The organism is Streptomyces sp. ME19-01-6 (assembly GCF_033793745.1).
GTDB lineage: Bacteria > Actinomycetota > Actinomycetes > Streptomycetales > Streptomycetaceae > Streptomyces.
Map to the genome: position 1 here is coordinate 353,766 of NZ_JARAXF010000006.1, position 57,448 is coordinate 411,213.

At 72.5% G+C, this 57,448-nt stretch carries 48 protein-coding genes, 3 pseudogenes and 1 riboswitch (3 of these 52 cut by a window edge); of the genes and pseudogenes, 34 read left to right on the forward strand and 17 right to left on the reverse strand.

Going from position 1 to position 57,448, the window contains the following annotated elements; genetic code table 11:
* Positions 1-767: the end of a DNA helicase PcrA gene (pcrA, locus tag PV419_RS17490; RefSeq protein ID WP_319689618.1), read on the forward strand. It extends 1,735 nt beyond the left edge of the window; the window shows 767 of its 2,502 coding nt (coding positions 1,736-2,502); its start codon lies beyond the left edge, outside the window; the stop codon is at positions 765-767.
* A 50-nt stretch (positions 768-817) separates the two neighbouring features.
* Here the strand turns inward: pcrA and PV419_RS17495 are convergent, their stop codons facing one another.
* Both PV419_RS17495 and PV419_RS17500 read right to left on the reverse strand, forming a co-directional pair.
* Entirely contained in the window at positions 818-2,515 is a 1,698-nt protein-coding gene (locus tag PV419_RS17495) for a M23 family metallopeptidase (RefSeq protein ID WP_319689619.1), read from the reverse strand.
* Between the two features lie 184 nt (positions 2,516-2,699).
* A pseudogene (locus tag PV419_RS17500) lies at positions 2,700-3,092 on the reverse strand (lipase); the annotation flags it as partial.
* Between the two features lie 713 nt (positions 3,093-3,805).
* Here PV419_RS17500 and PV419_RS17505 point away from each other — a divergent pair.
* Positions 3,806-4,216, forward strand: coding sequence for a cobalamin B12-binding domain-containing protein (locus PV419_RS17505; protein WP_319689620.1), 411 nt, complete (start codon positions 3,806-3,808; stop codon positions 4,214-4,216).
* A 151-nt stretch (positions 4,217-4,367) separates the two neighbouring features.
* On the opposite strand, the gene PV419_RS17510 is transcribed toward PV419_RS17505, so the two are convergent.
* Positions 4,368-6,185: a DUF5691 domain-containing protein gene (locus tag PV419_RS17510; protein WP_319689622.1), complete on the reverse strand. Its 1,818-nt coding sequence runs from the start codon at positions 6,183-6,185 to the stop codon at positions 4,368-4,370.
* Positions 6,182-7,636 carry an SWIM zinc finger family protein gene (locus PV419_RS17515; RefSeq protein WP_319689624.1) on the reverse strand — a complete coding sequence of 485 codons (1,455 nt, stop codon included), beginning with the start codon at positions 7,634-7,636 and terminating at the stop codon, positions 6,182-6,184. Before PV419_RS17515 ends, PV419_RS17510 begins: the two co-directional genes overlap by 4 nt.
* Before the next feature lie 278 nt (positions 7,637-7,914).
* On the opposite strand from PV419_RS17515, the gene PV419_RS17520 reads away from it, so the two are divergent.
* From PV419_RS17520 to PV419_RS17555, 8 genes are all read left to right on the forward strand, one after another.
* Positions 7,915-8,985 (forward strand): AAA family ATPase, encoded by a 1,071-nt coding sequence (locus tag PV419_RS17520; RefSeq protein WP_319690006.1) that lies wholly within the window; start codon positions 7,915-7,917, stop codon positions 8,983-8,985.
* Positions 8,982-11,606 (forward strand): DUF5682 family protein, encoded by a 2,625-nt coding sequence (locus PV419_RS17525; RefSeq protein ID WP_415925318.1) that lies wholly within the window; start codon positions 8,982-8,984, stop codon positions 11,604-11,606. Before PV419_RS17520 ends, PV419_RS17525 begins: the two co-directional genes overlap by 4 nt.
* The gene (locus tag PV419_RS17530; protein ID WP_319689625.1) at positions 11,603-12,841 is read left to right on the forward strand and encodes a VWA domain-containing protein; all 1,239 of its coding nucleotides are present in this window, start codon (positions 11,603-11,605) and stop codon (positions 12,839-12,841) included. Before PV419_RS17525 ends, PV419_RS17530 begins: the two co-directional genes overlap by 4 nt.
* Before the next feature lie 171 nt (positions 12,842-13,012).
* A complete protein-coding gene (locus tag PV419_RS17535) occupies positions 13,013-13,843 on the forward strand; it encodes a hypothetical protein (RefSeq protein WP_319689626.1) in 831 nt (276 codons plus the stop codon).
* Positions 13,844-13,940: 97 nt separating this feature from the next.
* Positions 13,941-15,245: a hypothetical protein gene (locus tag PV419_RS17540; protein WP_319689627.1), complete on the forward strand. Its 1,305-nt coding sequence runs from the start codon at positions 13,941-13,943 to the stop codon at positions 15,243-15,245.
* Positions 15,246-15,576: 331 nt separating this feature from the next.
* On the forward strand, positions 15,577-16,752 hold the full coding sequence (gene sucC / locus PV419_RS17545; RefSeq protein WP_319689628.1) for an ADP-forming succinate--CoA ligase subunit beta: 1,176 nt from the start codon (positions 15,577-15,579) through the stop codon (positions 16,750-16,752).
* A 20-nt stretch (positions 16,753-16,772) separates the two neighbouring features.
* Entirely contained in the window at positions 16,773-17,657 is an 885-nt protein-coding gene (gene sucD / locus PV419_RS17550) for a succinate--CoA ligase subunit alpha (protein ID WP_319689629.1), read from the forward strand.
* A 181-nt stretch (positions 17,658-17,838) separates the two neighbouring features.
* Positions 17,839-19,752 carry a DUF6350 family protein gene (locus tag PV419_RS17555; RefSeq protein ID WP_319689630.1) on the forward strand — a complete coding sequence of 638 codons (1,914 nt, stop codon included), beginning with the start codon at positions 17,839-17,841 and terminating at the stop codon, positions 19,750-19,752.
* Between the two features lie 107 nt (positions 19,753-19,859).
* Here the strand turns inward: PV419_RS17555 and PV419_RS17560 are convergent, their stop codons facing one another.
* The gene (locus tag PV419_RS17560) at positions 19,860-20,738 is read right to left on the reverse strand and encodes a hypothetical protein (protein WP_319689631.1); all 879 of its coding nucleotides are present in this window, start codon (positions 20,736-20,738) and stop codon (positions 19,860-19,862) included.
* A 418-nt stretch (positions 20,739-21,156) separates the two neighbouring features.
* Here PV419_RS17560 and purN point away from each other — a divergent pair, with 418 nt between their 5' ends.
* From purN to PV419_RS17630, 14 genes are all read left to right on the forward strand, one after another.
* Positions 21,157-21,816, forward strand: a complete 660-nt coding sequence (purN, locus tag PV419_RS17565; protein WP_319689633.1) for a phosphoribosylglycinamide formyltransferase — start codon at positions 21,157-21,159, stop codon at positions 21,814-21,816.
* Positions 21,813-23,375: a bifunctional phosphoribosylaminoimidazolecarboxamide formyltransferase/IMP cyclohydrolase gene (purH, locus tag PV419_RS17570; RefSeq protein WP_319689635.1), complete on the forward strand. Its 1,563-nt coding sequence runs from the start codon at positions 21,813-21,815 to the stop codon at positions 23,373-23,375. Before purN ends, purH begins: the two co-directional genes overlap by 4 nt.
* Positions 23,376-23,511: 136 nt before the next feature.
* Positions 23,512-24,414, forward strand: a complete 903-nt coding sequence (locus tag PV419_RS17575) for a bifunctional methylenetetrahydrofolate dehydrogenase/methenyltetrahydrofolate cyclohydrolase (protein ID WP_319689636.1) — start codon at positions 23,512-23,514, stop codon at positions 24,412-24,414.
* Positions 24,404-24,973 carry a DUF3017 domain-containing protein gene (locus PV419_RS17580; protein ID WP_319689637.1) on the forward strand — a complete coding sequence of 190 codons (570 nt, stop codon included), beginning with the start codon at positions 24,404-24,406 and terminating at the stop codon, positions 24,971-24,973. The genes PV419_RS17575 and PV419_RS17580 overlap by 11 nt, the downstream gene beginning before the upstream one ends.
* A gap of 342 nt (positions 24,974-25,315) precedes the next feature.
* Entirely contained in the window at positions 25,316-26,470 is a 1,155-nt protein-coding gene (locus PV419_RS17585; protein ID WP_319689638.1) for a DUF2690 domain-containing protein, read from the forward strand.
* Between the two features lie 356 nt (positions 26,471-26,826).
* Positions 26,827-27,816: a malate dehydrogenase gene (locus tag PV419_RS17590; RefSeq protein WP_319689640.1), complete on the forward strand. Its 990-nt coding sequence runs from the start codon at positions 26,827-26,829 to the stop codon at positions 27,814-27,816.
* Positions 27,817-27,964: 148 nt separating this feature from the next.
* The gene (locus tag PV419_RS17595; RefSeq protein ID WP_319689641.1) at positions 27,965-28,378 is read left to right on the forward strand and encodes a hypothetical protein; all 414 of its coding nucleotides are present in this window, start codon (positions 27,965-27,967) and stop codon (positions 28,376-28,378) included.
* 58 nt (positions 28,379-28,436) lie between these two features.
* A complete protein-coding gene (locus PV419_RS17600) occupies positions 28,437-29,258 on the forward strand; it encodes a serine/arginine repetitive matrix protein 2 (RefSeq protein WP_319689642.1) in 822 nt (273 codons plus the stop codon).
* 81 nt (positions 29,259-29,339) lie between these two features.
* Positions 29,340-29,822 carry a carboxymuconolactone decarboxylase family protein gene (locus PV419_RS17605; protein ID WP_319689643.1) on the forward strand — a complete coding sequence of 161 codons (483 nt, stop codon included), beginning with the start codon at positions 29,340-29,342 and terminating at the stop codon, positions 29,820-29,822.
* A gap of 220 nt (positions 29,823-30,042) precedes the next feature.
* Positions 30,043-31,545, forward strand: a complete 1,503-nt coding sequence (locus PV419_RS17610) for an aldehyde dehydrogenase family protein (protein WP_319689645.1) — start codon at positions 30,043-30,045, stop codon at positions 31,543-31,545.
* A gap of 178 nt (positions 31,546-31,723) precedes the next feature.
* The gene (locus tag PV419_RS17615; RefSeq protein WP_319689647.1) at positions 31,724-33,298 is read left to right on the forward strand and encodes a GMC family oxidoreductase; all 1,575 of its coding nucleotides are present in this window, start codon (positions 31,724-31,726) and stop codon (positions 33,296-33,298) included.
* Positions 33,298-34,398, forward strand: coding sequence for a glycine betaine/L-proline ABC transporter ATP-binding protein (locus PV419_RS17620; protein ID WP_319689649.1), 1,101 nt, complete (start codon positions 33,298-33,300; stop codon positions 34,396-34,398). Before PV419_RS17615 ends, PV419_RS17620 begins: the two co-directional genes overlap by 1 nt.
* A gap of 46 nt (positions 34,399-34,444) precedes the next feature.
* A complete protein-coding gene (locus PV419_RS17625; RefSeq protein ID WP_319689651.1) occupies positions 34,445-36,439 on the forward strand; it encodes an ABC transporter permease in 1,995 nt (664 codons plus the stop codon).
* A gap of 1 nt (position 36,440) precedes the next feature.
* Entirely contained in the window at positions 36,441-37,454 is a 1,014-nt protein-coding gene (locus tag PV419_RS17630) for an ABC transporter substrate-binding protein (protein WP_319689653.1), read from the forward strand.
* 69 nt (positions 37,455-37,523) lie between these two features.
* On the opposite strand, the gene PV419_RS17635 is transcribed toward PV419_RS17630, so the two are convergent.
* The 3 genes from PV419_RS17635 to PV419_RS17645 form a co-directional block, all read right to left on the reverse strand.
* Positions 37,524-38,438, reverse strand: a complete 915-nt coding sequence (locus PV419_RS17635; protein ID WP_319689654.1) for a serine protease — start codon at positions 38,436-38,438, stop codon at positions 37,524-37,526.
* Positions 38,439-38,638: 200 nt separating this feature from the next.
* Complete coding sequence (locus tag PV419_RS17640) at positions 38,639-39,382, reverse strand: isocitrate lyase/phosphoenolpyruvate mutase family protein (RefSeq protein WP_319689656.1); 744 nt, start codon at positions 39,380-39,382, stop codon at positions 38,639-38,641.
* Entirely contained in the window at positions 39,379-39,861 is a 483-nt protein-coding gene (locus PV419_RS17645; protein WP_319689658.1) for a carboxymuconolactone decarboxylase family protein, read from the reverse strand. The genes PV419_RS17640 and PV419_RS17645 overlap by 4 nt, the downstream gene beginning before the upstream one ends.
* 47 nt (positions 39,862-39,908) lie before the next feature.
* On the opposite strand from PV419_RS17645, the gene PV419_RS17650 reads away from it, so the two are divergent.
* Positions 39,909-41,405: a PLP-dependent aminotransferase family protein gene (locus PV419_RS17650; RefSeq protein ID WP_319689659.1), complete on the forward strand. Its 1,497-nt coding sequence runs from the start codon at positions 39,909-39,911 to the stop codon at positions 41,403-41,405.
* A 132-nt stretch (positions 41,406-41,537) separates the two neighbouring features.
* Here the strand turns inward: PV419_RS17650 and rocD are convergent, their stop codons facing one another.
* On the reverse strand, positions 41,538-42,764 hold the full coding sequence (gene rocD / locus PV419_RS17655; protein WP_319690017.1) for an ornithine--oxo-acid transaminase: 1,227 nt from the start codon (positions 42,762-42,764) through the stop codon (positions 41,538-41,540).
* 201 nt (positions 42,765-42,965) lie between these two features.
* Here rocD and add point away from each other — a divergent pair, with 201 nt between their 5' ends.
* From add to PV419_RS17670, 3 genes are all read left to right on the forward strand, one after another.
* Complete coding sequence (gene add, locus PV419_RS17660) at positions 42,966-43,913, forward strand: adenosine deaminase (RefSeq protein WP_319689660.1); 948 nt, start codon at positions 42,966-42,968, stop codon at positions 43,911-43,913.
* Between the two features lie 192 nt (positions 43,914-44,105).
* The gene (locus tag PV419_RS17665) at positions 44,106-45,029 is read left to right on the forward strand and encodes an NADP-dependent oxidoreductase (protein ID WP_319689661.1); all 924 of its coding nucleotides are present in this window, start codon (positions 44,106-44,108) and stop codon (positions 45,027-45,029) included.
* Positions 45,030-45,098: 69 nt separating this feature from the next.
* On the forward strand, positions 45,099-46,025 hold the full coding sequence (locus tag PV419_RS17670; RefSeq protein WP_319689662.1) for an AraC family transcriptional regulator: 927 nt from the start codon (positions 45,099-45,101) through the stop codon (positions 46,023-46,025).
* 15 nt (positions 46,026-46,040) lie between these two features.
* Here the strand turns inward: PV419_RS17670 and PV419_RS17675 are convergent, their stop codons facing one another.
* The 5 genes and pseudogenes from PV419_RS17675 to PV419_RS17695 all read right to left on the reverse strand — a co-directional run bounded on the left by PV419_RS17675 (position 46,041) and on the right by PV419_RS17695 (position 48,880).
* On the reverse strand, positions 46,041-46,268 hold the full coding sequence (locus tag PV419_RS17675; RefSeq protein WP_319689663.1) for a hypothetical protein: 228 nt from the start codon (positions 46,266-46,268) through the stop codon (positions 46,041-46,043).
* Positions 46,265-46,450 carry a hypothetical protein gene (locus PV419_RS17680; RefSeq protein WP_319689664.1) on the reverse strand — a complete coding sequence of 62 codons (186 nt, stop codon included), beginning with the start codon at positions 46,448-46,450 and terminating at the stop codon, positions 46,265-46,267. Before PV419_RS17680 ends, PV419_RS17675 begins: the two co-directional genes overlap by 4 nt.
* Positions 46,447-46,893, reverse strand: coding sequence for a hypothetical protein (locus PV419_RS17685; RefSeq protein WP_319689665.1), 447 nt, complete (start codon positions 46,891-46,893; stop codon positions 46,447-46,449). The genes PV419_RS17680 and PV419_RS17685 overlap by 4 nt, the downstream gene beginning before the upstream one ends.
* A gap of 93 nt (positions 46,894-46,986) precedes the next feature.
* A pseudogene (locus tag PV419_RS17690) lies at positions 46,987-48,171 on the reverse strand (helix-turn-helix domain-containing protein).
* A 70-nt stretch (positions 48,172-48,241) separates the two neighbouring features.
* A complete protein-coding gene (locus tag PV419_RS17695; RefSeq protein WP_319689667.1) occupies positions 48,242-48,880 on the reverse strand; it encodes an HAD family hydrolase in 639 nt (212 codons plus the stop codon).
* A gap of 103 nt (positions 48,881-48,983) precedes the next feature.
* Positions 48,984-49,077: riboswitch (ZMP/ZTP riboswitch) on the forward strand.
* Between the two features lie 41 nt (positions 49,078-49,118).
* Between PV419_RS17695 and glyA the strand changes: the two genes are divergently transcribed.
* Positions 49,119-50,408: a serine hydroxymethyltransferase gene (glyA, locus tag PV419_RS17700; protein ID WP_319689669.1), complete on the forward strand. Its 1,290-nt coding sequence runs from the start codon at positions 49,119-49,121 to the stop codon at positions 50,406-50,408.
* Positions 50,409-50,899: 491 nt separating this feature from the next.
* Here glyA and PV419_RS17705 read toward each other — a convergent pair.
* Positions 50,900-51,433, reverse strand: a pseudogene (locus tag PV419_RS17705) (RNA polymerase sigma factor); the annotation flags it as partial.
* 178 nt (positions 51,434-51,611) lie between these two features.
* On the opposite strand from PV419_RS17705, the gene trpS reads away from it, so the two are divergent.
* The 3 genes from trpS to PV419_RS17720 all read left to right on the forward strand — a co-directional run bounded on the left by trpS (position 51,612) and on the right by PV419_RS17720 (position 54,456).
* Positions 51,612-52,625 (forward strand): tryptophan--tRNA ligase, encoded by a 1,014-nt coding sequence (gene trpS / locus PV419_RS17710; RefSeq protein WP_319689670.1) that lies wholly within the window; start codon positions 51,612-51,614, stop codon positions 52,623-52,625.
* Between the two features lie 164 nt (positions 52,626-52,789).
* The gene (locus tag PV419_RS17715) at positions 52,790-53,389 is read left to right on the forward strand and encodes a 2'-5' RNA ligase family protein (RefSeq protein ID WP_319689672.1); all 600 of its coding nucleotides are present in this window, start codon (positions 52,790-52,792) and stop codon (positions 53,387-53,389) included.
* A 182-nt stretch (positions 53,390-53,571) separates the two neighbouring features.
* Positions 53,572-54,456, forward strand: coding sequence for a YihY/virulence factor BrkB family protein (locus PV419_RS17720; protein ID WP_319689674.1), 885 nt, complete (start codon positions 53,572-53,574; stop codon positions 54,454-54,456).
* 18 nt (positions 54,457-54,474) lie between these two features.
* On the opposite strand, the gene PV419_RS17725 is transcribed toward PV419_RS17720, so the two are convergent.
* Positions 54,475-55,755, reverse strand: coding sequence for a D-alanyl-D-alanine carboxypeptidase (locus tag PV419_RS17725; RefSeq protein ID WP_319689676.1), 1,281 nt, complete (start codon positions 55,753-55,755; stop codon positions 54,475-54,477).
* Between the two features lie 106 nt (positions 55,756-55,861).
* On the opposite strand from PV419_RS17725, the gene PV419_RS17730 reads away from it, so the two are divergent.
* Complete coding sequence (locus PV419_RS17730) at positions 55,862-56,122, forward strand: SCO4848 family membrane protein (protein ID WP_319689678.1); 261 nt, start codon at positions 55,862-55,864, stop codon at positions 56,120-56,122.
* A 58-nt stretch (positions 56,123-56,180) separates the two neighbouring features.
* Positions 56,181-57,448: the 5' portion of a metallophosphoesterase gene (locus PV419_RS17735; RefSeq protein WP_319689680.1), read on the forward strand. The gene runs 61 nt beyond the window's last position; the window shows 1,268 of its 1,329 coding nt (coding positions 1-1,268); its start codon is at positions 56,181-56,183; its stop codon lies beyond the right edge, outside the window.
* Positions 57,413-57,448, reverse strand: partial view of a HAMP domain-containing sensor histidine kinase gene (locus tag PV419_RS17740; protein ID WP_319689681.1) — the end only. The gene runs 1,560 nt beyond the window's last position; 36 of the gene's 1,596 nt are visible here — the last part of the coding sequence; the start codon falls outside the window, past its right edge; the stop codon is at positions 57,413-57,415. The two genes, PV419_RS17735 and PV419_RS17740, sit on opposite strands and share 97 nt — an antisense overlap.

Below are 57,448 nucleotides of genomic sequence, written 5' to 3' on the forward strand. Positions count from 1 at the left end.
AGGCGTCCACGGACCCCCAGGACGAGACCCGCATCGAGAACCTCCAGGAGCTGGCGGCCGTCGCCCTGGAGTACGAGCAGGAGCGTGGCGAGGAGAACCCGGGCACGCTCGCGGAGTTCCTGGAGCAGGTCGCGCTCGTCGCCGACTCCGATCAGATTCCGGACGACGACACTGATGGCTCCGGGGTCATCACGCTGATGACGCTGCACACCGCCAAGGGCCTCGAGTTCCCGGTGGTCTTCCTCAGCGGCATGGAGGACGGGGTCTTCCCGCATATGCGCGCGCTCGGCCAGACCAAGGAGCTGGAGGAGGAGCGGCGGCTGGCGTACGTCGGCATCACGCGGGCGCGCGAGCGGCTGTATCTGACCCGGTCGACGATGCGCAGCGCCTGGGGCCAGCCCGCGTACAACCCGCCGTCCCGGTTCCTGGAGGAGATCCCGGACCAGTATGTGCGCTGGCGGCGGACCGGGCCCGCCACCCCGTCGGCGTCGATGGGGGCGGTCGGGGCCGCCGCCGGGGTCGCGTCCTCGCTGTCCTCGTCGCGTTCGAGGGCGGGGGCCGGAGCCGGTGGCTTCGCCACGCGCCGGGCCAAGGAGCGGCCGGTGGTCGCGCTGGCCATCGGCGACCGGGTCACCCATGACTCGTTCGGCCTCGGCACCGTCGTCGCGGTGAAGGGAAGCGGGGACAACGCGGAGGCGACGATCGACTTCGGCGACGAGAAGCCGAAGCGGCTGCTGCTGCGGTACGCGCCGGTGGAGAAGCTGTAGGGGGGCGCACCGCGCCGCCGACCGGCGGCGCGGTGGGTCGCCTGGGTCGCTCAGGTCGGGTCGAGTCCGTGGGTGCGCAGCCACGGCAGCGGGTCGATGGCCGAGCCGCCGCCGGGGTGCACCTCGAAGTGCAGATGCGGCCCGGTGGAGTTGCCGGAGTTCCCGGAGTACGCGATGACGTCCCCGGCCTTGACCGAGCCGGCCCGGATCTTGGCGCTGCTCAGGTGGCAGTACCAGGTCTCGGTGCCGTCCGGGCTGGTCAATATGACCATGTTGCCGTAGGCGTCGTTCCACTGGGTGCGCACGGTGCCGTCGGTCGCGGCCATGACCGGCGTGCCGTAGCTGACCGGGAAGTCGATGCCGGTGTGCAGGGACATCCAGTTGATGCCCGCCTGGCCGAACGTGGCGCTCAGCCCGTGCTGCGCGACGGGCAGCGCGAACTTCGGCCGCAGCGCCTCCTTGCGCGCGGCCTCCTGAATCTTGCGCTTGCGCTCGGCGGCCTGGCGCGCCCGGAGGTCGATCCGCTCCTGGGTGCGGCTGGCGCGGTCCCGGAAGTCGTCGGCGTCCTCGAGGCCCGCGGCGAGCTGGGTGTCCAGCTTGCTGTTGGCGACCGAGGCCTTGACCGGCGGGGCGTCCGGGGCGGCCTGGGTGGTCTTGGCGTCCTTCTTGTCGTCGCCGACGTTGGCGACGGAGGCGGCGGCCACGGCGGTGACGCCCAGCGCGCAGACGGACGGAACGGCGACGGTGAGCAGCGCCGAGCGTTTGGGGCGGGTCGCGGGGGCGCGGCGGCGGCTGCGGCCGCCGTCCCGGCGGGGGGAGGGGACCGATGCCACCAGGGGCGCGGCGTCCTCGGAGTCGGCGGACGTGCCGCCTTCGGGGTCGGCGGGGTCGGCCATGCGGGCCGGGTCGACCTCGGCCTCGGCCTCGGGTGAGTCGAGGTCCAGGGCCATGAAGGCGGTCTGGGTCTCGGCCTCGTGCACGGCCCCCGCCCCGGGTTCCGGATCCCCCTCGGAGACGGCGTACGGCTGTTCGGCGTGCTGCTGATATCCGCCGTGCTCGTACCCGTCCTGGTGGTACTCACTGTGGCCGTGGTCGGTGTGGCTGTGACCGGTGTGGCCGTGGTCGTTCTGGTCGTATCCGCCTTGGTCGTATCCGCCTTGGTCGTACCCGCCCTGGCCGTATCCGGCCTGGTCGTACTGCGACTCGTCGACGGTCGCGTAGGCGCTCATGTCCCAGAACTGGGTCTGGCCGGTGTCGACCCCCGACGTGTCGTGCTGCCCCGTGGCGTCCCATTGGGCGGCCGCCAGGTCGTGGTGGCCGGTGGTGTCCCAGGCGGAGGCGTCCCACTGGCCGCCGGTGTCCGAGTCCTGCTGGGCCGGGATGGCGCCGGCCAGCGGAAAGCCGGAACCGGCCGACATCGCGGTGGTGTCATAGGTCCCGGAGTCATAAGTCCCGGCGTCGTAGGTGCCGGTGGCGGCGCCCCACTGCGTGGCGTCGTACTGCCCGCTGGCGGATCCGTCGTGCCCGGTCCCGTAGCCGCCGTCGTGGCTGCCGGGGAGGGAGCCGAAGAGGGGGTCGCCATCGCCGTATGCGGCGGCGAGGCTGTCGAAGTTGCCGGTGGAATATCCGTCGTACCCGGCGTGGCCGTGCGCTGTGCCCTGCTGGTCGTAGGCCTCGTAGTACTGATATGAGGCGTCAGGAGCGGGGACGGTCGAGGTTGTGATCCCCGACGGGTGACGGTCGTTCACCACCAACTTCTCTTTCGCCTCGACAGCAGGAGAATTAGCGGCGACTGTACCCGCCGGTTCGGGACGGCGACAATCTTCATCAGGTTTTGAGTAACGCCGGAACGGGCATTTGGCCGTCTTTCGGTTGACTGGCTGCCGTAATTTGGCCGGGTGTTCGATTACTGTTCGGCAACTTCCGGCCCCCTCAGGCAACCGAAGCGGCCTCTGAAGCGTCTGCCGGTGCCCCGTCGGCGGCGTCCAGCGCCTCGCGGACTCCGGCGGCGACCGCATGGTGCACCGGGAGGGCGAGATGCCCGAGTCCGCTGACGCGGACGCTGCGCACCCGTAGATCCGGATGCTCGATACGGGCCGTCTCCGCGGGGATCATCAGCTGATCCAGATCGCTCCAGAAGCTGATGACCGAGTACGGCAATCGGGGGCGGGGAGCCGTAATTCCTCGATCACATCCGAATCCGGGCACATCTGGCGGACCAGCGGATGCGCGGACAGCAATGGCGCGGTCCGGGTGCCGGAGTGCGGAGTGCGGAGTGCCGAGGGTGGCCAGTGTGTGCACAAAGGCGTCCCCGGGCGGGCGCTCCTGCGGTAGCCCACTGGTCACGATTGGTCACTGCGTGCTCCCTGTGGGTGATGCGTTGATGTGGTCGGTTACAGCGGAGTGCCTGTCATCGGCGAGGTTTGACTTGTGTACGACCGGAGGGACGCGGATCGCCGAGGTGGATCAGCGCGCCCTCTGGCCCCGAAGACCGTTCGCGGGGCAGTCCGGAACACCCGGATGCGAAGTTCGGCCAGCAGCGGCCAGCAACGCGAAGAGCGGTAGAGGAGGAGGTGCCCGGCTTCGCCAGGCCGGGGACGCTAGCGCGGATCCGGGTGAGGCCCATGACGGCCGACCTTCTGAACGGCGCACGGGGGGCGGCACTGCCCCCGTGAGCCCTCGCGGGAAGCCTGCAGTGGGTGGACGGTGGTGGACGTCGTTGGTCGTGCGGTGCGACCGCTCCGTCGCACCGCGGCGCCAGGCGGCTCATGCTGACGGCGCTGCGCGGTGCGACGGTCCCCGCTGCGGCTCCCCTGATGGCCGGCCCGATGCGTAGGACCGCCTCGCGGCGGGCGAGGCGGGGGCGGGTGCGGCCGAGGTGAATGTGTCCCACGTGTGATTTCCCCCTCGCCGCGCGCCGTGAAACTGCCGCGTGCGGGATGCTGTAGATAACGTTCGTTCACGTTTACGTCCCGCGACCGCGGTCGGCGAGATCCTCGCGACGCACCGCGGGGTGGGATGACGACATGGAGGCTGCGATGGGTGTGACCGGGCCGATCCGTGTGGTGGTGGCCAAGCCTGGGCTCGACGGTCACGACCGCGGGGCGAAGGTCATCGCGCGGGCGCTGCGGGACGCGGGCATGGAGGTCATCTACACCGGCCTCCACCAGACGCCCGAGCAGATCGTCGACACCGCGGTCCAGGAGGACGCCGACGCGATCGGGCTGTCCATCCTCTCCGGCGCGCACATGACGCTCTTCGCGAAGGTGCTCGAGCTGCTGCGGGAGCGCGACGCGGAGGACATCAAGGTGTTCGGCGGCGGCATCATCCCCGAGGCGGACATCCCGCTCCTCAAGGAGCGGGGGGTGGCCGAGATCTTCACCCCGGGGGCCACGACCACCTCGATCGTGGAGTGGGTCAAAGAGAACGTACGGCCGGTGGCCGCGTAATCCTTCCGGGCCACGGGGCTCGGCAGGCCGCCGCGACCGACCGCGGCGCGGTCGCCCTGCGGCGGCGGTGCGGGACGCAGGCGCAGATCTCGGGCGGGCGCCACGGTTGCTGACGCGGCATGAGGTGCCGTGGTGCGGTCAGCGTGTCCGACTACGGGGACGGTGCCGGGCCGGTGGCCGTTGTGCGGGGTGGTTCGAGCTCGCGGCGCATCGCGGCGCGCAGCCGCAGCGTGCCCACCAGACGCTGGAACGCCTCCGACCAGTAGCCCCCGGCGCCGGGTGAGCCGTCCGCCGGCTCGTCCGGTATCGCGGTGAGCACTTCCAGCCGGTCGGCCTGGTCCGGGTCCAGACAGCGCTCGGCCAGTCCCATGACGCCGCTGAAGCTCCATGGGTAGCTGCCCGCGTCACGGGCGATGTCGAGCGCATCCACGACGGCCCGGCCCAGCGGCTCGGCCCACGGCACCGCGCACACCCCCAGCAGCCGGAAGGCGTCGGACAGCCCGTGGGCCGCGATGAAGTCCGCGACCCACTCGGCCCGTTCGCCCGGCGGCAGGGCGGACAGCAGCTTCGCCGGGTCGCGCCAGGAGGCGGCGGCGGGCGGGGCGGCCCCGCCGGCGGCGCCGATTCCGCCCGTAGCGCCGAGGCCCGACGCGCCCGGGGCGGGCGCGTCGGTGGGCGGCGCGGACGGCGCGCCGAGCAGGGCGCGGGACCACTCCACGTTTCGCTGCCGGACAGCCGCCCGGCACCACGCCGCCTGAAGGTCCGCCTGCCAGCCGTCGGCGACCGGCAGCGCCACGATCTCGGCCGCACCACGCCCGCCGAACCACTCGCTCCAGCGCTCCAGCGGGGTCGCCTCCACCAACTGGCCGAACCACCACGCGCGCTCGCCGCGCCCCGAAGGGGGCTTGGCCACGACGCCGTCGCGCTGCATGCCGCTGTCGCACTCGGTCGGCGCCTCGACGGCGATGACCCCGGCGGCGAGGGCGACGCAGGCACGGGACCGCTCGGCCATACGGGAGGCCAGCGCCGAGCCGGGGAGGGCGGACAGCAGCTCGGTGGCCGTGGACCGGACGTTCCGGCTGCGGTCGGCCAGGGCCTGCTCCAGGAACGGCTCGTCGGAGGGCGAGAGCTCGTCGCGGAGCGAGTCCAGGAACATCAGCCGGTCCTCGGCGCGCTCCGTGGACCAGGTGCCGCCGAGCAGCGCGAGGCCGAGCTCCGGGTCGCGGTGGCGCACCGCCGCCAGCAGCGAGACCCGCTCGGCGAACAGGCCGTCCTCCCACTGGCGCTGTATCTCGGCGGGCACGGCCGGACTGTCGGGCGCGGTGGGGTCGTCGGCCGCGGATGCGGCCGTGGCCGCGGGGTCCGTGGCAGCGTCGGCAGCCTGGGGCCCGGGTGCTCCGGCCGCTTCCGCCGCCTCTCCCGATGCCGCTCCTGCCGCTGTGGTCTCCGCCGGTGCCGTCGCGCGCCCGGCCCCGCCGCCGCGCAGCGCGAACTTCCACCCCGGGTTCAGCCGGGCCAGCCACAGGACCCGCGGCCCGCCGAGCGTGAGCGCCTCCGGGCGCAGATCGGTGCGGGCGCGGGCCGCGTCCAGCAGGGCAGGGAGGAGGGCCTCAGGCGCGCGGTAACCGTGCTGGTTGGCCATGGTGAGCCACTGCGGAAGCAGCTCGGTGAGGTCGGGCGCGGAGCGCCGGCCGCCGCCGGGGGCCGAGCGGCCGGCGAGCAGCATGGCCAGTCGGCTGCGGGCGGCCGGGGGCAGGGGCGGGCGCGGGTCCTCGGGCGCGGGGGAGGGAATCGGCCGGGCGGCGGCGGGGCGCAGCCCGGCCCGCCGCCGTACGGTGCTGAGCGCGGCGGCGTCCAGCAGGGCGGCGGGCGCCTCCTGGCCGGGGCGCGGGGTGACGGGCGGGGTGCGGCGCTCGGTGCCGAGCAGGGCGGCGGCGACCAGGTCGTCCCAGGGCGCGGTGGTGCTCACGGCATGCCTCCATGCGGTGTCGATCCGGTGCCGGACGGGCTCTGGAGCGGGACGGGGTTCGGATCCCAGGTGGTGATCGGGGCGAAGCCGCGGTGGCCGCATTCGCCGAAGACCGTGACGGGGCCGCCGCCCGAGACCGCGGTCAGCTGCCACAGGTCCGTACGTCCCATGCACCGGGGGTCGATCGGCAGGGCGGAGCCGGTCCGGGTGTCCGCCAGCTGCCAGCCTTCCTCGCCGCCCGGGATCGGGGTCACCCCCGAGAGGACGGCCGGCCAGGCGTCCAGCCAGGGGTCCTCGCGCAGCGCGGCCCCGTAGGCGACCAGGGCCGAGGCGATGTCACTCCCCGGCGGCACCTGAGGCACGGGGGTCACCGACGTCGACGGTGCCGCGGACGGCGGCAGGTTCGGACGGTCGGTGCCGAGCGCGGCGCGCAGCGGGCGCCCGGCCGGGTAGTACGTGAGGTCGGCGTCCAGCACGATCCCGACCGGCAGGGCCAGTTCGGGGGAGTGCCCGGCCGCGCCGAAGGAGAGCAGCAGGGCCATCCGGCCGGTGTCCTGGCCGCGCAGCCAGATCCGGCGCGTCGTCAGCCTGCCGTCGGCGCTGTCCTGCAGGCCGAGGACGAGCCAGCGGTCGCGGACGGCGGCGCCGGAGGCCAGCAGCTCGGCCGTGGTCGTGGTGAGGCCGACGCGCGAGCGGGTCGTGGTGGCCAGCGCCTCCGGGAGCCGGTCCAGGCGCAAGAAGCCCTGGTTCAGCAGGTGGAGCAGGGCGCACTCCTCCAGCAGGCGCGCGGGCCAGCCCGGCCCGGAGGACGGGATGGCGCCCAGCTCCCGCACCCGCGCCTCCAGGCCGGGCGCCTGCGCGTCCACCATGCGCGCGGCCGTCTCGTCCCATGTCGCGTAACCGGCGTGGTCGGCGCCGGCCAGGCCGTCGCGGAGCAGATCCGCCAGGCGCTGCTCGAGTTCGGTGGCGCCCGCGGCGATGCGCTGGGCGCGCCGCTCGGCCCGCCGCCTGGCCGCCTCCGGATCGGCGACGCCGCCCGGCTCCTTCTGCCCCCCGGCGGCCCCGTCGGCGGCCTCCGCGGCGGCTGCGGACGCCTTGCGCCCGGCGCTCTCCCGCCGCCCGCTCAGCCACTGCCCGGCCCACTCCGGCGGAGCCTCGGCCTCGGGGACGCCCCCGCCGCCCGCCCACAGGAGCAGCAGGCCGAGCGCGTGCTTGCACGGGAACTTCCGGCTCGGGCAGCTGCAGCGATAGCCGGGCCCGTCCAGATCGACGACGGTCTGGTACGCCTTGCTGCCGCTGCCCGCGCACAGCCCCCACACGCCCCGGTCGTGCGCCCCCGCCCCCGACCACGGGCCGGGCGTGGCGAGCTTGCCGCCCGCCTTGCGTGAGGCGGCGTCAGGAGCCAGGGCCAGCACCTGCTCCGCCGTCCAGCGTTCCCCCTGCGCATTCATGTCCTCGACGGTACGGGCGCCCACTGACAACGACTGTGACCTGCGGGTTTGTTGACGAGCGGGCTGGTTGTCAGTGGTGTGGTGCAGGGTGGTCGACGGGTCCGGAAACGGACGGAGAGACGAGTCGTGGGGGAGCTGTGACCGTGCCTGTGCCCAGCGGAGACGACACCGCCGAGATCGCCGAGACCGCTGAGATCCGCGGCGGCACCGACGCCGCCAAAGCCGCCAAAGCCGCCGAAGCCGCCGACGGCACGGCGGGGGCCGCCGGGGGCGAGGCCCTGCGCCCGCACGCCGAAGACACCTTCGCCGACGAGCTCAAGGCGCTCGCCGCGGCCGACGACCGCCCGCGGCCCGCCCGCTGGCGGCTGTCGCCGTGGGCGGTCGCGACATACCTGCTCGGCGGCACGCTGCCGGACGGCACCATGATCACGCCCAAGTACGTGGGCCCCCGCCGCATTGTCGAGGTCGCCGTCACGACCCTCGCCACCGACCGCGCGCTGCTCCTGCTGGGTGTGCCCGGCACGGCCAAGACATGGGTCTCCGAGCACCTGGCGGCGGCGGTCAGCGGCGATTCGACCTTGCTCGTCCAGGGCACCGCGGGCACGCCCGAGGAAGCCATCCGCTACGGCTGGAACTACGCCCGGCTCCTCGCCCACGGCCCCAGCCGCCAGGCGCTCGTGCCGAGCCCGGTGATGCGGGCGATGGCCGAGGGCATGACCGCGCGCGTGGAGGAGCTGACCCGTATCCCGGCCGACGTCCAGGACACGCTGATCACCGTCCTTTCGGAGAAGACCCTGCCGATCCCGGAGCTGGGCGAGGAGGTCCAGGCGGTCCGCGGCTTCAACCTGATCGCCACGGCCAACGACCGGGACCGGGGGGTCAACGAGCTCTCCAGCGCCCTGCGCCGCCGGTTCAACACGGTCGTGCTGCCGCTGCCCGCGACCGCGGAGGAGGAGGTCGACATCGTGGCCCGCCGCGTGGCCCAGATCGGCCGCTCGCTGGACCTGCCCCCGGCCCCCGAGGGCGTGGCCGAGATCCGCCGGGTGGTCACGGTCTTCCGCGAGCTGCGGGGAGGGGCGACGGAAGACGGGCGCACCAAGCTCAAGTCGCCGTCGGGCACGCTGTCGACGGCCGAGGCGATCTCCGTGGTCACCGGCGGACTCGCCCTCGCCGCCCACTTCGGCGACGGCGTCCTGCGGGCGGGCGATGTGGCCGCGGGCATGCTGGGCGCGGTGGTCCGCGACCCGGCGGCGGACCGCGTCATCTGGCAGGAGTATCTGGAGACGGTCGTCCGCGAGCGGGACGGCTGGAAGGACTTCTACCGTGCGTGCCGTGAGGTGAGCGCGTGAGTGGCGCCGCCCCGGGCCGCGCGGCGCCCCCGCCCTGGCCGGACGCGGCCGAGCCGCCGTGGCCGCTCCTCCTGGGCGTACGGCACCACGGCCCGGGCTCCGCGCGGGCGGTACGGGCGGCGCTCGACGCGTGCGAGCCCGACGCCGTGCTCATCGAGGGCCCCCCGGAGGCGGACGCGCTCGTCGGCTTCGCCGCGGAGGAGGGCATGCGGCCCCCCGTGGCCCTGCTCGCCCACGCGGTGGGCGACCCGGGACAGGCCGCGTTCTGGCCGCTGGCCGAGTTCTCGCCGGAGTGGGTGGCCATCCAGTGGGCCGTGTCCCGCGGCGTCCCGGTACGGTTCATCGACCTCCCGGCGGCGAACTCCCTGGCCATGGCCGCCCGTGCCGGTATGGAGGGCGCGGCCGGGCCGGACGAGGCGGGCCGATTGGCCGACGCGACCCGCGCGGTCGCCGTGGGCGGCGTGCGTGGTGAGGTCCCGGTGGCCGGTGACGAGGTGCCGGAGGGGGATCCGGCCGGGCGGCTGCGGGTGGATCCGCTGGGGGCGCTCGCGGAGGCCGCCGGATACGACGAGCCGGAGCGCTGGTGGGAGGACGTCGTCGAGCACCGCGGCGTCGGCACGGGCGCGGTGGGCGGCACCGGCACGGCGGGTGCCGTCGCGTCGTTCGCCGCGCTCGGCGAAGCCATGGCCGCTCTGCGCGCGGAATACGGCCACGGCGGACATGAACACGACGCCGCGCGTGAGGCGCAGATGCGGCTGCGGCTGCGCGAGGCGCGGCGGGAGTTCGGGGGCCGGGTCGCCGTCGTGTGCGGGGCCTGGCACGTCCCGGCGCTGGCCGGGCGGACGACCGTGACGGCCGACCGTGGGCTGCTCAAGGGGCTGCCGAAGGTCAAGGTCGAGCTCAGCTGGGTGCCGTGGACACACCGTCGGCTGGCCCGGCACAGCGGCTACGGCGCGGGGATCACCTCCCCCGGCTGGTACAGCCATCTCTTCCACACCGCGGACCGTCCGCTGGAGCGCTGGCTGACCAAGGTCGCCGGGCTGCTGCGCGCCGAGGACTTCGCCGTCTCGTCCGCGCATGTCATCGAGGCCGTACGGCTCGCCGAGACCCTAGCCGCCATGCGCGGCCGGCCGCTGGCCGGGCTCGCCGAGACCATGGACGCGGTGCGGGCGGTGATGTGCGAGGGCTCCGACGTGCCGCTCGCGCTCGTCCACGACCGGCTGGTCGTCGGGGACGTCCTGGGCGAGGTGCCCGAGTCGGCGCCCGCCACTCCGCTCCAGCGGGATCTGGCGCGCACGCAGCGTTCGCTGCGGCTCAAGCCGGAGGCGCTCGACCGAGAGCTGGAGCTGGACCTGCGCAAGGAGACCGACGCCGCGCGCAGCCGCCTGCTGCACCGGCTGCGGCTGCTCGGCGTCGACTGGGGGACCCCGGCCGCCTCGCGCGGCAGCACCGGCACGTTCCGTGAGACGTGGCGGCTGCGCTGGGAGCCGGAGCTGTCGGTGCGGGTCGCCGAGGCCGGAGTGTGGGGCACCACCGTGTTGTCGGCCGCCACGACGAGGGCGGAGGCCAAGGCGGTGGATGCCACCGCCCTCGGCGAGGTCACGGACCTGGCCGAGCGTTGTCTGCTCGCCGGGCTCCCCGACGCCCTCCCGGTCGTGATGCGCGCGCTCGCCGACCGGGCCGCGCTCGACGCGGACGTCGGGCATCTCGCCCAGGCCCTGCCCGCGCTCGTCCGGTCGGTGCGCTACGGGGACGTGCGCGGCACGGACACCGCCGCCCTGGCCGAGGTCGCCGTGGGGCTGGCCGAGCGCGTCCTGGTCGGGCTGCCGCCCGCCTGCTTCGGCCTCGACGCGGACGGCGCCGCCGAGATGCGCGGCCACTTGGAGGCCGTGCACCAGGCCGTCGGCCTGCTGGCCGAGATCCGGGAGGGCGGCGCGGAGCGCGCCGAAGCGGGCCCGGACGGCCCGAGCGGTCTGATCGGCGCGGGCGCTGGAGGCGACCTGGTCGGCGCGGCGGACAGCGGGGACAGCCCGGGCGGCGCGGGTGGGCGGCCCGGCGGCGGGCTGCGGGCTCGCTGGCTCGCCGTGTTGCACGCGCTCGCCGGACGTGACGGTGTCTCAGGGCTGATCCGCGGCCGGGCCGCGCGTCTGCTCCTGGACGACGGCAGGCTGGCCGAGGGCGAGGCGGCCCGGCTGATGGGCCTGGTGCTCTCGTCCGGCACCGCACCGGCCGAGGCGGCGTCCTGGATCGAGGGGTTCGTGGGCGGCGGCGCGGGCGGCGGAATGCTCCTGGTCCACGACGAACGGCTGCTCGGCCTGCTCGACGGCTGGCTCACGGGCGTTCCGGCGGAGGCGTTCACGGACGTACTGCCGCTGCTGCGGCGCACGTTCGCGGCGTACGACGCCGGGGTGCGCCGCACGCTCGGTGAGCTGGTCCGCCGCGGACCGGCGGCGGCCGACGGTCCGCGCCCGGCCGGCGGCCCGCTCGTGCCCGGGTTCGGCCCCGGCCTGGACGAGGAGCGCGCGGCGGCCGCCCTGCCGACGGTCCGCCTCCTCCTGGGCCTGGACGACAGCCACGACAACCGCGATAACGACAACCACGCGTCGGAGGTGGCCGGATGACCGGGGAGACGACCGGGGAAGCCACACCGCCCGCGCCCGCCGCGGCCGGGACGGACGAGCGGCTGCGCCGCTGGCGGCTGGTGCTCGGCGGGCAGGGCGGCGACGGGACCGGGTGCGCGCTGAGCGGGCAGGACGCCGCGATGGACCGCACGCTCGAAGCGCTCTACGGCGCGGGCGGCGGGACGGGCCCCGGCGGCGGCGCTGCCGCCACCGCCCGGGGCGGCTCCCCGGGGAGCGGACCGCGTTCGGCCGGGCTCGGTGGCTCCGCGCCCCACGTGGCCCGCTGGCTCGGCGACATCCGCCGATACTTCCCCACCTCCGTGGTCCAGGTCATGCAGCGTGACGCCATCGACAGGCTCGGCCTGTCCACCCTGCTCCTGGAGCCCGAGATGCTGGAGGCCGTGGAGGCGGACGTCCATCTCGTCGGGACCCTGCTCTCGCTGAACAAGGCGATGCCGGAGACGACCAAGACCACCGCCCGCGCCGTCGTCCGCAAGGTCGTGGAGGACCTGGAGAAGCGGCTGGCCACCCGCACCCGTGCCACCCTCACCGGCGCCCTCGACCGCACGGCCCGGACCAGCCGCCCGCGCCACCGCGACATCGACTGGGACCGCACCATCCGCGCGAACCTGAAGAACTACCTCCCCGAGCACCGGACCGTCGTCCCCGAGCGGCTCATCGGATACGGGCGCGCGGCACGCGGGGTGAAGAAGGACGTCATCCTGTGCATCGACCAGTCGGGGTCGATGGCCGCGTCCGTTGTCTACGCCTCCGTCTTCGGCGCCGTACTGGCCTCGATGCGCTCCCTCGCCACCCGGCTCGTCGTCTTCGACACTGCCGTCGTGGACCTGACGGAGGAGCTGGACGACCCGGTGGACGTGCTCTTCGGCACCCAGCTCGGCGGCGGCACGGACATCAACCGGGCGCTCGCCTACTGCCAGTCGCAGATCACCCGCCCCGCCGACACCGTCGTCGTGCTGATCAGCGATCTGTACGAGGGCGGCATACGCGACGAGATGCTGGGCCGTGTCGCGGCGATGAAGGCGTCCGGCGTGCAGTTCGTCGCGCTGCTCGCGCTGTCCGACGAGGGCGCGCCCGCCTACGACCGTGAGCACGCCGCGGCGCTTGCCGCGCTCGGTGCGCCCGCCTTCGCGTGCACCCCCGATCTCTTCCCCGACATCATGGCCGCGGCGATCGAAAGGCGCCAACTACCCATACCGGACAAGGAGCTGTAACAGGCGCCGGGGGGTTGCGCCGCCCCCCGCCCGTCGTGCAAGGATCAACCCATCGCCCAGGAAGTGAATCTGACCTTCCGATTGGTCGATCCAACTCTGCTTCGCCCTGCTCCGTGTGCCCGTATGTCCGTACGTCCGGGAAGGCCCCCTCTCGTGTCTGCTGTGTCCGCCGTGCCTGTCGCAGTGCGCCTGCCGCGCACCGCGGCCGCGCGGCGGGCGCTGCTGGCGGCGCTGTTCCTCGGGGGTTTCCTGGCGCTCGCGTTCCTCTTCGGAGGCAGCGCGCACGCCGCGGAGCGTACGGACGCGGGCGGGGCTGCCGACTCGTCGGCCGCCTCCGGGCTGCTCGACCCGGGCAGTGCCGACGACACCATGGCGCGGCACAAGGACGCCGTCGGGGCCGCCAAGGCCACCGACGACGCGGCCCTGGTCACCGACGACGCCGTACGGGAGGCCGTACGGCCGGTCGGGAAGCAGACCCGGGAGCTCACCGAGCCGGTCACCGACCTGCTGGACCAGACGGGCCGGTCCCTGCCCGTCCACCTGCCCTCCGACGTGCTCGGCGGGGCGGGAGACAACACCGGTCCGAGCGGTTCCGAGCCTGCTCAGCGCACGTCCGACGGCCACTGGGCCAAGGGCGGCAAGGCCCCTGGACACCCGGCCGCACACGCTGCTTCCCGCATAGGGCCCACGGCCCCGTGGTCGGCCGCGACCGCGCCGCGCACCGTCGCCGACGACGACCGGGCCCCGGTCGTGCGGGCGACGCACGGCCCGGCCCAGGGCGACGGCGTTCCGGCGCCGCTTCCCTTCCCCCTCCCCGGTTCCCCGGCGGGGGCCGTCTCCCAGTGCACCGGCGACAGCGGCGCCCCCCGTGGCGGGGACACCCATGTCGCCCTCGTGCCCGGCGGCCAGGCGAGCCACTGGCTGCGGCCCGGCGCCGTCCGCGCGGAGAGCTCCGCTCCCACGCGTGAGCGGTTCAACGAAGTCCTCGAATTCCCCGGCTAGGGCAGACCTCCACTCCGTCTGTTGAGACCTGCCGCGCGGGGGCGGGTCAGGTCTGCCCGTCCGAACATCCCCCCTGAATTCGAAGGACTTCCCCCTCATGCGTAACAACATCCGCCGCTCCATCCTCGTCGCCGCTGCCGCCACCGGTATCTGGGCCCTTGGTACCGCCGGCGCCAACGCGGCCGACCTTCCCGAGGTTCCCTCCACCGACAGCGTCACCAGCACCGTCGGCGGCGCCACCAAGACGGCCGGGGACACGCTGCCGACCGACGGCGTCAAGGACGTGACCAACGGCGTGGCCGACACCTCCAAGGTCACCGACACCGTCGGCGAGACCGTGGACGGCGCCAAGGCCACGGTGGACGGCGCGGCCTCGAAGGTCACCGGCACCGCGAAGGGCGCCCTGCCGGGCGTCGGCGACGTGACCGGCCTGACCGACGGCCTCACCAACGGCGCCACCGACAAGGTTGACCCGGCGAAGACGGTCAAGAAGGCCAAGAAGACCGTCAAGAAGGCCAAGAAGACCGTCAAGAAGGCGCAGAAGGCCGTCAAGAAGGTCACCGGCGGCGTTGACCTGCCCACCGGCGAGGTGCCCGGCGTCGTGCCGCAGCTCCCCGGCCTCGGCTCGCTGCCGTCCCTGCCCGTCACCCCCTCGGTGCCCGCCCTCCCCTCCGTCCCGGGCGAGCTGCCGGCCGTCCCGGCCACCCCTGAGCTGCCCGCCACCCCCGGTTCGGCCGATGACCTGCTCGCCGCTCTCTCCGGCGCGGGTGTCCGTCCGGAGGAGCTGACCGGCAAGGCCCAGCGCGCCGTGGCCGACGCCCAGGGGACCGCCGGTTCCATCGCCCCGGGCGAGCTGCCCCCGGCCGGTAACGACATCGTGGCGAAGGTGACCCCTGTGGCCCAGCAGACCGTCGGTGACGCCGGCGTGCTGGCCGACGATGTGTACCTGCAGGTCGCCCCGTACGCCCAGAACCTGGCCAATGGCGCCCAGGACGACGTGACGGGCGTGGCCGGTGACAGCGTGCTGCTCGTGCAGGGCCTCACCTGGACGGTGACCGCCGACGGGCAGATCGCCGTCGGCAACGCGGTCGCGGGTGCCAAGACCCTGGTCCCGGTGCTGCCCGGCAGCCTGACGGACGCCGCCAACATCCCGGCCCTGCCCGTCCTGCCGGGCGTCCCCTCGGTCCCGGCCGACCTGCCGTCGGTCCCGGCGGACCTCCCGGCCGTTCCGGCTGACCTGCCGGCCGTTCCGGCGGACCTCCCGGCCGTTCCGGCTGACCTGCCGACCGTCCCGGCCGTGGAGCTGCCCACCGTTCCCGCCGACCTGCCGACCGTTCCTGCCGACCTGCCCGCCATCGACGGCGTTGACGGCCTCGGCGGCCTGGGTGGGCTGAACATCTGATGACACCACCTGCTGTACGCCGTACGGCAACTGCTTGACCGATCGGGCGGCCCTCGTTGGGGAGGGGGTCGCCCGATCGGCGTTTCCCCCTCCGAGCAGCACGGCTGTACAAAGATAGGTGGGTATGGTCGCGATCTGTGACCGTAATCACCGCGCCAGTGTGATCTGCAATTTAGGGTCGCAGGTCCTGCGGGGATAACCTGCGAGGCGGACATGCCGCGTACCCGGCGCACGTGTGCCGCCCTCGTCAAAGATCGCGTCCTCACGCTGCCACCGCGGCACGCCCGCGCAGACAACGAACCGCGATTTCCAGGAAAAGGGACGGACGCGCGTGGACCTGTTCGAATACCAGGCGAGGGACCTCTTCGCCAAGCACGGTGTACCGGTGCTGGCCGGTGAAGTCATCGACACGCCTGAGGCGGCGCGCGAGGTGACCGAGCGACTGGGCGGCCGCGCGGTCGTCAAGGCGCAGGTCAAGGTCGGTGGCCGCGGCAAGGCCGGTGGCGTCAAGCTGGCCTCCGACGCGGATGACGCGGTCGCGAAGGCCACCCAGATCCTGGGCATGGACATCAAGGGCCACACGGTCCACAAGGTGATGCTGGCCCAGACCGCGGACATCAAGGAGGAGTACTACGTCTCCTTCCTGCTGGACCGCACCAACCGCACCTTCCTTGCCATGGCGTCCGTCGAGGGCGGCGTGGAGATCGAGGTGGTCGCGGAGCAGAACCCCGAGGCGCTCGCCAAGATCCCGGTCGACGCCATCGAGGGCGTGACCAAGGAGAAGGCCGACGAGATCGTCGCCGCGGCGAAGTTCCCGGCCGACATCGCCGACCAGGTCGCCGAGGTCCTGCAGACCCTGTGGAAGGTCTTCATCGCGGAGGACGCCCTCCTCGTCGAGGTCAACCCGCTGGTCAAGACGGGCGAGGGCAAGATCATCGCCCTGGACGGCAAGGTCTCCCTGGACGAGAACGCCGCCTTCCGCCAGCCGGAGCACGAGGCGCTTGAGGACAAGGCCGCGGCCAACCCCCTCGAGGCGGCCGCGAAGGCCAAGGGCCTCAACTACGTCAAGCTCGAGGGCGAGGTCGGCATCATCGGCAACGGCGCGGGTCTGGTCATGTCGACCCTCGACGTCGTCGCGTACGCCGGTGAGAACCACGGCGACGTCAAGCCCGCCAACTTCCTCGACATCGGCGGCGGCGCCTCCGCCGAGGTCATGGCCAACGGCCTGGAGATCATCCTGGGCGACCCGGACGTCAAGTCGGTCTTCGTCAACGTCTTCGGCGGCATCACCGCCTGTGACGCCGTGGCCAACGGCATCGTCCAGGCCCTGGAGCTGCTGAAGTCCAAGGGCGAAGAGGTCACCAAGCCGCTCGTCGTGCGCCTCGACGGCAACAACGCGGAGCTGGGTCGCAAGATCCTGACCGACGCCAACCACCCGCTCGTGCAGCAGGTGGACACCATGGACGGAGCGGCCGAGCGCGCCGCCGAGCTCGCGGCTGCGAAGTAAGGGAACAGGTCACCAACACCATGGCTATCTTCCTCACCAAGGAAAGCAAGGTCATCGTCCAGGGGATGACCGGGTCCGAGGGCCAGAAGCACACCCGTCGGATGCTCGCCTCCGGCACCAACATCGTCGGCGGTGTGAACCCGCGCAAGGCCGGTACGAAGGTCGACTTCGACGGCACCGAGGTACCGGTCTTCGGCAGCGTCAAGGAGGCCATCGAGGCCACCGGCGCCGACGTCACCGTCATCTTCGTCCCGGAGAAGTTCACCAAGGACGCGGTCATCGAGGCGATCGACGCCGAGATTCCGCTCGCCGTCGTGATCACCGAGGGCATCGCGGTCCACGACACCGCCAACTTCTGGGCCTACGCCGGCCAGAAGGGCAACAAGACCCGCATCATCGGCCCGAACTGCCCGGGTCTGATCACGCCGGGTCAGTCGAACGCGGGCATCATCCCGTCCGACATCACCAAGCCGGGCCGGATCGGTCTGGTGTCGAAGTCCGGCACGCTGACCTACCAGATGATGTACGAGCTGCGGGACATCGGCTTCTCGTCCTGCGTCGGCATCGGCGGTGACCCGATCATCGGCACCACCCACATCGACGCCCTGGCCGCCTTCGAGGCCGACCCCGACACCGACCTGATCGTGATGATCGGCGAGATCGGCGGCGACGCCGAGGAGCGGGCCGCGGACTTCATCAAGGCCAATGTCACCAAGCCGGTCGTCGGCTATGTGGCGGGCTTCACCGCGCCCGAGGGCAAGACCATGGGCCACGCCGGCGCGATCGTGTCCGGGTCCTCCGGCACCGCGCAGGCGAAGAAGGAGGCCCTGGAGGCCGCGGGCGTGAAGGTCGGCAAGACCCCGTCCGAGACCGCCCGCCTGGCGCGCGCCGCGCTGGCCGGCTGACGCCGCCGCCGGCCGGAGCGTACGGCTCACAGGTGCGGGCCCGCACCGCCCACAGGGTGGTGCGGGCCCGCACCTTTTGCTGCCGTCTCTACCGTGAAAAGCGTATAAGCGCAATCTTTACGACACGGCGACTAATCGCCTGATGTGCGGATGAATCGGCAGTTATTGGCAGCATGGGCGCGTGACCCAATTGACCGATCGCAGCCCGTCGTTGTCCTCCCCTGGCCGCGCCGCGCTCCGGCGCCCCTCCTCCGAGGTGAGAGAGGCGTTCCTCGGCGGCGTCGTCGCCGCGGGGCTCGGGCTGGGCGCGCTCGCCGTCGTCGTACTCCTGCTGTGGATCACCTCCTCGGCGCCCGACAGCAGCCCGGACGGTGCCCTGCACATCGCCGCCGATCTGTGGCTTCTCGCACATGGCGCGGAGCTCGTACGGACCGGGACGCTGTCGGGGGACTCCGTGCCCGTCGGGCTCACCCCGCTGTTGCTCAGCGCCCTGCCGTGCTGGCTGCTCTACCGGGCCGGGCGGCATGCGATCGAGACGGGTGTGCCGGAAGAGGCGGATGAGAAGGCGGCGGCGGCCGGTGGCGCAGGGCTGTGGGTGCCCGAGGAGGCCACGCTCCACCCGCGCACCGCCTTCGGCTGGGTGACGGGCGGCTATCTGCTGGTCGGGGTGGCCGTCGTGGTGTACGCCTCGACGGGGTCGCTGCACGTCGAGCCGCTCAGCGCGCTGCTGCGGCTGCCGCTCGTCGCCGCGGCGGCCGTCGTGGTGGGGGTGTGGGCGGCGGACGGGCGGTTCCCCAGACCGCTGCTGCCCGCCCCCGTGCGCGAGGCGTGCCGCCGGTGGCGAGGCCGGCTGGGGGACTGGTTGCGCGCGCGGTTGCGCGCCCGGCTGCCGCATGCCGTGCGGCTTTTCTCGGCCCGCCACCGGCTCAAGCGTCTGGTGCGTCTGGTGCGTCTGGTGCGCCTGGTGTGCCTCGTGCCCTTCGTGCGGCTCCGCTCGGCCACCGGGCGCCGGGGGGCCGCTCCCGGGGCCGCCGGGCTCCGGCCCCGGGCGTACCGGACCCCCGCCTTCCGCGCCGCCGTGCTGCGGTCCGCCGGCGGCGCCTTGGCCGTACTGCTCGGCTGTGGCGCGCTGCTCACGGCGGTGTCGCTGATGAGCCACGCGGGTGCGGTGCAGCTGGCGTTCCTGGAGCTCAGCGACCTGTGGTCCGGCCGTTTCGCGGTGCTGCTGATCAGCCTGGCGCTGCTGCCGAACGCGATGGTCTGGGGCGCGGCGTACGGGCTCGGCCCGGGGTTCACGGTCGGCACCGCCGCCGTCGGCCCGCTCGGCGTGGCGGACTACCCCGACCTGCCCCACTTCCCCCTGCTGGCCGCGCTGCCCGCGGAGGGCGGTGGCGTCCCGCTGACCTGGCTGACGGGGTGTGCGGCGGGGGCGTCGGTGGCGTGGTTCGTCGCGGTCGCGGCGGTACGGCGAGTGGACGGCGCCGAGGGCGGCCTGGCCGGCGAGCGCGGCCTGGCCGGCGAGCGCGGCCAGGGCATCCAGGGCGTCTACGGCATCCAGGGCCGAGGCGAGGGCGGAGGCAGGGGCGAGAGCGGAGGCGCGGGCAGGGTCGCGGGGCGGGCGCCGCGACCGACCGTATCGGTGTGGGGGTGGGGGCAGACCGCCCTGATGGCCGCGGGCGCCTCACTCGGCTGCGCGGCCGCGATGGCGCTGCTCGCCGGTGCGTCGGGCGGGGCCCTGGGCACGCACGGGCTCGCCGAGCTGGGCCCGAGCTGGTGGCGTACGGGCGCGGCGACGCTGGCCTGGACGGCCCTGCCGGGGATCCCCGGAGCGGTCCTCCTGCGGTGGCTGCGGCTGTTCGTGCCCGCGCTGATGGCCTGGGCGGCCCGCAAGGCGGAGGCCCGGGCCTGGGCCGCCTCGGCGGCGCCCACGCCGCGTCCGGAGGCCGAGGACGGCAGCGCGCCGGGCGCCAGGGACAGCGGCGCGGGCGGCTCCCCCGCTCCCGCGCCCTGGTGGCGGCAGTTCTTCAGGCGCTACGACAGGGCGCGCCCCCAGGCAGACCGGCCGGGGGCGCCGCCCGCCGACGTGGGCCATTAGGGAACGCGAAAGGGGCGGCTGCGACGTGTACGTGTCGCAGCCGCCCCCGCATGCTCGGGTCGTGCTTGCTGAGGCCTTCTCAGGCCTCCTCGGGCCCTCGGGCCGGCTCAGTCGTCCGTGCTGAGCAGCGGCCGGAGCTGCTTCGGCAGCAGGTCCTCGCAGGCGTGCCGGGAGGTCTGGGTGAGGGAGTCGTCCACGCATGAGTAGTAGTCGCTGTAGACGACCTGGACGGTGAAGGTCGCCGCGACGATGGCCAGCGCGAGACCGCCCGTGACCAGCCCGCTGATCGCCGCCGTGGACTGCGGCTTCGAGGTGCCGCTGCCCGGTGCCGGGAGATGGGCCGGGGTGGCGCCTGGGGCGGGCGGCGGAGCGTTCAGCGGGACGGCCGAGGGGGTGGGGGCCGGCCGGCGCGGCTTGGCGCGCAGGGCGCTGATGCCCCAGTAGACGGCCAGCGCACCGAGCAGCAGCGCGATCTGCGGCAGGCTGAACAGTGCGAAGAAGAAGCCCCACATGCCCGCGAGCAGGGCGTAGCGGGCGCGCCGCTGGGCCGGGTCGTTCGGGTCCCAGCGCGGGCTGCCCGAGCGGCCCTGGCCGCCCGTCCCGGACGGTTGGCCGGGGTTCGAGCCGAAGCCGCCGTTCTGGCGGCCGGGCTGGCGGCTGCTCCACTGGCTGCCCCAGGCCGGAGGCTGCTGCGGAGGGCCGTCCTGGCCCCTTGGCCACTCCTGGCCGCCCGGGCCGTCCTGGCCGCGGCCGTCATCGCCACCGCCACCGCCGGCGCCGTTGGTGTCGTGGCCGCTCTCACCGCCCGGCGCGGCGTCGGGCCGGGGCCTGGGCTGCCAGGGCTGGTCCGGTCGTCCCTCCGGTGGCGGTGCGAAGGGGTTGTCCTCCTCGCGCCCGGCGGGCGAACCCTCGGGCGAGGTGGAGGAGGACGGGGACTGCTGCTCCCGCAGCAGCGGCGTCGTGCGCGACGTGCGGGTGTGCCTCATCGCGGCCCCCCGGTACGGGCAGGGGTCGGCGTGAGGCAGTGAGCCGCGCGGCGGCGTCGGTCCGGCATGTGGAGGTGTCTTCCCCTTGTGTCGTCGTGATGCACGCAAGGCTTCCGTACGGCCTGCGCCGTACGGCTCCCCCTGCGCGGAACGCGACGGTGGTTCCCACGGCGTCAGTCGGATTCGCAGTCCAGACGCTACCTCCCGCGCCCGCCCCCGTCCCCCGGGGGCCGTTTGGTGTGCCGGTATCGTTGCTGACGGTCGGCGGCTTCGTAGAGTTCCCCGGAATTCTTGACTCCGCGACTTGTACGACCACACAAACGCAGTCGCGCCACCACACACAAGCACCCGCACCGCCCGCGCACCAGCCCACACCGCCCGCGCACCGCCCGCATCGCCCGCGAGAAAGATCCCCGCCGTGGCCTCCCCGCCTCCCCTCGCCGCCCGTCCCGAGCGTCCCGAGCGTCCCGCCCGCCTCGTCGTCCTCGTCTCCGGCTCCGGTACGAATCTGCAGGCGCTCCTCGACGCGATCGCCGCCGACGGCGCCTCCGGCTTCGGAGCGGAGGTCGTGGCCGTCGGCGCCGACCGCGACGGCATCGCGGGCCTGGAGCGCGCCGAGCGCGCCGGGATCCCCACCTTCGTGCGCCGGCTGAAGGACCACGCCACCCGCGCCGAGTGGGACCGCGCGCTGACCGAGGCGACGGCCGCGTACGAGCCGGACCTGGTCGTCTCGGCGGGGTTCATGAAGATCCTGGGCCAGGAGTTCCTCGCCCGCTTCGGCGGCCGGTGCGTCAACACCCACCCCGCGCTGCTGCCCAGCTTTCCCGGCGCCCACGGCGTGCGCGACGCGCTCGCGTACGGCGTGAAGGTGACCGGCTGCACCGTCCATCTCGTCGACGACGGAGTCGACACCGGCCCGATCATCGCCCAGGGCGTGGTCGAGGTCCGGGACGAGGACGACGAGTCCGCTCTGCACGGGCGGATCAAGGAAGTCGAGCGCACGCTGCTCGTCGAGGTCGTGGGGCGTCTGGCCCGTAACGGCTACCGCATTGAGGGACGAAAGGTAATGATCCCGTGACCGCCGAAGGTACGAAGCGGCCCATCCGCCGCGCGTTGGTCAGCGTCTACGACAAGACGGGGCTCGAGGAGCTGGCCCGGGGGCTGGACGCGGCCGGGGTCCAGCTCGTCTCGACCGGCTCGACGGCAGCGAAGATCGCCGCCGCGGGCGTCCCCGTCACCAAGGTGGAGGAGCTGACCGGCTTCCCCGAGTGTCTCGACGGCCGCGTCAAGACGCTGCACCCGCGCGTCCACGCGGGCATCCTCGCCGACCAGCGGCTCGACTCGCACCGCGAGCAGCTCGCCGAGCTGGGTGTCGAGCCCTTCGAGCTGGTCGTCGTCAACCTCTACCCGTTCCGGGAGACCGTCGCCTCGGGCGCCTCACCCGACGAGTGCGTCGAGCAGATCGACATCGGCGGCCCCTCCATGGTCCGCGCGGCCGCCAAGAACCACCCGTCCGTGGCCGTGGTCGTCAACCCCGAGCGCTACGCCGACGTGCTGAAGGCCGCCGCCGAGGGCGGCTTCGACCTCGAGCAGCGCAAGCGGCTGGCGAGCGAGGCGTTCCAGCACACCGCGGCGTACGACGTGGCGGTCGCCAACTGGTTCGCCGAGGGCTACGCCGCGGACGAGGGCCCCTGGCCGGACTTCATCGGCGTCACCTACGAGCGCAAGCAGGTGCTGCGCTACGGCGAGAACCCGCACCAGCCCGCCGCGCTCTACACCAACGGCTCCGGCGAGGGCCTGGCGTACGCCGAGCAACTGCACGGCAAGGAGATGTCGTTCAACAACTACACCGACACCGAGGCCGCGCGGCGTGCGGCCTATGACCACGACGCGCCCTGCGTCGCGATCATCAAGCACGCCAACCCCTGCGGCATCGCGGTCGGCGCGGACGTCGCCGAGGCGCACCGCAAGGCGCACGCCTGTGACCCGCTCTCGGCGTTCGGCGGCGTGATCGCCGTCAACCGCCCGGTGACGGTCGCCCTGGCCGAGCAGGTCGCCGAGATCTTCACCGAGGTCATCGTCGCCCCGGAGTACGAGGACGGCGCCGTCGAGGTGCTGGCCCGCAAGAAGAACATCCGCGTGCTGCGCTGCCCCGACGCCCCGGCGGCGGGCGGCGAGTACCGGTCGGTCGAGGGCGGCGACCTGGTGCAGGCCAAGGACCGGCTCCAGGCCGAGGGCGACGACCCGGCCAACTGGACCCGGGCGACCGGCGAGGCGCTGGACGCCGACGGCCTGGCCGAGCTGGCCTTCGCCTGGCGCGCCTGCCGGGCCGTGAAGTCCAACGCGATCCTGCTCGCCAAGGACGGCGCGACGGTCGGCGTCGGCATGGGCCAGGTCAACCGCGTCGACTCGGCGCGGCTGGCCGTCCAGCGGGCGGGCGAGGAGCGGGCGAGTGGCTCGTACGCGGCCTCCGACGCCTTCTTCCCCTTCCCCGACGGCTTCGAGGTGCTGGCGGAGGCCGGGATCAAGGCCGTGGTGCAGCCGGGTGGCTCGGTCCGCGACGAGCTGACCGTCGAGGCGGCCCAGAAGGCGGGCGTGACCATGTACTTCACGGGCACGCGCCACTTCTTCCACTGAGCGGTTACGGCCCGAGGGCCGCACCCCCGACGCGCGGGTGCGGCCCTCGGGCCGTACGCGACACACTCGGCCCCAGACCGCCGCTGGGACCGGCCCTGACTGGAACAGACGTCCCCGCATCCGGGAGGATGAAGCCATGACCGCGCAGATTCTCGATGGCAAGGCAACCGCAGCCGCGATCAAGTCCGATCTCGTCAGCCGCGTGGAGGCGCTCAAGGCCAAGGGCATCCACCCCGGCCTCGGGACCGTGCTGGTGGGCGAGGACCCGGGCAGCAAGTGGTACGTCGCGGGCAAGCACCGCGACTGCGCCGAGGTCGGGATCGCCTCCATCCGGCGCGACCTGCCCGAGACCGCCACCCAGGAGGAGATCGAGGCGGCCGTACGGGAACTCAACGAGGACCCGGCCTGCACGGGCTACCTCGTCCAGCTGCCGCTCCCCAAGGGCATCGACGCCAACCGCGTGCTGGAGCTGATCGATCCGGCCAAGGACGCCGATGGGCTGCACCCGATGAGCCTCGGCCGACTGGTGCTGAACGAGACCGGCCCCCTGCCGTGCACCCCGTACGGCATCATCCAGCTGCTGCGCCACCACGGCGTGGAGATCAACGGCGCCCACGTGGTGGTCGTCGGCCGCGGCATCACCGTCGGCCGGTCGATCGGGCTGCTGCTCACCCGGCGCTCGGAGAACGCCACGGTCACGCTGTGCCACACCGGCACCCGCGATCTGTCCGGGCTGCTGCGCCAGGCCGACATCATCGTGGCGGCGGCCGGGGTGCGGCACCTGATCAAGGCGGAGGACGTCAAGCCGGGGGCGGCGGTGCTCGATGTCGGCGTCAGCCGGGACGAGCACGGCAAGATCGCCGGTGATGTGCACCCCGACGTGAGCGAGGTCGCGGGCTGGATCTCCCCGAACCCGGGCGGCGTCGGCCCGATGACCCGCGCCCGGCTGCTGGTCAACGTGGTGGAGGCCGCGGAGCGCGCCGCCAAGGCAGCCGACGGTGACAGCGACGGCGACAGCGGTGCCGGGCATGCCGGCTGAGGCCGACGAGCCGGCCGCCGAACCGGCCGGACAGCGCCCCGTGGCGGCGCCGAACGGAGCGGTGGCGGCCAACGGAGCGGCGGCGTCGAGCGGGACGGCGGGGGCGTCGAGCGGGACGGCGGGGGCGTCGAGCGGGACGGCGGGGCTGAACGGAGCGGCGGGGCGTCCTGCCGGCACCTCGCGCCGCTTCCCCCTGATCACCCGGGACACCGCGCGCCCGGAAGGCGGCGGCCGCGCGGCGTCCGGCGGCGCCCCGGCGCCCGCCCGCCAGTGGCCGCTGCTGATGGTGATGGCCGGCGTCGGCGTGGGGCTGCTGGTGGTGGCCCTGGACGCGTTCCGCGCGGGCACGGTCCTGGTGGGGCTGTCCCTGCTGTCAGGCGCGCTACTGCGGTGGGCGCTGCCGGAAGTCGGGATGCTCGCGGTGCGCTCCCGCTTCACCGACATGCTGACGTACGGGGTGCTGGGGTCGGCGATCGTGCTGCTGTCTCTGATGGTCCAGCCCGACCCCTGGCTGAAGATCCCGTTCCTGCAGGACGTGGTGCACTTCACCGTCCGATAGGCGCTCAACGCCCATGCACGGCGACGGCCCGTCCTCTCCCCCGAAGAAGGACGGGCCGTCTGCGATAAGGGTTCTGTTAAGAGCGCCGCTGGATCAATGGACGTCGAGGGCCTGTGGCGCGGAAGTGACCATTCCGGTACGACGTCTCGGGTGCGCAACAGCCATATAGAGGCGCATACGGAGCGCGCCCAGGTCCGGAATGCTCCGGTGCGCCCCTGCTGGGGAACTGTCATCCTTGGGCGGGGCATCTCCCTGGGTAACGGATCCGGGACTGTCGGGGGCGCCCAACCGGGGGCAGGGCACGGGAAGTTCACGGATGCACGGGGGGAACAGGGGGAGGCAATGCCTCGTTGGAGGGAGCTGCCGGAGGAGCTCGATCCGCAGGTTCGGGAGTTCGTCGGGCACCTGCGCAGGCTTGTCGAGCACAGCGAGCTGAGCCTCGTCGCGGTCGCCGACCGCACCGGCTACAGCAAGACGTCCTGGGAGCGCTATCTCAACGGCCGTCTGCTGCCGCCGCAGGGCGCCGCGGTGGCGCTGGCCGAGGCGATGGGCACGGACGTCGAACATCTGAGCGCCCTGTGGGAGCTGGCGGAGCGCGCGTGGAGCCGGTCCGAGTTACGGCACGACGTCACGATGGAGGAGATCAGGGTCGCGCGGGCGCGGGCCGCGTTGGGGGAGACGAGCCCGCCGCCGCAGCCGACGAACGGCCGGACGGCGGTGGAGACCGGGGCCGAGTGGACCCGTGCAGACCGTGCCGAGACGCCCTGCGCTGAGACGCCCCGCGCTGAGGCGGCGGTGCGCAGGGCTGCTGCCGTGCCGCCCGTGCCGCCCGTGGCGGACCCTCCGCTCGTCTCCGCCGCCCCGGCCTCGCTTCCTGAGCCGCCCGATCAGCCGGGCCCGCCGCGCGCGGGCGAGCGCGGCGACGGGGCGCCGTCGCCGGACGGGCGCCGTCGACGCGTCCCGCTGTTCGTCGCCACGGCGGTCGGGGTGTTGCTCATGGGCGCGGCGGCGGTCCTCCTGGTCAACCCGGGTGGCCGGGCCGGCGAGCGGGCCAAGGCCCCGACGCCGGGGCGGGCCACGACCACCGGCCCCAGCCTGCCCAGCGGGGTGAAGTGCGCCGGCCAGGAGTGCACCGGCGAGGACCCCGAGGCCATGGGGTGCGGTGGCGCGTACGCCAGGACGACCGCGAGCGTGACCGTGGCCGGCGCGTATGTCGAGGTGCGCTACAGCAAGGTGTGCGGCGCGGCGTGGGCCCGGATCACCAAGGCCGCCCCCGGCGACCGGTTACAGGTGACCGCGCCCGCCCAGGGCGCGGTCGGACCGGCGCGCACCAAGAACGGCAAGGTCAACGCCGACGGCGACGCCTACACCCGGATGATCGCGGTCGGCTCCGCCGCCCGCGCCAAGGCCTGCGCCACTCTCACCACCGGACAGCGCGGCTGCACCGCGACGGCCGCGGGGCGCGCCAACGCTACGGCTCGCACCAGCGCGCCGTAGCGTGCCCCCCCGTGAGGGCCCTCGTTCGAGGGACCTCCAAGGAATATCCGCGTCGGGGGGAATGCGCTCGCCGAATCGGGGCAGGCGCACGCCAACCCCCCCACGGGTGCGGCATGGCACCGTGGCGGCCGCCTGCTACTCCCCCTCCTTGAGGCAGGCGGCCGCCGAATGCCGGTCTTGGACCCGCTCGGGTCAGGGGCCGAGTGCGGGCCCGGCCTGTCTGTCGCCGGGTCTTGTCTGTCGGCGGTGAGCAGTTACACAGTGGCCCCCGGGGCCCCGTGTTTCCTCGTCGGATAGCCTGACGCCGGTATCTCGACACCAAGAGATCGACAGAAAACACAGCGCAGGAGACCGCCATGACCCGCACTCCCGTCAATGTCACCGTCACCGGCGCGGCCGGCCAGATCGGCTACGCGCTGCTCTTCCGCATCGCCTCCGGCCAGCTCCTCGGCGCGGACGTGCCGGTCAAGCTGAACCTCCTGGAGATCCCGCAGGGCCTGAAGGCCGCCGAGGGCACCGCGATGGAGCTCGACGACTGCGCCTTCCCGCTGCTTCAGGGCATCGACATCAGCGACGACCCGAACGTGGCCTTCAACGGCGCGAACGTGGCGCTCCTGGTCGGCGCCCGGCCGCGGACGAAGGGCATGGAGCGCGGCGACCTGCTGGAGGCCAACGGCGGCATCTTCAAGCCGCAGGGCAAGGCCATCAACGACCACGCCGCGGACGACATCAAGGTTCTGGTCGTCGGCAACCCGGCGAACACCAACGCGCTCATCGCCCAGGCCGCCGCCCCGGACGTACCGGCCGAGCGTTTCACCGCGATGACCCGCCTGGACCACAACCGCGCCCTCTCGCAGCTCTCCAAGAAGACCGGCGTCCCGGTCTCGGAGATCGCCAAGCTCACGATCTGGGGCAACCACTCCGCCACCCAGTACCCGGACGTCTTCCACGCCGAGGTCGCGGGCAAGAACGCCGCCGAGGTCGTGAACGACGAGCAGTGGCTGGCCGAGACGTTCATCCCGACCGTCGCCAAGCGCGGCGCCGCGATCATCGAGGCGCGTGGCGCCTCGTCGGCCGCCTCCGCCGCCAATGCCGCCATCGACCACGTGTACACCTGGGTCAACGGCACCCCGGCCGGGGACTGGACCTCCGCCGGTGTGGTCTCCGACGGCTCGTACGGCGTGCCGGAGGGCCTCATCTCGTCCTTCCCGGTGACCGCCAAGGACGGCAAGTTCGAGATCGTCCAGGGCCTGGAGATCAACGACTTCTCGCGCACCCGCATCGACGCGTCGGTGAAGGAGCTGGAGGAGGAGCGCGACGCCGTGCGCGGCCTCGGCCTGATCTGACGGCCGCTCGCCCGCTATCTGAAGGGCCGCCTTCCGGTATTCACTCCGGAGGGTGGCCCTTTTGTCATTTCTCTATGGCTGTGGCTCAGCTTCCCCTACTTTGGGATGAGTTGCCGGTGAGAGTTGACGCCGGCCCCGGGGGGAGAGCATGGCGAAGGACACGGGCGGGGAGCCTGAGACAGAGGCTGCCGGGGCGGGTGGACGCGCGTACGGCGACATCCACATCGGCAGTGTGCGCGGCGGCGCCGTCGGCATCGGCGACCACAACTACATCGTGAATGTGCGGGGGGAGGCGGCCCCGTGCGACCCCGCGTACGAGCAGTTGCTGGAGGCCGTGCGGCAGCTCGGCGAGGATCTCGGCCGGCTTGTCGCGAGCCCCGAGGTCAGCGCGCTGGCGGACGAGCTGTCCGAGACCGAGGAGGAGATCCAGCGCACCGGGGCGGCGGCCCCCGGCCGCCTCGCCCGGCTCCGAGCGCTGCTCCAGGACATGAGCGCGAGCATCGGCATGCTGGCGTCCGGCGTGGCCCTGGGGCAGGCGGTCGGCGCGCTGCTGGGCGGCTGAGACGTAGCTCGGTCAACCCGCCATCTGCGCGGAAGAATTCGAATATCGGGGGGCTTGGATGAGTGACGCGGACGGGGAGCGGCCGGAGTGGATGGACGGTGGCGGCGTGCCCGTGCCTCCATCGGTCGGCGACGCGCGGCGGGGTCTGCGGGTGGCCGCCGTGGCGGTGGTGCTGTGCGGCGCGCTCGCGTTCGCCGGATGGGTGGCGTTCGGGAGCGACGGCGAGGCCGGGTACCGGGCGGGCCCCGTCCCCGGGGCCGGTGAGAGCGCGCTGCCCGGGCCGTCGGACACGGACGGGTCATCGCCGGACGACGCCTCTCCGGTCCCCGGCCAGGAGTCCGGCGCCCCGTCGGCCTCCCCGTCGGCGGGCCCGTCCGAGCCGCCGTCCGGGTCCCCGGAGGAGTCCCCGTCTCTGTCTCCGTCCGCCGGGCCCTCCGCGTCCCCGCCCGCCGGCTTCCGTGCGGAGGAGGACCCGGCGGGCTTCACCCTCGCCGTCCCGGATGGCTGGCGGCGCACCGTTGAGGGCCCGAGCGTCTTCTACACCTCGTCCGATCAGGCGACCATGGTGCAGATCTTCGAGCTGCACGGCCCGGAGGGGACGCCGTACGAGTCGGCGCAGGAAGCCGAGCGGCTAGCCGCGCGCCAGCGGGGCTATGAGCGGATCGCCCTGGAGCGGATCGGGCAGGGCGCCATGGACCCGGCGGGGCTGGAGTACACGTACGACAGCGAGAAGTACGGCGGCTCCCGGCGCGTCCTCGACCACCGCTTCACCGCGTCCGACGGCACGATGTACGCCATCCTGGTCATCGGCCCGGCCGGCGACCGCGCCGGACAGCAGGAGATCCAGCAGGCCGCCGTCGACTCCTTCCGCCTGAGCTGACGTGATGCATCAAATTGACCCATGAAACAGTCACGGGAATGCACCCTGCCTCTGGTCTATCGCGGTCATAGATTCGTGGTCATGACGAACGACAACGCGAGCGACCACGCACCCCGAGTCAACTTCGCCAAGGCCGCCCCGAAGGCGTTCAAGGCCCTGATCGGCTTCGACGCCGCCGCCCGCGAGGGCCTCGACCCCGCGCTGGTCGAGCTGGTCCAGATCCGCTCCTCGCAGCTCAACGGCTGTGCGTACTGCCTGCACATGCACACCGCGGACGCCCGCAAGGCCGGGGAGAGCGAGGAGCGGCTGCACATGGTCGCGGTGTGGCGGGAGGCGGCCCACTTCTTCACCCCGGAGGAGCGGGCGGCGCTCGACCTGGCCGAGGCCGTCACCCTGGTCTCCCAGGGTGGGGTGAGTGACGAGGTCTACGCCCGCGCGGCCGCCCACTTCGACGAGGCCACCCTGGCCCGGCTGCTCGCCCTGATCTTCACCATCAACACCTGGAACCGCATCGCCATCAGCACCGCCAAGGTGCCCGGCACCGACGAGCGCGTGGCCCGCTGAGGTCCGCGCGCCCCCTGACTTGGCGCGCTCCTCGCCCATCTCTGTGAGCTCCTGCCCACGGAATGAGCGCCTGTGTACGAACGCGTACGGCTTGTGACCACGTGAGCCTGACCACTTTCGAACGACAATCACGCATAGGTCCGGGCCTTTCGGGGAGGGGCTCCGCGTTGCCGGCGTGGCCGGCGGCGCGAGTTCCGTAACACCGGAAGGCAGAGCAGACGTGTCGGCAGTCGAGACCATTCATGTGGACGGGGCGTGGCGTGCCGCCGCGTCCGGCGCGCAGCGGGAGGTCCTCGACCCCGCCGACGCCAAGACCCTCGCGGTCGTATCCGAAGGCGGCGCCGAGGACGCCGACGCGGCCGTCGCCGCCGCCCGCCGCGCCTTTGACACGGGCCCCTGGCCGCATACGCCCGTGGCCGAGCGGGCGGCGCTGCTGCGCCGCGTCGCCGATCTTCTGCAGCGCGACCGCGAGAAGATCGCGCTGCTCGAAAGCCGTGACACCGGCAAGACGCTCGAAGAGGGGCGGGTCGACGTCGACGACGTCACCAACGCCTTCCGCTACTTCGCCCAGCTGGTCGTCGGCGAGTCGGCCGGGCGCGTGGTCGACGCGGGCACCAAGGATGTGCACAGCGTGGTCGTGCATGAGCCGGTGGGCGTCTGCGCGCTGATCACCCCCTGGAACTACCCGCTGCTGCAGGCCAGCTGGAAGATCGCCCCGGCGCTCGCCGCGGGCAACACCTTTGTCGTGAAGCCCAGCGAGCTGACTCCGCTGTCGACGATGTGTCTGATGGAGCTGCTGGTCGAGGCCGGGCTGCCGGCCGGGGCCGGCAATCTGGTGACCGGCGCCGGGGACCCCGTCGGCGCCCGGATGGCCGAGCACCCCGATGTGGACCTGGTGTCCTTCACCGGCGGCCTGACCAGCGGTACGAAGGTGATGGAGGCGGCCGCGCCGGGCGTGAAGAAGGTCGCGCTCGAGCTCGGCGGCAAGAACCCCAATGTCGTCTTCGCCGACGCCTGCGACACCGCCGAGGGCTTTGACACCGCCGTCGACCAGGCCCTCAACGCCGCCTTCATCCACAGCGGCCAGGTCTGCTCCGCCGGGGCCCGGCTGATCATTGAGGAGTCCGTGCGCGAGCGGTTCGTCGCCGAGCTCGCCCGCCGGGCCGAGAAGATCAAGCTGGGGCGCGGCACCGAGTCCGGCGTCGAGTGCGGCCCGCTCGTATCGGCGGGGCAGCTCGACAAGGCCGAGGCGTATGTCGCCTCCGCGCTGGAGGAGGGCGCGCTGCTGCGCTGCGGCGGCGCACAGCCCGAGCCGTCCGACGTCCGCCCCGCGACCGGCTACTTCTACCTGCCGACGATCCTCGACCAGTGCCACCGCGAGATGCGGGTGGTGCGGGAGGAGACCTTCGGCCCGATTCTCACCGTCGAGTCCTTCCGCACCGAGGACGAGGCCATCGCGCTCGCCAACGACACGGAGTACGGGCTCGCGGGTGCCGTCTGGTCCCGCGACACCGCGCGGGCTCGGCGCGTCGCGGGGCGGCTGCGGCACGGCACCGTATGGATCAACGACTACCACCCCTACCTTCCGCAGGCGGAGTGGGGCGGTTTCGGCAAGTCCGGTATCGGACGCGAGCTTGGCCCCTCTGGCCTGGCCGAATACCGCGAGACCAAGCACGTCTACGAGAACCTGCGGCCCGCCCCGGTCCGCTGGTTCGCCGGCTGAGCCGTACGCCCGCCACCCCCTCCCCATCCCCCCGCACACACCGTCCCGCCCCCGCCTCTGTACGTCCCCAACCCCCGTACGTCCCCGATCCCGTCCCCACACCCCCACCCCGTGCGTACGCCCCACGTATGTACGCCCCCACACCCGGGCCTCGGTCCGGGCCGCGAGGAGTAACCCCATGTCCGTACCTGATGCGATCGATCATTTCGACTATGTCGTCATCGGCGGCGGCACCGCGGGATCGGTGATCGCCTCCCGGCTCACCGAGGACCCGGACATCCGCGTCGCCGTCATCGAGGGCGGGCCGTCCGATGTGGACCGGCCCGAGGTGCTGACCCTGCGCCGCTGGCTCGGCCTGCTCGGCGGTGAACTGGACTACGACTACCCCACCACCGAGCAGCCACGGGGCAATTCGCATATCCGGCACAGCCGGGCCCGGGTGCTCGGCGGCTGCTCCTCGCACAACACCCTCATCTCCTTCAAGCCGCTGCCGGGCGACTGGGACGAGTGGGCGAAGGCGGGCGCGGACGGCTGGGACGCCGCCTCCATGGACCCGTACTTCGCGCGGCTGCGCAACAACATCGTGCCGGTCGACGAGAGGGACCGGAACGCCATCGCCCGCGACTTCGTCGATGCCGCGCAGGCGGCGCTCGGCGTGCCGCGTGTGGAGGGGTTCAACAAGGAGCCCTTCCACGAGGGCGTCGGCTTCTTCGACCTCGCCTACCACCCGGAGAACAACAAGCGGTCCTCCGCCTCCGTCGCCTATCTGCACCCCTTCCTGGACCGGCCGAACCTCCAGCTGATGCTGGAGACCTGGGCGTACCGGCTGGAGCTGGACGAGTCCGGCCGGGCGACGGGGGTGCGGGTCCGCACCGAGGACGGCGCGGAACTCCTGGTCGAGGCGGGGCGCGAGGTGCTGGTCTGCGCGGGTGCCGTGGACACCCCGCGGTTGCTGCTGCACTCCGGCATCGGGCCCCGGCGCGATCTGGAGGCGCTCGGCATCCCCGTCGTGCACGATCTGGCGGGTGTCGGCGAGAACCTGCTCGACCACCCCGAGTCGGTGATCGTCTGGGAGACGGACGGCCCGATCCCCGAGAACTCGGCGATGGATTCGGACGCGGGCCTGTTCGTCCGGCGCGACCCCGGCGCGCAGGGCCCGGACCTGATGTTCCACTTCTACCAGATCCCGTTCACCGACAACCCCGAGCGGCTGGGCTACGAAAGGCCCGAGCACGGCGTGTCGATGACCCCGAACATCCCCAAGCCCCGCAGCCGCGGCCGCCTCTACCTCACCAGCGCCGACCCGTCCGTGAAACCCGCCCTGGACTTCCGCTACTTCACGGACGAGGAGGACTACGACGGCCGCACCCTCGTGGACGGCATCCGCATCGCCCGCGAGATAGCGAAGACCGAGCCGCTGGCGGGCTGGCTGAAACGCGAGGTGTGCCCCGGGCCCGAGATCACCTCGGACGAGGAGCTCAGCGAATACGCCCGCAAGGTCGCGCACACCGTCTACCACCCGGCGGGCACCTGCCGGATGGGCGCGGCCTCCGACGGACTGGCCGTGGTCGACCCGGACCTGCGGATCCGGGGGCTCAAGGGCATCCGGATCGCCGACGCGTCCGTCTTCCCGACCATGCCCGCCGTCAACCCGATGATCGGAGTGATGATGGTCGGCGAGAAATGCGCGGAACTGCTCGTACGGGAGCGCAAGCGGGACCAGGCACTGCCGAACGGCGGAGGTGAGGCGTGATGACCGCGACCGAGACGATCGAGCCCCAGCCCCCGACCCCCGCGCCCGGGCCGGACGGCGCGGCGACGCCGGTGTTCTCCGTGCGCGGCCTGTGGAAGGTTTTCGGCCCCAAGGCCGACCGCGTCCCCGGCTCGCCCGCCGCCGACCTGCCCGCCGACGAGCTGCGCCGCCGTACGGGCTGCACGGCTGCCGTCCGCGATGTGTCCTTCGAGGTGCGGCAGGGTGAGGTCTTCGTCGTCATGGGCCTGTCCGGCTCCGGCAAGTCCACCCTCGTACGCTGTCTGACCCGGCTGATCGAGCCCACCTCCGGCGCCCTCCACATCGACGGCGAGGACGTCCTGGCCATGGACAAGGCGCGGCTGCGCGAGCTGCGCCGGCACCGCGCCGCCATGGTCTTCCAGCACTTCGGGCTGTTGCCGCACCGCACCGTGCTCGACAACGTCGCCTACGGCCTGGAGATCCAGGGCATGGGCAAGGCCGAACGCCGCGCCAAGGCCGCCGAGATGGTGGCCAAGGTCGGCCTCACCGGCCTGGAGCGCCGCCGCCCCGGCCAGCTGTCCGGCGGCCAGCAGCAGCGTGTGGGCCTGGCCCGCGCGCTCGCCGCCGACCCCGAGGTCCTGCTCTTCGACGAGCCGTTCAGCGCGCTCGACCCGCTGATCCGGCGCGATATGCAGGAGGAGGTGATCCGGCTGCACCACGACGAGGGCCGCACGATGGTCTTCATCACCCACGACCTGAGCGAGGCCCTGCGGCTCGGCGACCGCATCGCGCTGATGCGCGACGGCGGCATCGTGCAGCTGGGCACCCCCGAGGAGATCGTCGGCTCCCCGGCCGACGAGTACGTACGGGACTTCGTCCGCGATGTGCCGCGCGAGCAGGTGCTGACCGTGCGCAACGCGCTGCGCGCCGCCGAGGACGGCGAGCGGGACAGCGGCCCCGCGCTCGCGCCCGACGCGACCATCGCCACCGCCATCGAGGCCGTCGCCCGCTCCGGCGGCCCGGCCCGGATCATGGACGGCGCGCGGCTGCTGGGGGTGGTGGACCATCAGCGGTTGCTCGCGGTGGTGGCGGGACTGCGGGTGAAGGGGGCGCCGGCATGACCTCGCGCGTATCCCGCATACCCCGGCCCGGCGTGCGGAGGCGCGTATGACCGTCGCGACCACCACCCCCGCCAAAGCCGCCCAAGGCGCCGCCGACGCGCCCCGGGGCGCGCTGCGCGCCGTGGCCCGCCGCCCCGCCGTCCGCAAGCTGGCCCTGCTCGCCCTGATCGCCGCCGTCCTCGCGCCCCTCGCCGCCACGCTCTGGCACAGCGGCAGCTGGCCGGGCGCGCTGACCGTCGATGTGTCGGAGCCGCTGGGCAAGGCGAGCGACTGGATCATCGACAACCGCGACAGCCATCCGCTCTTCCTCTACTTCCTCGGCCACATCAGCAACGCGGTCATCGTCTCCGTCCGCGCCGTCTACCTGACCCTGCTGGCCCTCGGCTGGGCCGGGGTCACCGCCGCCGTGACGCTGCTGGCCTGGCGGGTCGCCGGGGTGCGCATCGCGGCGTTGGCCGCCGTGTCGTTCGCGGTGTGCGGGCTGCTGGGGATGTGGGTGCCGACCATGCAGACCCTGGCGCTGATGGCCGTCGCCGTCGCCGCGTCGGTGGCCATCGGGATGCTGCTCGGGCTGGCCGGCGGGCTCTCGGAGCGTGCTTACCGGGCGCTGCGGCCGGTGCTGGACACCATGCAGGTACTGCCGGCCTTCGCGTATCTGCTGCCCTTCGTGCTGATCTTCGGCATGGGCGTACCGGGCGCGGTGCTGGCCACCGTCATCTACGCCGCCCCGCCCATGGCCCGGCTGACCGCGCTCGGGCTGCGCGACGCGGACGCCGGGGTGATGGAGGCCGTGGCCTCGCTGGGCGCCACCGGCCGGCAGCGGCTGCTGTCGGCCCGGCTGCCGCTGGCCCGTAAGGAGCTGCTGCTCGGCGTCAACCAGACGATCATGATGGCGCTGTCGATGGCCGTCATCGCCTCCGTCATCGGCGGCGCCGGGCTCGGTGACCGCGTCTACCAGGCGCTGTCGGCCGTCGACGTGGGCAAGGCGCTCGCCGCCGGAATCCCGATCGTGCTGCTCGCCGTCGTCCTGGACCGCACCACCGCCGCCGCGGGGCTGCGCCTGGGCACGGACCGCGAGGCGGGCCCGTGGTGGCTGCGCGGCTGGTACGCCTGGGCGGGGGTCGCGGCCGGCACCGCCGCCGCGGCGCTGGCCGGGCGGGCCGCCGGCTCGTCCACCTGGCCGGAGGGCTGGATCCTCGCCATCGCCGAACCCGTCAACACCGCCAAGGAGTGGATGGTCGACCACCTCTACTCCGGCGTGCCGGTCGTCGGCGGCACCGCCGACTGGGCGTCCGGCTACGTCACCTATGTCCTCGACCCGCTGCGCGGTGCGCTGCAGGGCCTCCCGTGGTGGTCGCTGCTGCTGATCGTCGCGGCGCTCGCCTGGCTGATCGGCACCTGGGCCACCGCCCTGACCGCCGTCCTGGCCATGGCCGCGATCGGTGTGCTCGGCGTGTGGGACCCGGCCATGGACACCCTCTCGCAGGTGCTGGCCGCCGTCGCCGTGACGCTCGTCCTCGGCTTCGCGACCGGCATCGCGGCGGCGCGCTCGCCCCGCCTCGAGCGGCTGCTGCGCCCGGTGCTCGACGTCTGCCAGACCATGCCGCAGTTCGTGTACCTGATCCCGGTGGTCGCGCTGTTCGGCATCGGACGGGCCCCGGCGGCGGCCGCGGCCATCGTCTACGCCCTGCCCGCCGTCATCCGCATCACCACCCAGGGCCTGCGCAACGTCGACCCGGCCGCGCTGGAGTCGGCCCGCTCGCTCGGCGCCACGCGCGGCCAGCAGCTGCGCCAGGTCCAGCTCCCGCTCGCCCGCCCGGCACTGCTGCTCGCCGTCAACCAGGGCGTGGTGCTGGTGTTGGCCGTCGTCATCATCGGCGGCCTCGTCGGCTCCGGTGCGCTCGGCTACGACGTGCTGTTCGGCCTGGCCCAGGGCGATCTGGCGACCGGCCTGGTGGCGGGCGTGGCGATCGTCTGCCTGGGCCTGATGCTCGACCGGGTGACGCAGCCGACGGCGCGCCGCCCGAGGAAGGGGGCCTGACATGGCTCGTATCCGCACCCGGCCTCGTGCCCGCATCCGGCCTCGTACCCGCACCCGGCTGCTGATGGCCGCCGCCGGGGTCACCGCGCTGCTCACCGCGACCGGCTGCGGCGCGGCGGACATGACCAAGCAGTCCTCGCCGTACGCGAACGCCGACGGCGCCAAGAGCGTCACCCTGTCCGTCCAGTCCTGGGTCGGCGCGCAGGCCAATGTCGCCGTCGCCGAATACCTCCTCGACCACGAGCTGGGCTACCGCGTCGACACCGTCCAGGTCGACGAGATCCCCGCCTGGGACGCGCTCAGCCAGGGGCGGGTGGACGCCATCCTGGAGGACTGGGGCCACCCGGACCAGGAACAGCGCTACGTCAAGGACAAGAAGACGATCGCGCGCGGCGGTGATCTCGGTGTCACCGGCCACATCGGCTGGTTCGTCCCCAAGTACTTCGCCGACGCGCATCCCGACGTCACCGACTGGCGGAACCTCGACAAGTACGCCAAGACGTTCCGTACGGCCGAAAGCGGCGGCAAGGGCCAGCTCATGGACGGCTCGCCGTCGTATGTCACCAATGACAAGGCCCTGGTGAAGAATCTGGACCTGGACTACCAGGTCATCTTCGCGGGTTCGGAGGCGGCGCAGATCACCCAGATCAAGCAGTTCGCCAAGGAGAAGAAGCCGTTCCTGACCTACTGGTACGAGCCGCAGTGGCTGTTCAACCAGGTGCCGATGGTCGAGGTGAAGCTGCCGAAGTACACGGACGCGTGCGCCACGAAGGGCACCGAGGACCCCGAGTCCATCGACTGCGCCTATCCGACCACCCCGCTGCAGAAGTACCTCAACGCGGACTTCGCCAGGAAGGGCGGCAGGGCGGCGGCGTTCCTGAAGAAGTTCCACTGGTCCGAGAAGGAGCAGAACGAGGTCGCCGAGTTGATCGCCTCGGACGGGCTCTCGGCGCAGGACGCGGCGGAGAAGTGGGTCAAGGAGCACCCGGAGGTCTGGAAGAAGTGGCTGCCCTGACGGGGCGTCAGTCCTGATACGGGCACAGCCGCACGCCGATCGGCGTGCGGCTGTGTCGTGGACCGCTGCTCAGCCGATGACGCTGTTCAGCCAGGAGCGGTGGTAGTTGAGGCCGGTGTAGATGTCGGGGCTCGACCCGCAGACGTCGCCGATGCCCCGGCTGTCCACGCCGACGACCTGCCAGCGGCCGTAGACCTTCCTCAGCAGCGGCGAACCGGAGTCACCGTTGCACGGGCCGTAGGTGTCCTGCGGGTTGTCCGTGCACACATCGCCCTCGCGGATGCCCCACGAGTCGTCCCCCGACGAGTCCACCCGGCACTCTTCCGCGCTCGGGTTGAGCACCGTGGTGTCGAGCTCCTGAAGCTTCACCGGAAGCTTGGACGTGTCGCCGACATCAGCGGTCGAGGTGTAGCCCCAGCCGATCTGCCGGACCGCGGTGCCCTCCTTGGTCGACGTGGGCGCCACGGAAACCGGCTTGTTGGTCAGCGCGGTGTCGAGCTGGAGGAGCGCCACGTCGTGGCCGTCTCCGATGCTGTCCTCGAGGAACCGCCACCCGGGGTTGACCTTGATGTCCTTGATCTTCGCGACGGTGCCGCCCGTGGTCCGGTCATTGGAGCCCACCCGGACGTGGAACAGCGCCGGGTCCATGACCGTGTACGGGGCCGAGCCGGTGCCCGCTTCGGTGACGCAGTGCGCCGCGGTCACCACCCAGTCCTTGCGGATCAGGGCTCCGGTGCAACGGTGACCGTCGGGGTCCCCGTTCCTTTCCTTCTGCAGGGAAACGATGAACGAGTAGTTTTCGGTGGCGTCATGGCCGCCGATAATCTTCGGGGTCGGAGTCGGCGGATTTTCATCGGCCTGCGCCGCCCCGGCACCGGCCAGCGCGCCGACGGAAAGCGCCGTGGCCAGCAGCGCACGGGTCGCCAACCGCCGTCCGGCCCCCCGGCGTTCGTCCGCTCCGCGCTCCCCTATAAAATTGTTCATTCTTTTATTGCTCCCCGATTTCTGTTCCGCTTTTCGCGGGATTTCGAGTGCACGATAACCCCGCCCCGCAGGCGTGTCCAGCGGCTTTATATGCCGCTTTATGTGCCACGGGAATCCGGTTGGCGTTATTGGTCAGATTTGCGGTGAGAAATCAGGAGAGCGGTATTGTCTTGTCGGGTTCTCTTGTCGGGAATGCGGTATTACGCCTGGCGCAGCTGCTCGGCGATGTCCTCCACCGCCGCCAGCGCCTGGCGAAGGTGGCCCGGGCCGAACGTGACGCGCGTCGCACCCAGTTCGCCGAGTTCGCGGACGGAGGGGCCGTCCGGCTTGGCGAACGCGTTGAGCGGGGCGCCGATGCCGGCCGCGAGCCGGGGGAGCAGTCGCGGGGGCGCGAAGATCGGGTAGACGCAGTCGGCGCCCGCCGCCACGTACCGCCGGCCGCGGTCGATGGCCTCCTCGGCCAGCCGGTCCGGGTCCGCCCCGGCGCCGCCGCGTACGAAGACATCGACGCGGGCGTTGATGACCAGCCTTTCGCCCGCCGCGGCGCGGACCTCCGCGAGCCAGTCCGCGTGTCGCCGCGCGTCCTTGAGCACATCCGCCGCCCGGTCGCCGTCCTCCAGGTTGCACCCCGCGGCGCCGGCCTCCAGCAGCCGGTCGACGATCTCGGCGGGGCCGAGCCCGTATCCGTCCTCGATGTCCGCCGTCACCGGCACGTCCACGGCGCGGGCGACCCGGGCGACCGCGGCGAACATCTCGTCGTCCGGAGTCTCACCGTCCCGGTAGCCCAGCGAGGCCGCGATCCCCGCGCTCGGCGTGGCGAGCGCGGGGAAGCCCGCGGCGGCGAAGACGCGGGCGGTGGCCGCGTCCCAGGGGCCCGGCAGGACGAGCGGGTCGCCGGGGGCCCTGCCGTGGTGCAGGGCGCGGAGAGTCGTCGCGCCGGTCATGCCTTGCCCGGCACCGTGCGGGTGGTGACGCCGATGCGGTTCCAGGCGTTGATGGCGATGATCGCGGCGATGACCTGGGCCAGCTCGGCCTCCTCGAAGTGGGCCGCCGCCCGCTCGTACACCTCGTCCGGGACGAAGCCGTCGGTCAGCACGGTGACGGCCTCGGTCAGCGCGAGCGCCGCCCGCTCCTTCTCGGTGAAAAGGCCCGTCGCCTCCTCCCAGGCGCTGAGGAGGTACAGGCGCTCTTCGGTCTCGCCCGCCTCGCGCGCGTCCCGGGTGTGCATATGGACGCAGAAGGCGCAGTGGTTGATCTGCGACGCACGGACCTTGATGAGGTCGACGAGGGTGGGATCGAGGCTCTTACGGGCGGCCGCGTCGAGGCCGACCATCGCCTTGTAGAACTCGGGCGCCAGCTTCGCCAGCCGCATGCGGGGGCCGTGTTCATGGGTGCTCTGGGGTGTCTCGTTGATCGTCCTCATGGCTCCCACGCTAGGACGTCAGTAGCCCAGGGGTATGGTCCATTTCCATGGAAGATCCATGGGCCACTTCCCCGCAGCCCCCGTCCGCGCCGCATCCGCGGTCCCCGCCGGGGCCCGGCGCCGATCTGCATCTGGATCTGCGACTGGACCTGCCGGAGCGGGGCGCGACCGGGGTGCGCACCGCGCTCATCCGGTCCCTGCGCGACGCCGTACGCGGCGGCCGGCTCGCGCCCGGTACCCGGCTGCCCTCCTCCCGCTCGCTCGCCGCCGACCTCGGCATCGCCCGTAACACCGTCGCCGACGCCTACGGCGAGCTGGTCGCCGAAGGCTGGCTCACCGCCCGGCAGGGCTCGGGAACCCGCGTCGCCCGGCGCGTCGTACCGCCCGAACCCACACCCCCGCGCACCCCGCCGACCGCGGGGCCGGGCGGCCGCCCCACCTACGACCTGCGGCCCGGCTCGCCCGACGTCTCGTCCTTCCCTCGCGCGGCCTGGCTCACCGCCGCCCGGCGGGCCCTGACCGCGGCGCCGCACGACGCCTTCGCGTACGGCGGGCCGAGCGGGCGGCCCGAGCTGCGCCGCGCCCTCGCCGACTATCTGGCGCGCGCCCGGGGGGTGCGGACCGACCCGGAGCGGATCGTGGTCTGCGCGGGATTCAAACAGGGCCTGGCCGTCCTCAGCAGGGTGCTGCGGGCCGCGGGCGAGCGCGATGTGGCCGTCGAGTCGTACGGGCTTGACCTCCACTGGGACGTCATGCGCCGCGCCGGGCTGCGCACCGTGCCGCTGCCGGTCGACGGCCGCGGCGCCCGCACCGACGAGCTGGCCGGGCTCACCGGCGTACGGACCGTGCTGCTCACCCCGGCGCACCAGTTCCCGACCGGGGTGTCCCTGCACCCCGACCGCCGCGCCGCCGTCGTCGACTGGGCCTCCCGCACCGGCGGTCTTGTGGTGGAGGACGACTACGACGGGGAGTTCCGCTACGACCGCAACCCGGTCGGGGCGCTCCAGGGGCTCGACCCCGAGCGCGTGCTCTACCTGGGCACATCGAGCAAGAGCCTGACCCCCGCGCTGCGGCTGGCCTGGATGGTGGTGCCCGGCCACCTGATGGACGACCTGCTGGCGGCCAAGGGGACGGGGGAGTGGCCGACGGCCGGTCTCGACCAGCTGACGCTCGCCGAGTTCCTCGACTCCGGGGCGTACGACCGCCATGTGCGCGGCATGCGGCTGCGCTACCGGCGGCGGCGTGACCAGCTGATCGCGGCGCTCGCCGAGCGCGCCCCGCAGGTGAGGGTGAGGGGGATCGCGGCGGGGCTGCACGCGGTGCTTGAACTCCCGCCGGGGACCGAGCGGTCCGTGGTGCAGGGCGCGGCCTGGCAGGGCCTGGCAATGGACGGCCTGGCCCGCTTCCGGCACGCGTCAGGCGCGTCCCCCGGCGGGGAACCCGGCGACGTGCTGGGCGACGCGCTGGTGGTCGGCTACGGAACCCCGCCCGACCACGCCTTCTCGGGCGCGCTGGAGGCGCTGTACCGGGCGCTTCCGGGGTGAGGCTTTCCCGTCGCGCTACGCATGGTCTACGCATGGCCTGCGCGTGGGGTACCGACGAATGCGCGCGCTTTCTGCCGCATGTGATCGTGCGAGGGGCCGCCGAGCACTGCCCGACGGCCCTGGATCAGACGCTCACCCGGCCAGGACAGCCCGCAGTTGCTCCAGGCCCCAGTCCAGGTCCTCCTTGCTGATCACCAGCGGGGGCGCGATCCGGATCGTGGACCCGTGGGTGTCCTTGACCAGTACCCCCCGGTCCATGAGCTTCTCCGAGATCTGCCGTCCGGTGCCATGGGAGGGGTCGATGTCCACCCCCGCCCACAGCCCCCGCCCGCGCACGGCCCGTACGCCGCCCCGGTGCGCCGGGCTGTCCACCAGCAGCCTCAGCTCGCCGTGCAGATGCTCGCCGAGCTCCGCCGCCCGCTGCTGGAACTCGCCGGTCCGCAGTATGGCGATGACCTCCAGCGCGACCGCGCAGGCCAGGGGGTTGCCGCCGAAGGTGGAACCGTGCTCGCCCGGGCGGTACACGCCGAGCACCTCATGGGAGGACACCACGGCCGACACCGGCACCACACCGCCGCCGAGCGCCTTGCCCAGCACATAGACGTCCGGGACGACGCCCTCGTGCTCGCACGCGAAGGTCCTGCCGGTGCGCCCCAGGCCGGACTGGATCTCGTCCGCGATGAACAGCACGTTCCGCGCCCGGGTCAGCTCCCGCACGCCGGCCAGATAGCCGGACGGCGGCACCAACACCCCCGCCTCGCCCTGGATGGGCTCCAGCAGCACGGCCACCGCGTCCTCGCCGGCGGTGTCCAGGGCCGCTTCCATCGCGGCCAGGTCGCCGTACGGCACGATCTCGAAGCCCGGCGTGTACGGACCGAAGTCGGCCCGGGCCTCAAGGTCGGTGGAGAAGCTGATGATCGTGGTCGTCCGGCCGTGGAAGTTGTTGTCCGCGACGATGATCTTCGCCCGGCCGTCCGGGACACCTTTGACGCGATAGCCCCACTTCCGGGCGGTCTTCACGGCCGTCTCCACCGCCTCCGCCCCCGTGTTCATGGGCAGCACCACCTCCATGCCGCACAGCTCGGCCAGCTGTGAGCAGAAGGTGGCGAAGCGGTCGTGATGGAACGCGCGGGAGGTGAGCGTGACCCGCTCCAGCTGGGCCTTCGCGGCGTCGATCAGCCGCCGGTTGCCGTGCCCGAAGTTGAGCGCGGAGTACCCGGCGAGCATGTCGAGGTACCGCCTCCCCTCGACATCGGTCATCCAGGCGCCCTCCGCGGACGCGACGACGACCGGAAGCGGATGGTAGTTGTGCGCGCTGTGGGCCTCGGCGGCGGCAATGGCGCGTTCCGTTGAGGTCAAAGTCATGCTCCGTTCGGTGTCGGGGCTGATCAGTGCTCTTTTCTATCGTCGCTCGGGTGGTTTGCGAAGAGACTTTGCGGCGCCGGAGCCCTGCTGGAGCAAGTCGACGCCTGGCCGGGCGAGGTCGTGCCTCGGCCGCGATCGGGTGGGGGCGTCGAAATGATGTCGGTGCTGCGCGCCCCGACTGTCTAGAGTCCTGCCGTGAGAGATCTTCGCCTACTGCCCAAGGCCCATCTGCACACCCACCTGGAAAGCACCGTCCGTCGCGCCACGATCCGCGACCTGGGAGGCGAGCCGCCCGTCCAGGACCGGCCCTTCACCAGTTTCGGGGAGTTCGCCGACCAGCGGGCCGGGGTACGCGCGCTGCTCCGCGACCATCGGCACTTCCGCCGTATCGCCGAGGAGTTCTGCCAGGACGAGGCGGGTCAGGGCGTCCGCTACGCGGAGGTCACCTTCACCGCGGCGGCTCACGGCGAGCGCCTCGGCGATCCGGAGATGCCACTGGAAGCGGTGCTGGAGGGACTGGCCGCCGGAGCGGAGCGGTACGGCATCCAGACTCGGGTGATCCTGGACCACTCGCGCCGTCGCCCCGTCGAGCGGCTGTGGGAAAGCCTCAAGCTGGCCACCCGGTACCCGCAGGTGATCGCCATCGGCCTCGCAGGAGACGAGTCCTACCCGGTGGCGCCCTTCGCCGAGGTGCTCCAGGCCGCCCGCGAGGCGGGGCTGCACCTGGTGCACCATGCCGGGGAGACGGCCGGCCCGGCCAGCGTCCGGGAGGCATTGACGGCGGGGCATGCGGAGCGGATCGGTCACGGCATCCGCGTGCTGGAGGATCCGGAGCTGGTGGCCGAGTTGCGGAGACGCCGTGTGCCGCTGGAGGTCTGCCCCTCCTCCAATGTCCTGCTCGGCCTGGTGCCGTCGCTGGCGGAGCACCCGCTGCCGCGCCTGGTCGAGGCCGGTCTGACGGTCACCGTGAACACTGACGGGGAGACGTCGTTGGCGGCGGAGTACCAGCACGCCCGGGAGATTTTCGGGTACGGCGACGCCGAACTGGCGAACCTGGCCCGTGCCTCGGTCGAAGCCGGCTTCGCTCCCGCGGGGTTGAAAGCGCGGATCAGCACTGAGATCGATCAATGGCTGAGCAGATGAGGAGCTGCAGGCCTTGTAGGTTCCCGCCGTGAATGATGACGGCAGGACGCGGATCCGATGCGCGACCGAAGTGACCGAGGCGCTCGCCGCATAAGACGATCAGACATGCGAGCAAGACTGTGAGCTATTCAGCGGCTCATTTGATCTCCCTATGGTGGACAACACCACACCGAATCAACAGGGGAGATCCTGATGCGAGCTGTCATCCAGAAGACCTTCGGCGGCCCGGAGGTCCTTGAGGTCACCGAGGTCGAACGCCCCCGCCCGCTCTCTGGCGAGGTACTCATCCGGGTCCACGCCAGCGCGGTCAACCCGGTCGACGCCGCGGTCAGGTCCGGCGCGTTCCCGCTCCTGGGCGAGCCGCCATTCGGCGTCGGCTGGGATATCTCGGGCGTCGTCGAGGAGACGGGCCCCGGGTCCCGGTTCGCGGTGGGCGACGAGGTGTACGGAATGCCGTTCTTTCCCCGCGCGGCCACGGGGTACGCCGAGTACGTCGCCGCCCCGTCGCGGCAGGTCGCCCGCAAGCCCGCCACCCTCGATCACATACACGCCGCCGCCCTGCCGCTCGCCGCGCTCACCGCCTGGCAGGGGCTGGTGGACGCGGCGAACATCAAGGAAGGCGACCGGGTGCTGATCCACCGCGCAGCCGGCGGCGTCGGCCACCTCGCGGTGCAGATCGCCAAGGCACACGGCGCGCACGTCACCGCACTCGCCAGCGCTGCCAGGCACGAGTTCGTGACCGGTCTGGGGGCGGACGAGGTGATCGACTACCAAACCACCGAGTTCACCGAAGCGGTGCGGGACGCGGACGTGGTCTTCGATTCCACCGCCCAAGGCGCGCGTTCGCTGCGCGCGCTGCGCCCCGGAGGCGTGCTGGTCAGCATCCTCGAACACGGCGACACCGAGCTCGCGGCCACGGTCGCGGCGGCCGGGCGGCGCTTCGCCGGGATCTCCGTGGAGCCGGACTACGCGAGCTTGGAGGCGATCGCCGCGCTCGTGGACGCCGGCCGGATCCGCCCCCATGTCGAGGAGACCTTCCCGCTGGCCGAGGCCGGCAAGGCACATGAGCTGATCGAGTCGGGGCGGGTGCAGGGCAAGGTCGTGCTGACGGTCTGATACGGATACCGGCCGCTCTCTTCCACGAGGGCGGCCCGTATCGTTTCGTCATCGGAGACGGGAGCGGCGATGGACATCCTCACCGAGGCGCTGGCCTCCATGCGCACCGGCAGCCCGGCGTCCGTCCGCACTGACGGCCGCGCGCCATGGGGGCTGCGGCTGCCGCCGGTCGCGGGCGCGGGATTCCACGTGGTGCTCCACGGAACTTGCTGGCTCGTCCCGCTGGACGACACCCCGCCGATCCCGCTCGGCCCCGGCGACGTGATCTTCGTACGCGACGGCCGCGGCCACGTCCTCGCCGACCAGCCCTCGACACCGGCTGAGGAGCCCCGCCCCGAGCAGTTCAGCGACGGCATGCCCATCGGCTCCGTCTCGCTGGGCGGTGACGGTCCGCGCACCAGCCTGCTGTGCGGCAACTACCATCTGGACCAAGGCCGTCCGCACCCCCTGGTCATGCGGCTGCCCGAGATCATCCACCTGCCCACGCGGCACGGCCGCCACCCCGAGCTCAGCGCCGCCGTCCAACTGCTGGGCGCCGAGCTGGACAACCCGCGCATCGGCTCCGAAGGCATCGTGCCGATCCTGATCGACTCGCTGCTGCTCTACATCCTGCGCGCCTGGCTGGACGACCAACCCGCGGATACCGCTCAGGGCTGGGCCGCCGCCCTGAGCGATGCCGCGGTCGCCCCCGCACTGGCGGCGATCCACCAAACGCCCGCGGCGCAGTGGACCGTCGAGTCCCTGGCCGCCCGGTCCGGCTTGTCCCGCGCGGCCTTCGCCCGCCGCTTCAACGCGCTGGTCGGCGAGCCGCCGATGGCCTACCTGACCCGCTGGCGCATGACGACCGCCGCGCAGCTGTTGCAGGAGTCCGACGCACCGCTGACGACGGTGGCGGCACGGGCGGGATACGGGTCGGAGTTCGCCTTCGCCAAGGCATTCAAGCGGGAATTCGGGCTCGCCCCTGGCCTGTATCGGCGCCAGGCGCGCGCCGCGTGACGACATCACACCGTTTTAGGTGGCGTTGGTCTTCGGCGCCTCGATGGGCGCGGTCTGATGGCAGTCGCAGTCACAGCGGATGGTGAAGATGAGCGCGCCGCGGGTCGCGGGCGGTATGGGCGTCGCCCGTACCTCGCCCGGCGCCTTGCAGAATGCGTGGATCTCGTCCGGCGTGGTGTCGGGTTCGGCCGTGTACAGCGCGCAGTACGCGGACAGACGCCGGGCGCCGACCGGGACGGTCATGTCGCCTGCCTCTCGCGCTGCAGCGTGACGAGCACCGTGTAGAGGTCGGCGTCGGGGCGCGGCCATCGGCGGTCGCAGTCCGGGCAGAGGTGGCGTAGGCAGCCGGGCCCGGAGGCCGACGCGCGGAGCACGGGGATCGGCTCGCGGGTGGGCTTGTCGCAGCGGTAGCAGTACTGCGTCACCGGGGCACTTCCTCGCGAGGGCCGAGCGCTTCGCGGGTCGCGGTCTGCAGCGCGGCGAAGAGGGGCGCCGGGTCGGTGAGGTGTCGGTCCCGGGGCGGTACGCGCCAGCGCACCCCAGGTCCCCTCCGGCAGCCGACGGGGGGCACCTCGATGTAGGCGGTCGCTCCCCATACCTCGACCCCAGGCAGCCGGCTCATGTCCCAGGCGGCGGCCGCCCCCGGAGCGATGAGCCAGAACAGCACGCCGTCGAAGGGATTCTCGATGACCGCGCCCACGTCCCCGCCGAGCAGCTCCAGAGCCTGTTTGCCGATGAAGCGCGGGACGCGCACGGCGTCCCACGATTCGCCGGCGGGCTGCAGCTGCGCGTTGCGGCCGCTGGGAGGTGCCCACGATCCGAAGTTGAGAGAGTCAGCGTTGGCGGGCACCCGCAGGGGTTCGGCCATGGTCGGAGTCGTCCCATCTGCCTGGTCGGTGTGGACAGGTAGATGGTTCTCCGCGGACAGGGCCACAAGTGACCCACTGAGGGTCAGTCAGGGTCACTCGTCGGCGTGGCACCATTCCGCGAAGTTGCTGAGGCTCTCCGCATCGCCGCGCCGTAGTCGGCGGAGCGTGGCGATGTCCTCGCGCACCCACGGGTGGTCGCGGGTGTGCTGTGGAGCGATGTGACGGGCGACCTTCAACGACTCGTACGCTTCGCGGGCCAACCCCGACCACAGCTGGGCGCGAGCCATCTCGATATGGAACCCGCTCCGCCGCTCGGCAGGCAGAGCATGAGGCGGGGCCCAGCCGTTGACGACGTTGAGGGCCCGATGCACATGGTCACCACCGAGGCTGATGGCAACGGAGACTTCATGGATGCGGACGCTGTTCGGCCCGAACGCTGTGCCCTGGTAGACGTTCTCAGGTACCGCGTCCCCCAGGCGCGAAGCCTCCGCTAGGTGGTGATCCGCAGTGTCCACAAGTCTGGCTCGTCCAGCGATAACAGCGGTCCGCATGTGCAAGGCGCCCAGGGCAGCGATCGCCGTATCGTCCTGACCGGTGGGCGCGTTGTCGATCGCCGTCTGCAGCGCGCGCAGCCCGGGGATGTGCGCGCCGGCGGCGAAGAAGGTCTCGGTGCGGACGTAGGCGACGGTCGCGTCCAACAGAGGGTCTGAGGCGTGTGGAGCCGCCCACCGCATCAGGTCCACCAAGCGCGCAGACAGGTCCCGGGCGCCGTACTTGTACGCCACGGCGTCGGCGGTTCGCAGCGCGGAAACCAGCAGGCTCGCGGTCTCGGCGCGCTCTTTGGCCGGGGCGAGACGGAAGGCGCGGGTCAGCTAGCCGATGAGGGACGGCAGATGGCGAGCGATCCGCACGTATTGAGCAGCCAGGCGCCACGTCACTGCCTCGTCTACCGCAGTGTGCAGCTCGGCCAGTGGCCGGACTGGACCGTCGTCTGGCGCGTCATACGCGGCGATGACGGCTGACAGAGACGGCATGGCGGCATGAACGCGCGCGTCCGCCCGGTCCCGGCTCCCCAGCAAGTGGGAGGTGTCGACACCGATCGCAGCCGCTAATGCCTCCACGACACCGTCGCTGGCGCCCCGCGTTCCTCGCTCGATCTTCCGTAGGGTGCCGACATGGACCCCGGCCGCGTCGGCCAACTCCTGCTGTGTCATACGTGCGATGCGGCGGTGGTAGGCCACGCGTTTGCCGAATGCGCGGGCGTTCTCAGTCGGCATACTGGTGCTCCGTTCGGTGCGTCCACTCCGAACGGTAGCGAGCGGCCCCATGTCTACGGGGCCGCTTGCCTCATGTGGCGGCGAGTCGTACGAGGTCGTGCAGCGAGTCGATCTGCCAGTCCGCGGCGGCCGCCTCAACTGTGCCGGACCACAGATGGCCCCATGGACCACGGCGCAGATGCGCGGCGCGCAGGCCCGCGGCTTTCGCCGGCTGCGTGTCGTTCGCGGGGTGATCGCCCACGTACACGGTTTCGTTGGGTGCGGTTCCCGCAAGGTCCAGGACGCGGGCGAAGAAGCGCGGGTCGGGTTTGGCGACCCCCCACTCTCCCGAGGTGGCGATCTCATCAATGGGCAGCTTGAGGTCCCGCAGCAGGACACCGGCGCGCGCCGTCTGGTTGCCTGCGATGACGACGCGGATGCCCGCCTCGCGGAGGGCGGCAAGCGCTGGACGCACATCTGGATAGAGGTCGGACTCGTCGAGGTCCTCGCCGGCTCCAGCGGCCTCCATCGCGGCTCGCTCGGCCGCGATGTCGATGTCGGGCCGGATGAGCCGCAGGGCTTCGGCGTTGTCATGCCCTTGAGCGACCACCGCGCCGACGAGGGCGGAGAGGGTGTGCTGGGGGGTGCCCAGCCAGTCAGCCCATGCCCTCCACCCACGGTCGTCTCGGATCAAGGTCTCGCCAACGTCGAAGACCACAGTGCGAATCATTCAGGCAGCGTAGAGCAGGCCAAATGAACGAATGGCTGCCCGCAGCACGTCGTCGTCCCCAGCGCCTGGCCGGGCCGAAACCGCGCCGCGATTAGAGTGTGGGAGTGCACGCCGTGACTGGCGAACGTGGAAGCGACCACGAGGAAGCGGTGTGCGGCTGAAGCCATCACGAGGTGCCGCCCGCCTGGGCACCCCGGGACCACGACCGGACCAACCGACCGATCGCCCGGAGGACACCATGAGCCAGCCCCTCTCCCATTCCGCCTCCCTCTCCCATCCCGCCCTGGCGGCGGCCGACCCGGAGCTTGCCGCGCTGGTGGGTGCGGAGGAGCGGTTGCAGGCGGAGACCCTGCGCCTTATCCCCAGCGAGAACTATGTCTCCAGCGCTGTCCTGGAGGCCTCCGGCACGGTGCTCCAGAACAAGTACAGCGAGGGCTACCCGGGCCGCCGCTACTACGAGGGCCAGCAGGTCATCGACCAGGTCGAGACCCTGGCGGCGGACCGCGCGAAGGCCGTGTTCGGCGTCGAGCACGCCAACGTGCAGCCCTACTCCGGCTCGCCCGCCAACCTCGCTGTCTACCTGGCCTTCACCGAGCCCGGCGACACCGTGATGGGCATGGCGCTGCCCATGGGCGGCCACCTCACCCACGGCTGGGGCGTCTCCGCCACCGGCAGGTGGTTCCGCGGTGTCCAGTACGGGGTGCGCCAGGACACCGGCCTGATCGACTTCGACGAGGTGCGCGATCTGGCCCGCAAGGAGCGCCCCAAGGTGATCTTCTGCGGTGGTACGGCCGTGCCCCGCACCATCGACTTCGCCGCCTTCGCGGAGATCGCCCGGGAGGTGGACGCGGTGCTGGTCGCCGACATCGCGCATATCGCCGGGCTGATCGCGGGCGGCGCCCACCCCTCCCCGGTGCCGCATGCCGATGTCGTCTCCACCACCACCCACAAGACGCTGCGCGGCCCGCGCGGCGCGATGCTGATGTCGCGCGAGGTCCACGCCAAGGCGATCGACAAGGCCGTCTTCCCCGGGTTGCAGGGCGGCCCGCACAACCAGACCACCGCGGGCATCGCCGTGGCCCTGCACGAGGCCGCCCAGCCTTCCTTCCGCGATTACGCCCATGCCGTCGTCGCCAACGCGCGGGCCCTTGCCGAAGCCCTGCTCGCCCGGGGCTTCGACCTGGTCTCCGGCGGCACCGACAACCACCTGATCCTGATGGATCTCACGCCCAAGGACGTGCCGGGCAAGGTCGCGGCCAAGGCCCTCGACCAGGCCGGGATCGTGGTGAACTACAACACCGTGCCCTTCGACCCGCGTAAGCCCTTCGACCCCTCCGGCATCCGGATCGGCACCCCCTCCCTGACCTCGCGCGGCCTGCGCACCGAGCACATGGCCACCGTGGCCGAGTGGATCGACCGGGGCGTGGGCGCCGCCGGGACCGGCGACGAGGAGACGCTCGCCAAGATCAGGGCTGAGGTCGCCGAGCTGATGGCGGCCTATCCCGCCCCCGGTCTGCCGACCGCCTGACGCCGTCCGGCTGGGGGCCGGACCGCCCGGGGCTGTCCGGTCCGGGGCTGCTCCGCCCGGGGCTGCTCCGTCTGGGGTTGTCCGGACGGGAGTCGTCTGCGGGCCCCTGCCCGGCCGTCAGGCCGGGCAGGTCCCGCCACTGCTCCTCCGCCCAGACCCGGACCCGCCCGTCCCGGCCCGGAGCGGTCGCGGGACCGGCCGCCGAAGCGCCCACTATCCGCGCCATCACCCGCTCGACCAGCGTCTCCCCGTCCACCGGCGACACGCCCGGCGGGGGAGACTCCAGCGCGCGCCCGAGTGCCCGCAACTCGTCGGGCAGCCGCTCGCCCCCGCCCCGGGCCACACCCCCCGCGGCTGCTCGGTCCGCAGACTGTGGTGCCGGAGTGCCCTCCGAGGTCGCCTCCGAGGTTGCCTCCGCAGTCGTCTCCGCGGTCGTCTCCCCAGTACTTTCCGTGTCCCTCTCCGCCACTTCCCCGCCTTCCTTCCTCCGCCGCCGACCCCGTCCCGAGCAGCAGCTCCAGCCGCTTCAGAGCACGGCTGAGCCGGGATTTCACCGTGCCGCGAGGCCAGCCGAGGGCCTGTGCGGTCTCCGCCTCGTCCAGATCCAGCAGATAGCGGTAGGTGACCACCCGCCGCTGCGGCTCGCTCAGCTCGTCGAGCGCGGCCAGCAGGTGGGACCGCCGCTCGCCGGCCAGCGCCGCCATTGCCGGGTCCGCGGATTCCGGTATGACCGGCTCGGCTCCGCCCAGCGCCGCTTCGCGGCCCACCGCCGTACTCATCCGCCGCGCCGAGCGGAGCGCGTTGCTCGTCTCGTTGGCCACGATCCGCAGCAGCCATGGCCGGAACGCCGCGCCGTCCCGGAATCCCCCCAGGGCGAGATACGCCTTCACAAAGGCGTCCTGTACCACGTCCTCCGCGTCGGCGCCCGCCCCGAGCAGCACGGCGGTGCGGTGCGCGATCGGTGCGTGTGCCCGCATCAGCTCCGCGTACGCCTCGGTGTCCCCGGCGCGCACCCGCGCGATGATCCCCGCTTCGGTCGCCGCTCCGCCCCCTGCTTCGGTCGCTGCTTCGGCCGAAGCCGTCTCGGCCCCTGCCGTCGTCTTCCGCACGGCGAGGTCCCCCTCCCGCGCCCTCTCACGAGTCCACACACCTTTCATACACCGGCGGACCGAGACTGGTTCCACACCTGAGAGAATGGGTGCCATGGCCCTCGATCGTCCCCGTGCGCTCTCCGGTATCCAGCCCACCGCAGGCTCGTTCCACCTCGGGAACTACCTCGGTGCGATCCGGCAGTACGTCGCGCTGCAGGAGACCCACGACGCCTTCTACATGGTCGTGGACCTGCACGCGATCACCGTGCCGCAGGATCCGGCGGAGCTGCGCGCCAACACCCGGCTCGCCGCCGCCCAGCTGCTCGCCTCCGGGCTCGACCCGGACCGCTGCACCCTCTTCATCCAGAGCCATGTGCCCGAGCACGCGCAGCTTGCCTGGGTGATGAACTGTCTGACGGGCTTCGGCGAGGCGTCCCGGATGACCCAGTTCAAGGACAAGTCGGCCAAGCAGGGCGCGGACCGGGCCACTGTCGGCCTCTTCACCTACCCGATCCTCCAGGTCGCCGACATCCTGCTCTACCAGGCCAGCCATGTCCCGGTCGGCGAGGACCAGCGCCAGCACGTCGAGCTGACCCGCGACCTCGCCGAGCGCTTCAACGGGCGCTTGGGTGACACCTTCACCATTCCCGCTCCGTACATCGTCAAGGAGACCGGGAAGATCTACGACCTGCAGGACCCGGCGATCAAGATGAGCAAGTCGGCGTCCACGCCGAAGGGCATCATCAGCCTGCTGGACGAGCCCAAGGCCTCGGCGAAGAAGATCAAGAGCGCCGTCACGGACACCGAGACCGAGGTCCGCTACGACGAGGAGAAGAAGCCAGGCGTCAGCAATCTGCTGACCATCTACTCCACCCTCACCGGCACCACGATCGCGGACCTGGAGCGGCAGTACGAGGGCAAGGGCTACGGCGCGCTCAAGACCGAGCTCGCCGAGGTGCTGGTCGAGTGGGTCACCCCCTTCCGCGAGCGCACCCAGGAATACCTCGCGGACCCCGAGACGTTGGACGGGATCCTGGCGAGGGGCGCGGAGAAGGCCCGCGCCGTCGCGTCCGACACGCTGGCCCGCGCCTACGACAAGGTGGGCTTCCTGCCCGCGAAGCACTGACTGACGTCACCGGCCGACGCCCCGAGGCCCCCTTCGCGGGGGGGCGTGGGTACGTGCGCCGATGGACCGACGAACCTAGCCGCGAAGGCGGCCCAGCCGCCACACTGACACCGGTGCAGCGGCTCAGGCCGACAACGCCCGGGAGGGCCAGGAGGGAGAACGCAGTGGGGACCGTAACGCTCGGCGTTTCGATCGCGGTCCCGGAGCCGTACGGCAGCTATCTGCAGCAGCGGCGCGCGGCCTTCGGGGACCCCGCCGCACACGGCATCCCCACCCACGTCACGCTGCTGCCGCCCACCGAGGTCGACTCCTCGGGGCTGCCCGGCGTCGAGCGCCATCTGGCGACGGTCGCGGCCGAGGGCCGGCCCTTCACGATGCGGCTGGAGGGCACCGACACCTTCCGCCCGCTGTCCCCGGTCGTCTACGTCAAGATCGTCGAGGGTGTCGAGGAGTGCACGGCGCTCCAGGAGCTCGTGCGGGTCGCTTCCGGGCCGTGCGCCCGCGAGCTGCAGTTCCCCTACCACCCGCACGTCACGATCGCCCATGGCATCGACGAGGCGGCCATGGACCGGGCGTACGCGGAGCTGAAGGACTTCGAGGCGGCCTGGACGATCGACGGCTTCGCGCTCTACGAGCAGGGCGCGGACGGAGTCTGGCGCCTGGAGCGCGAATACCCCTTCGGCGACGGACCCGGCCCGTCGGGCACCGGCCCGGTGGTCCCCCGCCAGGTCAACCTCTCCCGCCCGCCCGCGCCGTCCCTGTAACCGGGGCGCAGCCAGGGCCACAGCCGGTGCGGTCACAGGCCTCCAGCCGTGGTCGGCCCTCGCCAAGAAGAGTGATGAGCGGAGTGTCGGTCAAGCCGGTTCCGGCTGACGGCCCGACGTAGCGAGACCCTGACCTCGTCGCGCCGGGGACTGGAAGACGACCGAAGGGTAACCCGCTGATCATGGATTGGTTGACCCGGCTGCCCGTGATCGCCCGGCTGATGCATACCCACGCATGGCGCTCGTACGAGACGCTGGAGCGCGTCCACTGGACCCGGCTCGCCGCCGCGATCACCTTCATCAGCTTTCTCGCCTTCTTCCCCCTGATCACCGTCGGCGCCGCGATCGGCGCCGCGACCCTCAGTGAGCAGCAGATGCGGCAGCTGGAGAAGAAGCTCGCCCAGCAGGTCCCCGGCATCTCCGGCCAGCTCGACCTCAGCGGTCTCATCGAGAACGCCGCCACGATCGGCGTCGTGGCCGGCGCGCTGCTGCTGTTCACCGGCATCGGCTGGGTGGGCTCGCTGCGGGAGTGCCTGCGCGCGGTGTGGGAGCTGGAGGAGGACCCCGGCAATCCGATGAAGCGCAAGCTCAAGGACGCCATCGTGCTCTTCGGCCTCGGCGGCGTCGCGCTCGGCTCCTTCGCCGTGTCCGCGTTCGCCGCCACCGCCGTCGGCTGGACCACGCGCCAATTGGGCATGCCCGAGAACGGCATCGGCGGCTGGCTGCTGTGGCTGGCGGCCTTCGCGGCCGCCGTCATCGCCGACTTCCTGCTGTTGTGCTACGTCCTGACCTGGCTGCCCGGCGTACAGCCGGCGCGCCGGAGTGTCGTCGTCGCGGCGCTCATCGGCGCGATCGGCTTCGAACTGCTCAAGCTGCTGCTGAGCAGCTACCTCCAGAACGTCGCGGCCAAGAGCATGTACGGGGCCTTCGGGGTGCCCATCGCCCTGCTCCTGTGGATCAACCTCACCGCCAAGCTCACGCTTTTCTGCGCCGCCTGGACCGCCACCAAACCCGCCCCCGAGCCGGAGCGGCCCGGGCTGGAGATCCCCCAGCCCGAGCGTTCTTGAACCCGGCGTTCGGCGTGCTCAGCCGCGCGAGCGGCGCCGCACCAACTCCGGCAGCGGCCACCGGCGGTGCACCGCGTACGCCACCCCTCCCAGCAGCACAAGTGAGCCGCCCGTGATGCCGACCGCCGTCCACATGCCGCCCGAGCCGCCGTCGCTGGGCGAGACGGCCGCCTGGGCGTGCTCCTTCGCCTTCTTCTCACCGGTGCCGTCCGACGGAGACCCGCTCGTGAGGCCCTTCGCGCCCGGCCGGACGAGCGTGCCCACCGGCTCGACCGAGTCGGCCGCCTTGAAGCCCCAGTCGAAGAGGGTCGCGGTCTCCTTGTAGACCTCGCTGCTCTCCTGCTTCTGCGGGTTCATGACGGTGACCAGCAGCACCCGGTCGCCGTGCTGCGCGACCCCGGTGAAGGTGGAGCCCGCATGCGTCGTGTAGCCGTTCTTCACCCCGGCGATGCCCTTGTACTGCGAGACACCGAAGCCGGTCAGCAGGCGGTTGGTGTTCTGGATCGCGAAGCTCTCGCGCTTCTTCTTGCCTTTCTTGTCCTTCTTGTACTCCCCGGGGAACTGCGCGGTCGCCGTCGAGCAGTACTCCCGGAAGTCCGCCTTCTGCAGCCCGGAGCGGGCGAAGAGGGTGAGGTCGTAGGCGCTGCTGACCTGGCCCTTCTCGTCGTAGCCGTCCGGGGTGACGACATGCGTGTCGAGCGCGTTCAGCTGCTTGGCGTGCGCCTGCATCTCCTCCACCGTCTTCGCCTTGCCCCCGTTCATCGCGGACAGCACGTGCACCGCGTCGTTGCCTGAGCGCAGGAAGACACCGAGCCACAGGTCGTGCACCGAGTAGGTCAGGTTCTCCTTGACCCCGACCAGGCTGCTGCCCGCCCCCATGCCCTCCAGGTCGGACGGCTCCACCTTGTGCTCGCGGTCCTTGGGGATCTTGGGCAGCACCGTGTCCGCGAAGAGCATCTTCAGGGTGGACGCGGGCGGCAGCTTCCAATGGGCGTTGTGCGCGGCGAGCACATCGCCGGACTCGGCGTCGGCCACCATCCAGGAGCGTCCGCTCAGCCCCTTGGGCAGCGCGGGCGCGCCCGCCTTCAGTGAGACCTGGGTCCCCGGGCGGCCGAGCCGCTTGCCGCCCACGACGGACATCTTGGCGGGCGGCTTGGCGGTGTCCTTGTCGTCGGCGCGGTCGGCAGTCGTCGCGGCGTGGGCCGGGGCGGCGGACAACAGGGCGGTCAGCAGGAGAGCGGCGGAGGCGGCCAGAGGGGCGGCGGTGCCCCGCTTGGGGGCGCAGGAGGAGGTCGGCACGCCTGCGAACGTACCGGCCGTCGAACCCCTAGGCGAAACGGCCACGGCCTTACGAGTGTCCGACCCGCGCGAGGTTCGCCCACCAGGCGTGCTCATACTGGAAAGCATGAAGCTCAGCCGCCCCATTTCCTGGTTCCTGCTCGCCTTCGGGGTCTGGACTTGGGCCATCTGGTTCACCTTTGTCAAAAACTTGTGGAAGGACAGCAGCGGGCTCGCTTTCGACGACGCCGGAGATCCCACCGCGTACTTTTGGGTGCATCTGCTGCTCGCGATCACCTCGTTTCTCTTGGGGACGGGTATCGGCGTGATCGGGTTCCGTGGCCTGCGTGCTCTGCGCCACGAGGACGCCGTCGCAAAGAAGCCGTAAGGGGGGCGGTAGTGGCGTAACCGGGCGCCCATGGAGGCGCGAAACGGGAGGACCTGGGTTGGTCGTGCTCTTCGCCCTCGTGGCGTTCGCCGTCGTCGGGCTGCTGTCCGGCGTCCACTGGTATCTGTGGCGTCGGCTCGTCCGCGACACGACGGCGCGGGGCGGGCGCGCCCGGCGCGCCGGTACGGTCGCCGCGGTGGTCCTGCCGCTGATCAGCGTGGGCGCGCTGGTCTCCGGGCGGGCCGGAGCGCCCTTCGCCCTGCAGCGCGTCCTGGCCTGGCCGGGGTACCTGTGGCTGGCGCTGGTGCTGTATCTGACGCTCGCTCTGCTGGCGGGCGAGGCGGTGCGGCCGCTGCTGCGCCGGTGGCTGGAGCGGCGTGACGCGGCCCGGGCTACTGCCGCCGCGCCTGCTCGGCACGGCCAGGCGCCCGTCGCTCCGCTCGCCGACCTTCCCGCGGAGCGGTCGCCGGCGGTGGGCACCGTGGACGAGGCGGTGCGCACCGAGACCGAGCTCGCGACCGAGACCGAGACCGAGCTCGCGACCCCAGACGCTCCACCGCCCCCCTCCCGGCGGCTGTTCGTCGCGCGGACAGTGGCCGTCGGGGCGGCCACCGTGGCGGCGGGCACCGTGGGGTACGGGACGTACACCGTGCTGCGCGGGCCCCGCCTGAAGCGGGTCACGGTGCCGCTGGCCAAGCTGCCGCGCCGGGCGCACGGGTTCCGGATCGCCGTGGTCAGCGACATCCACCTCGGGCCGATCCTGGGCCGCGCCCACACCCGGCGGATCGTGGAGACGATCAACCGCACCAGCCCCGATCTGATCGCCGTCGTCGGCGACCTCGTCGACGGCAGCGTCGAGGACCTCGGCCCCGCCGCCGAGCCGCTGCGCGGGCTGCGTTCCCGCCACGGGGCGTACTTCGTCACCGGCAACCACGAGTACTTCTCCGGCGCGGCGCAGTGGGTCGACCACGTACGCGAACTCGGGCTGCGGCCGCTGGAGAACCAGCGCACCGAGCTGGGCGGCTTCGACCTCGCCGGGGTGAACGACATCGCGGGCGAGGACGAGGGCCAGGGCCCCGACTTCGAGGCGGCGCTCGGTGACCGCGACCCGGCCCGCGCCTGTGTGCTGCTCGCCCACCAGCCGGTGGTGATCCACGACGCGGTGGACCACGGCGTGGATCTGCAGCTGTCCGGGCACACCCACGGCGGGCAGATGTGGCCCGGCAACTACGTCGCCGAGCTCGCGAACCCGACCGCCGCCGGGCTCGAACGCTACGGCGACACGCAGCTCTACGTCACGCGCGGCGCGGGCGCCTGGGGCCCGCC

What these genes read in the sequence shown, in the direction of transcription:
- PV419_RS17505 (WP_319689620.1), top strand. Translation starts at nt 3,806, where the DNA reads ATGGGTGTGACCGGGCCGATCCGTGTGGTGGTGGCCAAGCCTGGGCTC.
- PV419_RS17515 (WP_319689624.1), bottom strand. Translation starts at nt 7,636, where the DNA reads ATGAATGCGCAGGGGGAACGCTGGACGGCGGAGCAGGTGCTGGCCCTG.
- PV419_RS17530 (WP_319689625.1), top strand. Translation starts at nt 11,603, where the DNA reads ATGACCGGGGAGACGACCGGGGAAGCCACACCGCCCGCGCCCGCCGCG.
- PV419_RS17540 (WP_319689627.1), top strand. Translation starts at nt 13,941, where the DNA reads ATGCGTAACAACATCCGCCGCTCCATCCTCGTCGCCGCTGCCGCCACC.
- sucD (WP_319689629.1), top strand. Translation starts at nt 16,773, where the DNA reads ATGGCTATCTTCCTCACCAAGGAAAGCAAGGTCATCGTCCAGGGGATG.
- PV419_RS17560 (WP_319689631.1), bottom strand. Translation starts at nt 20,738, where the DNA reads ATGAGGCACACCCGCACGTCGCGCACGACGCCGCTGCTGCGGGAGCAG.
- PV419_RS17575 (WP_319689636.1), top strand. Translation starts at nt 23,512, where the DNA reads ATGACCGCGCAGATTCTCGATGGCAAGGCAACCGCAGCCGCGATCAAG.
- PV419_RS17580 (WP_319689637.1), top strand. Translation starts at nt 24,404, where the DNA reads ATGCCGGCTGAGGCCGACGAGCCGGCCGCCGAACCGGCCGGACAGCGC.
- PV419_RS17585 (WP_319689638.1), top strand. Translation starts at nt 25,316, where the DNA reads ATGCCTCGTTGGAGGGAGCTGCCGGAGGAGCTCGATCCGCAGGTTCGG.
- PV419_RS17590 (WP_319689640.1), top strand. Translation starts at nt 26,827, where the DNA reads ATGACCCGCACTCCCGTCAATGTCACCGTCACCGGCGCGGCCGGCCAG.
- PV419_RS17595 (WP_319689641.1), top strand. Translation starts at nt 27,965, where the DNA reads ATGGCGAAGGACACGGGCGGGGAGCCTGAGACAGAGGCTGCCGGGGCG.
- PV419_RS17600 (WP_319689642.1), top strand. Translation starts at nt 28,437, where the DNA reads ATGAGTGACGCGGACGGGGAGCGGCCGGAGTGGATGGACGGTGGCGGC.
- PV419_RS17605 (WP_319689643.1), top strand. Translation starts at nt 29,340, where the DNA reads ATGACGAACGACAACGCGAGCGACCACGCACCCCGAGTCAACTTCGCC.
- PV419_RS17615 (WP_319689647.1), top strand. Translation starts at nt 31,724, where the DNA reads ATGTCCGTACCTGATGCGATCGATCATTTCGACTATGTCGTCATCGGC.
- PV419_RS17620 (WP_319689649.1), top strand. Translation starts at nt 33,298, where the DNA reads ATGACCGCGACCGAGACGATCGAGCCCCAGCCCCCGACCCCCGCGCCC.
- PV419_RS17625 (WP_319689651.1), top strand. Translation starts at nt 34,445, where the DNA reads ATGACCGTCGCGACCACCACCCCCGCCAAAGCCGCCCAAGGCGCCGCC.
- PV419_RS17630 (WP_319689653.1), top strand. Translation starts at nt 36,441, where the DNA reads ATGGCTCGTATCCGCACCCGGCCTCGTGCCCGCATCCGGCCTCGTACC.
- PV419_RS17635 (WP_319689654.1), bottom strand. Translation starts at nt 38,438, where the DNA reads ATGAACAATTTTATAGGGGAGCGCGGAGCGGACGAACGCCGGGGGGCC.
- PV419_RS17640 (WP_319689656.1), bottom strand. Translation starts at nt 39,382, where the DNA reads ATGACCGGCGCGACGACTCTCCGCGCCCTGCACCACGGCAGGGCCCCC.
- PV419_RS17645 (WP_319689658.1), bottom strand. Translation starts at nt 39,861, where the DNA reads ATGAGGACGATCAACGAGACACCCCAGAGCACCCATGAACACGGCCCC.
- PV419_RS17650 (WP_319689659.1), top strand. Translation starts at nt 39,909, where the DNA reads ATGGAAGATCCATGGGCCACTTCCCCGCAGCCCCCGTCCGCGCCGCAT.
- PV419_RS17665 (WP_319689661.1), top strand. Translation starts at nt 44,106, where the DNA reads ATGCGAGCTGTCATCCAGAAGACCTTCGGCGGCCCGGAGGTCCTTGAG.
- PV419_RS17670 (WP_319689662.1), top strand. Translation starts at nt 45,099, where the DNA reads ATGGACATCCTCACCGAGGCGCTGGCCTCCATGCGCACCGGCAGCCCG.
- PV419_RS17675 (WP_319689663.1), bottom strand. Translation starts at nt 46,268, where the DNA reads ATGACCGTCCCGGTCGGCGCCCGGCGTCTGTCCGCGTACTGCGCGCTG.
- PV419_RS17685 (WP_319689665.1), bottom strand. Translation starts at nt 46,893, where the DNA reads ATGGCCGAACCCCTGCGGGTGCCCGCCAACGCTGACTCTCTCAACTTC.
- PV419_RS17695 (WP_319689667.1), bottom strand. Translation starts at nt 48,880, where the DNA reads ATGATTCGCACTGTGGTCTTCGACGTTGGCGAGACCTTGATCCGAGAC.
- glyA (WP_319689669.1), top strand. Translation starts at nt 49,119, where the DNA reads ATGAGCCAGCCCCTCTCCCATTCCGCCTCCCTCTCCCATCCCGCCCTG.
- trpS (WP_319689670.1), top strand. Translation starts at nt 51,612, where the DNA reads ATGGCCCTCGATCGTCCCCGTGCGCTCTCCGGTATCCAGCCCACCGCA.
- PV419_RS17720 (WP_319689674.1), top strand. Translation starts at nt 53,572, where the DNA reads ATGGATTGGTTGACCCGGCTGCCCGTGATCGCCCGGCTGATGCATACC.
- PV419_RS17730 (WP_319689678.1), top strand. Translation starts at nt 55,862, where the DNA reads ATGAAGCTCAGCCGCCCCATTTCCTGGTTCCTGCTCGCCTTCGGGGTC.